Below are 40,804 nucleotides of genomic sequence, written 5' to 3' on the forward strand. Positions count from 1 at the left end.
CTGGGGTTGCTTGTCAAGGCGGGAAAGATGCCTTGACAAGCAACCCCAGACCGCAGGGAGGCTTCGTATCGGGGTGCGGGGGAGGGGCTGGGTGCCTCGCTTGTGGGGTGTGTTGGTTGCGGTGGGGTGGGTGGGGGGTCTCTGCGGATGGGTGAGTTTTTGGGCGGGTGATCTGGATTGTGCGACCTTCGTAGGTGGTGTCTCTGGTCGTCTACTGCTGTGAGGGGGGTGGTGGGAAACGGGCGTTTTTCTGATTTCGGCACATTCCGCTGTGGACAGTGTGGATGAAACGGACTTTGGTCGCACTTGTCCCTTGTGTCGCGATGCGGGGGGCAGATAACGGTTCCGCACGGGAAAGCCGGACGCTTCCCCGGCGGGCGGGGGCAGTCCTAGTCTCGTTCCGGCGGCAGGCGGGGGCGAAGGCCGCGCAACACGAGGGAGTTGCTGTGCGTAGAAGCGTCACCATGTTTCTTTCGCTGGCGGTGGTGGGCGGCTTGGCCGCTTCGCCTGCCGTGGCGTCGGCTCAGGGGCGGGCGGACATTCCGCAATCGCATCCGGCTTGGGCCAATCCGCAGTCCAAGGTGGCCGACACGGCTGCGTCGTCCACAATGGACTTTCGGGTTTACTTGAACATCAAGGACCAGGGCGCGGCCGAGGCCGCCGCGCAGTCGGTGTCCGATCCGAACAGTCGCGGCTACCGGCACTATCTTTCGCCGGACCAGGTGCGGGACCAGTTCGCGGCTTCCGACCAGACGGTGTCTGCGGTAAAGAATTGGCTGTCCGCAAGCGGATTCACCACCGGCGAGGTGCCGTCCAACCGGGCCTACGTCGAGGCGACCGGTACCGCTGACCAGGTGCAGCGCGCGTTCGCCGTGACCCTGGGCAAGTACCAGGTCAAGGGCCAGACGTTGCGGGCGGCGGACAAGGACCTGTCCGTTCCGGCCTCGCTGGCCAAGGACGTGCTCGGCGTCGTCGGCGTCGACCAGGCGACGAACCTGTTCAAACCGGACCACACCGACGGTGCGGACACGCCCGCGACGAAGCAGTCCCGCGTGCAGGGCAGCCCGTCGACCGCGCCGCCCAGCAAGGGATTCCGCAACTCGGGACCGTGCAGCGCCTACTACGGCGAGAAGACCGACACGACTGACCCGGCCTACAACGGCAAGCAGCTCCCGTACGCGCCGTGCGGCTACACGCCCGCGCAGCTGCGTTCGGCGTACGGCTTGGACCAGGTCGCGAAGTTCGGTGCGGACGGTCGCGGCACCACGATCGCCATTGTGGACGCGTTCGCCTCGCCGACGATCTACGCCGACGCGGCGGAGTACGCCAAGCGCAACGACCCGGCGCACCCGCTGACCAAGCAGCAGTTCAAACAGCACATCTTCCCGCCGAACCCGGTGCTCGAGCCGCCGGACCAGTGCGACGCTTCCGGCTGGTACGGCGAGGAAACCCTGGACGTCGAGGCCGCGCACGGGCTCGCGCCGGGCGCGAACATCCTCTACGTCGGCGGGCAGGACTGTGAAGACCTGTCGCTGGACACCGCGCTTAACTACGTCGTCGCGGGGCACAAGGCCGACATCATCTCCAACTCCTACGGCGACACCGGCGAGGACATCCCGGCCGCCGAGGTCAAGGTGTTCAACCAGATCTCGATGCAGGCGGTGCTCGAGGGCATCGGCGTGTACTTCTCCTCCGGCGACAACGGGGACGAGGTCGCGCGGCTGGGCACGCCTTCGCCGGACTTCTCCGCTTCGGCTCCGTGGGTGACCGCGGTCGGCGGCACGTCGCTGGCGGTCGGCCAGGACGGCAAGCGGATCTTCGAAACCGGCTGGGAGACCGGCAAGTCGACGCTGACCGACGGCGCCTACGCCCCGGCGTTCCCGGGCGCGTTCAACGGCGGCGCGGGCGGCGGCACGAGCCGGCTGTTCGGCCAGCCCTTCTACCAGAAGGGAATCGTGCCGGACGCGCTGTCCACGAAGAACCAGACCGGCGGCGCGAAGGGACGCGTGGTCCCGGACATCTCCGCGGTCGCCGACCCGAACACCGGTTTCCTGGTGGGCCAGACGCAGACCTTCCCGGACGGCGTCTACTACGACCAGTACCGGATCGGCGGCACGAGCCTGGCGTCGCCGGTGTTCGCGGGCGTGATGGCGGTGGCCGACAGCCTCGACCACTTCCACCACGGGTTCATCAACCCGGTGCTGTACCAGCTGACGTCGCGCACGTCGGCGATCCACGACGTGCAGCACGTCGACGGCGCGGTGCAGCGCGTGGACTTCGCCAACGGGACCGACGCCGCGGGCGGGCTGAAGACCTCGGCCCGGGTGCTCGACTACCCGAACCTGACGATCCACACGACCAAGGGCTACGACGACGTGACGGGCCTCGGCTCGCCGAACGGAGTGGCGTTCCTGCTGCTGGTGTGACCGAGGGGTGAAGGAAAGTCCGTGAGGGGAACCCTGAGGGAATCTGATTCCCTCAGGGTTCCCCTCACGGCACGTGGACCGGCGGATGTCGCAGTGCGCGGACGGCGGGGGAGCGAAGCGGCGACAGCGCGGCGACGGCGATGAGGATCCCGCCGACGAGGACCACCTGCGGCGCGCCGAACGCGGCGGCGAGCGGTCCGGCCAGCAGTTCGCCGATCGGAATGCCCGCGTAGGAACCGAAATCGTCGAACGCGGCCATCCGCGACAGCAGGTGCCCGGGGATGTTCTCCTGCAACGTCGTGTCCCAGGCGACGCCCATGACGCCCGCGCAGAACCCGGCGACGAACGTCGAGCCCGCCAACAGGACGAACCCCGCGTGCAGGCCGAGCGCGATCAGCGGCAGCACGGTCAGCGCGGCGGCCGCCAGTCCCAGCGGCAGCAGCCGTCGCGGCGCGAGCCGGTACATCACCAGCCCGGACAGCAACGCGCCCGCCGCGCGCACGCTCAGCACCGCGCCCCATCCGGCCGCGCCGATGGTGTCCTGCGCGATGCCCGGCCCGAGCACCAGCCAGCCGCCGGTGAAGACGATGTTGTAGACGGTGAACGCCGTGACCACCCGCCACAGCCACGGGATCCGCCAGAACTGCCGCCAGCCGGCCCGCACGCTGCGCAGCACGCTGGTCTGCTCGGAGTTCTCCACCGCGGGCAGCGTGATCGTCTGGTACAGCAAGGCGGCGAGCACGAACGACACCCCGTCGGCGGCGATCGCCCAGCCGCCGCCGACCGTGCCGACCAGCACCCCGGCGACGGCGGGACCGGCCACCTTGGTGATGTTCCGCCCGGTGGCCAGCAGCGAGTTCGCCTGGCGCAGCGACTCCGGCGGGACGATCTGCGGCACGATCCCGCGCAGCACCGGCGTGGTGAACGCGGTGCAGACCCCGCCGAGGAACTCGGTGACGGCGAGGGCGGGCAGCGAGTAGTTGCCGGTGAGCAGGATGGCCGCGGCGATCAGCTGCGCCGCGCCCGCGCCGAGGTTCGACAGCCGCAGCACGCGGTTGCGCGGGAACTTGTCGCCGACCGCGCCGCCGACGAGCAGGAACCCGAGCAGCGGCACGATCCCGGCGGCGAGCACGATGCCGAGGTCGGTCGGGCTGTGGCTGCTGCCCAGCACCGCGAACGACAGGGCGACCGGGGTCATGGCGCTGCCCAGCAGCGAAACCAGTCGTCCGGTGTAGAAAATGGCGAACGCGCGATGGCGCAGCGGTGTTTCCCCCACCCCGCGATCCTGCCGAGAACGGGTCGGGAACGCCACAGAGTATTGGCGAGGCCGGGCACTGCGGTTCAGACTCACGGGTCAGCCGGGAGAAAGGGTACGAAATGAGCGGGATCGACGCTGAGGTCTTCGGCGGGCGGATGCCGTCCGGAGCAGGGGATTTCGCGATCGAAACGCACGGAATCACCCCGATCCCGCACGCGAACCGGTTCGGCAGGCCGTGGCGGCTCGCGGGCGTGTGGTTCGCGCCGAACCTCACCATGACCGCCGTGTTCACCGGCACCCTCGGCGCGACGCTCGGGCTCGGCTTCACCACCGGGTTCGTCATCGCGCTGATCGGAACCGTGGTCGGTTCGCTGCCGGTCGCGTGGCTGTCCACCTGGGGCCCGCGCACCGGAACCGGTCAGCTGCCGCTCGCGCGGCTCCCGTTCGGCCGCGGCGTCGTGCTGCCCGGCCTGGTGCAATGGCTCGGTTCGATCGCGTGGGACGCGCTGGTCGGGCTGTTCGGCGGCGAGGCGCTGGCCCAGCTCACCGGGCTGCCGTTCTGGGCCGCGGTGCTCGTGGTGCTGGTGCTGCAGTGCACGCTCGGCGTGTTCGGTTACGCGGTGATCCACCGGGTCCAGGCGGTGATGAGCGTGGTGCTGGTTGTCGCATTTGTCGCGCTCGCCGTAAAGGTGGTGCTTGATCACCCGATCACGTTTGCCGATTCCGCGACCGGCGGCGATTTCGCCGGGGCCGTCGTGCTGTTTTCCACCATTACGCTCAGCCTCGCTATTTCGTGGGCGCCCTATGCGTCGGATTTCAGCCGTTACCTGCCTGCTTCGACGCGACCGAGCGGCGTCTTCTGGTTCACGCTGCTCGGCCTGACCGCCTCGTACGCGCTCGGCGAGGGCATCGGCCTCGCGCTCGGTACCGCGCTGGGCGACCAGACCGCGGCTGGGGTGTCGACGCTGCTCGGCGGCGGCGTGCTGGGCGCGGTGGCGTTGCTGGTGATCGCGCTGGCGGCGGTGTCGTCCAACGCGATGAACGACTACAGCGGCTCGCTCGCGCTGCAGACCGTCGGCGTGCGGGTGCGCCGTCCGGTGTCGGCGGTGGTCGTGACGGTGCTGGCGTTCGCGCTGATCCTCTGGATGCACACCGGCGATCTGGCGGCGAAATTCCAGAATGTGCTGCTGGTGGTGAGTTACTGGATCCCGCCGTTCCTCGGGGTCGTCGTGCCGGATTGGCTGCGGCGCACGCGTCGTGGCCGCGAGGTCGATGTGCTCGCTGAGCTGCAGCGTCCGGTCCGCGGCTGGGCCGCGCTGGTCGCGTTCGTGGTGGGCTTCGCGGCGGCGGTGCCGTTCATGAACACGACTGTCTACACCGGACCGGTCGCCGCGGCGCTGCACGGGGCGGACCTGGCTTACTACGCCGGGTTCGTGGTTTCGCTGGTGGCGTACACGCTGCTGCGCGGCCGACGGCCGGTTGACCTCCAGTAAGGTAGAGGTCGCACGCTGGCAGGTGCCTACTTCTGGAGGAACCCATGCCAGTAGCTGTTGTCACCGGAGCTTCCGCCGGGCTGGGCCGGGCGCTCGCCTCGGCTCTCGTCCGTCGCGAATGGACAGTGCTGGGCACCGGACGCGATCCGGGGACGCTGCGCGCCGCCGCGGCGGACCTCGGGTTCACCCCGGTGCCCGGCGACGTCACCGATCCCGCGCACCGCGCCCGGCTCGCCGAAGCCGCCGGACCCCGGCTCGACCTGCTCGTCAACAACGCCAGCACGCTCGGCGCCAGCCCGCTGCCGCCGCTGGCCGAGTACCCGCCGGACGAGCTGGAAACTGTCTTCCGCACCAACGTTTTCGCCCCGCTCGCGCTCGCCCGGCTGCTGTTGCCCGCCCTCGCCGCGGCAACGGGAGTGCTGGTGAACATCAGCTCCGACGCCGCTGTGGAGCCGTACGAGGGCTGGGGCGGTTACGGCTCGGCAAAGGCCGCGCTGGACCACGTGAGCGCGGTGCTGGGCGTGGAAAATCCAGGTATCGCGGTGTATGCGGTCGATCCCGGGGACCTGCGCACGGCCATGCACCAGGCCGCCTTCCCGGGCGAGGACATTTCGGACCGGCCGCTGCCGGAGACCGCGGTACCGGCTTTCCTTCGGCTATTGGAGGAACGTCCGCCGAGCGGCCGGTTTAAAGCAGCGGACCGGCAGGTGCAGTCATGACCGCGCCGCGCACCCGATTCGACCTGGCCGAGGACCGCAGTGCGTCCTCACCGCCCGAAGCGCGCGGCCTCGCTCGCGATGAGGTGCGGCTGCTCGCGGCTGGCCCGGAGAGCGTGCAGCACGCCACTTTCCGTGATCTGGCAGCCTTCCTGAATCCCGGCGATCTGTTGGTAGTCAACACTTCTGGCACGCTGCCCGCCGCCGTCGACGCGGTCCGGGGCGACCGCGTCATCACCGTCCACTTCTCCACCGAACTGGACGACGGCACCTGGGTGGTCGAACTCCGCGCTCCCGGCGGTCCGCTGCTCGACGGCCGTGTGGGAGAGCGCCTCGGCTTGCCCGCTGGGGCGATCGTCACGCTGCAAGAGCCGCACGTCGCCGGCGCGCAACGGTTGTGGCGCGCGAAGATCGAAGTGGAAGGCGAGGTCGCGCGGTATCTCGCGAAGGTCGGTCGGCCGATCCGCTACGGCTATGTCCCGCGCGCGTGGCCGTTGCCGAATTACCAGACCGTGTTCGCGCTCGATCCCGGTTCGGCGGAGATGCCGAGCGCGGCCCGGCCGTTCACCGCGGAGCTGGTGACTCAGCTGGTCTCGCGGGGAGTGCTGTTCGCGCCGATCTTGTTGCACACCGGTGTCTCTTCTCCGGAAGCCGGGGAGCCGCCGTACGGGGAGCGATTTCGCGTTCCGGCGACGACTGCCGCGTTGGTCAATTGGGTGCGTGACCAGGGTGGACGCGTTATCGCAGTAGGGACGACAGCGGTGCGCGCGATCGAATCGGCCGCGAATCCCGGCGGACTCGTCACCGCGGCGGCGGGCTGGACCGAACTCGTGCTCGGTCCGGATCGGCCGGCCCGCGCGGTCGACGGTTTGCTCACTGGACTCCACACGCCCGAGGCGTCTCACCTGCTGCTTCTCGAAGCGGTTGTGGGTCCGGAGCTGGTGCAGCGGGCTTACGACGCGGCGGTGCGACGCGAGTATCTGTGGCACGAGTTCGGCGACGTCTCGCTCCTGACAAGCAGGTGAGGCCCAGGGCTGTCAAGTAATCCCACACAATTTCCCGGGATGCGGATGCATATGCAGTCTCGCGGGTGAACGTGTCATTCTCGCCCCGTTCCGCTGACCGCGAAAGGGCCATTTGTGCGTACATTTCCGCGAACCCGATTGCTCGCTTCCGCACTCGCCGCGCTGACGGTGCTCGGGGCGCTCGCCGGGTGTTCCCGCGCGGACCGCACCGAGGCCGCGACCGACCAGGGCGCCGCCGGGGAGGTGCGCGTCGGCTTCTTCCCGAACGTGACGCACACGCCCGCGCTGATCGGGGTCAAGAAGAACTTCTTCGCGCAGAACCTCGGCGGCACGAAGCTCACGACACAGACGTTCAACGCCGGTCCGTCCGAAGTGAACGCGCTGCTCGGCGGTTCGCTCGACGTAGCGTTCATCGGCTCCGGGCCGGCGATCAACGCCTTCACCAAGTCCAAGGGCGCGATCCAGCTCGTGTCCGGCGCGGTCACCGGCGGCGCGCAGCTGGTGGTGAAACCGGGGATCACGTCGGTCGACCAGCTCAAGGGCAAGACGATCGCGACGCCGCAGCTGGCCAACACCCAGGACGTCGCGCTCAAGAAGTTCCTCGCCGAGAAGAAGCTGACCGGCCAGGTCAACGTGACCAACCTGGACAACCCGAAGACGCTCGACGCGTTCCGCAAGGGCGAGGTCGACGGCGGCTGGCTGCCCGAGCCGTGGTCCTCGCGGCTGGTCACCGACGCGGGCGCGAAGGTGCTGGTCGACGAGAAGTCGTTGTGGCCGGAAGGCCGGTTCCCGACCACCGTCGCGATCGTGCGCGGCGAGTTCCTCAAACAGCACCCGGACACCGTGCGCGCGCTGCTGAAGGGCGAGCTGCAGGCGATCGACTGGGCGAAGAAGAACCCGGCCGAGGCGAAGACCGTGGTCAACGGAGCGCTCAAGGAGCTGTCCGGCAGCTCGCTCAGCCCGGCCGTGCTCGACCGCGCGTTCTCGAACATCGAGCTGACCACCGACCCGGTGCCCGCGCAGTTCCCGCAGCTGGCCAAGGACTCGGTGACCGCGGGCGTGGTCGACAAGGTGGTGGACCTGAAGGGGTTCGCCGATTTCGGCCCGCTCAACGAGGTCCTCAAGGCACAGCAGCTGCCCGCCGTCAACGCGCCCGAACTGGCCAAGTGACGTCCCGACCGGAAGGCGATCCGCGATGACCACCACCCTGGCCCGACCAGTGACCGCCGCCGTGCACCTCGACCGCGTCGGCAAGGTGTTCGGCTCCGCGGGCAACGCGGTGACCGCGCTCGACGGGGTCGACCTGACTGTCGAGCCGGGCGAGTTCGTCTGCCTGCTCGGCGCGTCCGGCTGCGGCAAGAGCACGCTGCTGAACCTCGTCGCCGGTCTCGACCAGCCGTCCGCCGGCGAGATCACTCTCACCACTTCGCGGCCCGCGGTGATGTTCCAGGAGGCCGCGCTGATGCCGTGGCTGACCGCGTCCCGGAACGTGGAACTGCCGCTGCGGCTCGCCGGATTCGGCCGTTCCGAGCGTCGCGGAAAGGCCGCTGAGCTGCTGGATCTGGTGCGGCTGAGCGATGCGGCACGCAAGCGTCCGCACGAGCTGTCCGGCGGGATGCGGCAGCGGGTCGCGCTGGCCCGCGCTTTGGCCGCGACCCACCGCGTCGGCGGTGACGACGGCAACGCGTTGCTGCTCATGGACGAACCGTTCGCGGCGCTCGACGCGATCACCCGCGACGTGCTGCAGGGCGAGCTGCTGCGGGTGTGGCGCAGCACCGGTACTTCGGTGCTGTTCGTGACGCACGACGTGCGCGAGGCTGTCCGGCTTGGACAGCGCGTCGTGCTGCTGTCGTCGCGTCCGGGCCGCGTGGTCCGCGAGTGGCACGACGTCCCGTCCGCGGACGCTGAACTGCTGGCCGAGGAGATCACGGCCGATCTGCGAAAGGTGATCAGCACCCATGCCGCAGCCTGACCAGGCGGCCCCCGACCTCGACGAAGCCGTCGGCGCCGGCCTGGACCGGCTCGACACCCCCACCGGCGCGCGGCCCACGTCGCTGCGCCGTCGCTTTGTGCGCGGATTCCTGCCACCGCTCGGCGCGCTCGTGCTCCTGGTGGTCATCTGGCAGATCCTGTGGGCCGCCGCGTTCTGGCCGGAGACCTCGCTGCCCGCGCCGCTGGACGTCTGGGCCGAGTTCTGGAGCACGGTCACCGACGGTTCGGTGTTCGGCTTCGTCTGGACTTCCGTGCACCGCGCCGCGCTCGGCTTCGCCGCCGGGGTGGTGATCGGGACGCCGCTGGGCATCCTGGTGGCGAAGGTCCGCGTGGTGCGCGCGGCGATCGGTCCGCTGCTGAGCGGGTTGCAGAGCCTGCCGTCGGTGGCCTGGGTGCCCGCCGCGGTGATCTGGTTCGGCATCAACGACGCGGCGATCTACTTCGTCGTGCTGCTCGGCTCGGTCCCGTCGATCGCGAACGGCCTCGTGTCGGGCATCGACCAGATCCCGCCGATCCTGCCGCGCGTCGGCAAGGTGATGGGCGCCGGACGGTTCGCCGCGGCCCGGCACATCCTGCTGCCCGCCGCGCTGCCCGGGTTCCTGGCCGGGCTCAAGCAGGGCTGGGCGTTTTCCTGGCGCTCGCTGATGGCCGCGGAACTGATCGCGCGCTCGCCGAGCCTCGGCGTCGGACTGGGGACGTATTTGAACGACGGGTCCTCGTACAACTCGATGCCCAAGGTGATCGCGGCGATTTTCCTGATTCTGTTCGTCGGGGTGGCGATCGAGCTGATCGTGTTCCGTCCGCTGGAGCGGTCGGTGCTGCGGGCGCGGGGCCTGACGGCGTCACTCTGAGTACCTGCCCGCGCGCGGCCCGGACGCGGCAGACAGAATGCCGACCATGACCTCCGGGCTTTTCGCGATCGCCTCCGTGCTCGTGTTCGTCGTACGGTTCGCGCGCGAGCCGCGGCGGGTCGGCAACGCGGTGTGGTTCCTGGTCGCGCTCGGGTTCACCGGCCTGTGGCTGCTGACGTTTTTCAACCACGTCGAATGGGCGCAGATCGCGATCATCGCGGCGGTGATGATCATCGGCGGGCTCGCCGGGCTGGCGCTGCCGTGGGCCTTGATCGCGAACGGCGTCGTGATGCTGCGGCGCGAAGGACGGCGGCTGGCGAACCTGCTTTCGCTGCTGGCCGGGCTGGGTTTGCTCGCGGTGTATGCCCTCGCGGTGAGTTCGCTCGTCTTCGACGATCAGCCATTGCTGCGGGTGACCGCGATGGCGGTGCTGTTCGTGACGGGATATTTGGCGTTCCTGTTCACGGCTTTGCTGCTGTACTCGATCCTCTACAGCCGGACCACCCGCCGCGCTCGCGCTGGCGCGGTGGTCGTTCTCGGCGCGGGGCTGCAGGGTGACCGGGTGCCGCCGCTGCTGGCCAGCCGGCTCGACCGCGCGGTGCAGGTGCGGGAGCGGTCGCCGGGAGCGTTGCTGGTGGTGTCCGGCGGTCAGGGCGCGGACGAACTGACATCCGAGGCGGACGCGATGGCGCGGTACCTGATCGAGGCTGGGGTTTCTCCGGAGCAGGTGGTGCTGGAGGACCGTGCGACGACTACCAGCGAGAACCTGCGGTTCAGTGTGGCTTTGCTTGCGGAGCGCGGGTTTTCCGGCCCGATCCTCGCCGTGACGAACAACTACCACGTGTTCCGCACGGCGGTCTTGGCACGGCAATTGGGGTTGCGGCTCAACGTGATCGGGGCGAAGACGGCGTCGTATTTCGTGCCTAGCGCGTTCTTGCGCGAGTTTGTGGCGTTGCTGCTGCAGTATCGGAAGACGAACGCGGCTGCGTTGTTGCTTCTGGGAGTGGGGCCGTTTTTGTTGTTCTTGTCCGCGTAGCGACCGTGCAGAGCAGATCGCCGTGCCGCGCCGGGAACTCACGGCACGGCGATCTCGTCGTCAGCGAACCAACGCGCAGGAGTTGCGCTGCGCCTCGACGTCGGAGAACTGCTGCCACCCGCCGTCGCCGATCGCCGTCGGGCCGGGGGCCCAGGTGTCGCTGTGGGGCAGGTAGCGGTACCAGCGCAGTTCGCCCTGGTCAGTCACGGTGTAGAGGACGTCCGCGCCCGCGGAGGTGATGCGGGTGAACGCGTTCCAGCCGCCGTTGCCGACGAGTTTCCTCTCCTGCGCCCACTTGTGCCCGGCCTCGTCCCAGGCGTAGCGGTAGAGGAAGCCGTCGGTGCTGCGGGCGTAGAGCACGCCGTCGCCGCCGCCGGTGATGAGGTTGTAGGAATTCCAGCCGGTGCCGAGGGTTTCGGTCGCCCAGGTCTTGGCCGCGTTGTCGTAGCGGCGGCGGGAAAGCGAGCCGTCCGGGTTGACGACGTAGATGTCGCCGCGGCTGTCGATGGTGACGCGGTTGTGGTTGGCCGGATCGTCGAACCCGGTCCAGCCGGTGGCGACGCCGGTGCGCGAGTCGGCCGTCCAGTCGGTGCCGTTCCACTGGTAGCGGTAGACGTCGCCGTTCGCGCGGATGCCGTAGACCAGGCCGTCGGGTCCGGCGAGGAGGCGGACGTAGCCGTTCCAGCCGCCGGTGCCGATCGTGGACTGCTGGGGAGCCATCGGCCCGCCGTCGGCCGGGTTCGGGTGGGTGTAGAGCTGCAGGTCGCTGGTGACGGCGAAGAGCGGAACCGTTGCCTGGCACTGGATCGCCAGCTCGGGAGCCTGCGCGCGAATCCAGTCGACGAGGTCGTCAGTGCGGGTTTCGACGCTGCCCTGGCGGGTTTCAGTGACGGCGAGACAGCCGTGCTGCCACGATCGCGAGCTGATCCCGGCGAGTTCGGGAGTATTGCCCGCCGTGGTGCGGATCGCCGGGCCGCCCGCGTCGCCGAGGCAGGTGTCGTGCCCGTTGGCGTTGGTGAGGCTAAAAGTGGTGGCGGCGACCGACGCGGTGGTGAAGGGCGAGGTCGTGGCCTTGTCCGGAACCCAAGTGTCCGACGTACGGCCAAATCCGGCGACGGTGAGCGTTTCGCCCGCCGCGGGCGCGGTGCGGCCTAGCGCGATCGGAGTGACGTTGGTGATCGGGGTGGCGAGCTTGACCAGCGCGAGATCCCGGTCCGGCCGGGGAATCAGGGTCGCGGCCTTCGCGGTGGTGCCGCCAGCCGTGATGGTGACTGGGCTGGTCGGCGTCCCGGATCCGGCGGGAACGCAACCGCCGGCGGTGACGATCCACTGCGGTCCGAGGAGGACGCCGCTGCAGCCGTGCCCGTCGGCGGCGACGCGAACGACGAAGTCGAAAACCTTGTCGGGGACGGGGGTTCCACCGCTGATAGCGCTCGCGGAAGGCGCGAGCAGCAGACCTGCCGCGATGGCGGTCGAAGCCGCGACGGCCATCCTGAGGCGTGGGGGAGTAGTCACGGCAACGTTATCGAGCGCGGGGCGGGGGCATTACTGGGAGGCGCCGATGAGCGGGAGTTGCCGTTCGGGGTTCCGCGCCGATCTTCCTCCTTCGAGGAGGACGTTCCGGCGGGGAATGACGTTCTGCAAGGCGTTGGCGATCGCCGCGGTGTGCGTGCGCGAGGGGAAACCGGCGCGAGCCCGGAGAAAGAAGCTGCCGGAGGAGACATCCCGCGGGATTACAGCATGACGGACGAAATCGCGGGCGTGCGACGCCGATCCGGAGAACGTCTTCCTCCGTACAGCAAAGCGGGCCGGGGACTGAACAAGCTCGTCCCCGACCCGCCTAAAGCAAAACTCAGGACTCCGACTGCCGCCGTCCGGCCGAACCGTTGCGGCGGTTCCGCGGCGGCTGGCCCGATCCGCGACGGTCGGCACCGGCAGCGCGGCGGCCGGCACCCTCCGCGCCTCGGCGACCGGCGCCCGTACCGCGGCGCTGGTCCTCCCGGCGAGCCTGACCTGGCTGCCGCTCCGTGGAACGAGCCTCGCTGCCCTGCCGGGGCCCGCCACGCCCGCCACCGGAGCGGCGGGGCTGCGAACCGGTCCGGGCGCCGAGCCCGCCCCGGTTTTCCGAAGGCGCGCCACGACGTCGGCCGGTGCCCGGCGCAGCACCGGCAGCGGTCACCGTCTTCGGACGGTTGTCCACCACCGGACGGCGCGGCGACGCGGTGAACGAGCGGTCGCCCGGAGCCAGTTCGGCCAGCAGCGGGTGCGAAGGCGAGATCCGCGTGGTGGTCGGCGAGATGCCCGCCTTCCGGGTCAGCGCGCGGACGTCCGAGACCTGCTCGTCGGTCATCAGCGTCACCACGGTGCCCGACGCGCCCGCGCGCGCGGTGCGGCCGGAGCGGTGCAGATACGCCTTGTGCTCGACCGGCGGGTCGGCGTGGATCACGAGCGTCACGTCGTCCACGTGGATGCCGCGGGCGGCGATGTCCGTGGCCACCAGGGTCTTCGCGGTGCCCGAGGAGAACGCTTCCAGGTTGCGCGTGCGCGCGTTCTGGCCGAGGTTGCCGTGCAGTTCGACCGCCGGGACGCCGCTCGCGACGAGTTTGCGGGTGAGGGCCTTCGCGCGGTGCTTCGTGCGGGTGAAGACCAGGGTGCGGCCCGGAGCCGCGGTCAGGTCGACCAGCACCGGCAGGCGGTGGGTTTCCTCGAGGTGCAGCACGTGGTGCGTCATCGTCGAGACCGGGGACTGCGCCGAGTCGACGCTGTGCAGCATCGGGTCGTTCATGAAGCGCTTCGCCAGCACGTCGATGCCGTTGTCGAGCGTCGCGGAGAACAGCATGCGCTGGCCGCGCTCGGGGGTCGCCGCCATGATGCGGCGGACCTCGGGCAGGAAGCCCAGGTCGGCCATGTGGTCGGCCTCGTCGAGCACGGTGATCTCGATTTTGTCCAGCTTCGCCTCGCCGGAGCGCATGTGGTCGGCGAGACGGCCCGGGCAGGCGACGACGATGTCGACGCCGTCGCGCAGGCGGGTGATCTGCGGGTTCGCGCTCACGCCGCCGAAGATGGTGGTGGCTTTGAGGCCGAGCGGACGCGCCAGCGGCACGATCGCGGCCTCGATCTGGGTGGCCAGTTCGCGCGTCGGCGCGAGGATCAGCGCCCGCGGCCTGCCGGGGCGCCGCCGCGTCGGGCCCGCGGCGAGGCGGGCCAGCACGGGCAGCACGAAGCCGTAGGTCTTGCCGGAGCCGGTGCGGCCGCGGCCGAGCACGTCCCGGCCCGCGAGCGTGTGCGGGAGCGTGGCGGCCTGGATCGGGAAGGGCTCGGTGACGCCCTGCGCGGCGAGCGCGTCGACAAGGGGCTTGGGCAGGCCGAGTTCAGTGAAAGTCGTCATGGGTTGGTGCGGACGCGAAAGCGTCCCGTATCTCCGTACGTAGCGCGGTTGTCCTGCCCGGCGCGGCCTCGGGTGGCTGCGGCGCGTGGTCGTCGACAACAGTGAGACGCGGCCCGAGGCAGAACTGAGCGGACCGCGTCGTCCACTATACCGGCCCAAGATCCGGCGGGCTACGTGATATCGCCCGCAGGCCGCCACGCGCGAACCGACGAAGCGGGTGCGCGATGTTCGTTCGTTTCCACCATCGCCGCCGCGCCGGCGGGTGCGAGGCTGGCCGCATGAGCGCAGACGAACTCCGGGGACTGCTGGGCGAATGGGCGCGGGAGGCGGGAGTCCCCGGCGTCTCGGCCGGAATTCTCCACGAGGGCAAGGAAACCCTGCTGACCGCCGGAGTGTCCAGTGTGGACACCGGCGCGCCGGTGGACGACGGCACGCTGTTCATGATCGGCTCCACCAGCAAGACGTTCGCCGCCGCCGCGGTGCTCGTGCTGGTCGAGGACGGGCTGCTCGAACTGGACCGGCCGGTGGTCGAGTACCTCCCGGACCTGCGGCTCGCCGATCCGCTCGCGACCAAGACCGTCACGCTGCGCCACCTCCTCACGCACTCCTCCGGTTTCCTCGGCGACATCGAGGTCGACACCGGCTGGGGCGACGACGCGCTCGACCGCGCGGTGCGGCAGTTCGACGAGCTGCCGCAGATATTCCCCGTCGGCGAGGTGGTCTCGTACTGCAACGCCGGATTCCTGCTGGCCGGACGGGTCGCGGAGGCGGTTTCCGGCGGCACCTACGAGGACCTGGTCCGCACCCGGCTGCTGGAGCCGCTCGGCATGACGGACTCGTACTTCCAGCCCTGGGAGGTGCTGACCCGGCGGCACGCGGTCGGGCACGCGCTGCGCGAGGACGGCCCGGCGGTCGCGCACACCGTCGGCATCTCCCGAGCCGAAGCACCGGCTGGCGGCCTCTGGTCGACCGCCCGTGACCAGCTGAAATGGGCCCGGTTCCAGCTGAGCGGCGCGGAGGTGCTGAGCGACGAGACCCGCCGCCTGATGCACGCCGCGCAGCGCGAGGGCGCGCTGCCGTTCGAGGAGATCGGGCTGTCCTGGCTGCGGCTGAGCCACGGCGACACGCAGCTGGTGCGGCATGGCGGCAACATCAGCAACCTGCAGCTGTCGGAGTTCGTCATGGCGCCGAGCGAGGACCTCGCGGTCACCGTGCTCACCAACAGCGCGGGCGGCGGCGCGCTCGGCCCGCGGGTGGTCGACTGGTGCCTGGAGAACGTGGCTGACCTGCCAAAACTGGACGATCGCCCGCCCAGGGCGATCGACCCGGGCGACTGCCCTGGGCGGTACCGGACGGGCTCGCTCCTCTTTGAGATCACCGAACGCGACGGCTCGCTCTGGGCGCAGATGATCCTCGACACCGACGATCCGGACATCCTCTCGGCCCCGCCGTTCGAGGTCGTCTTCGTCGCCGACGACGTGCTCGCCCGCGCCTCGGACACCCGCAGGCCGAGCGCGCGTTTCCGGCGCGACGACCACGGCCGGGTGGACGCGGTGGAGTTCGGCGGCCGCACCGCGCTAAAGTTACCGGGCAGTAATATCGGCTGACCTGGAGATGCGATGAGCGAAACGGCGACAGCGCTGCTGAACCCGCGCGACTACGACGCCCGGAAGTTCGACCCGGAGACCCAGCGGCTGCTGCGGGCGACGATCGACTGGTTCGAAGCGCGCGGCAAGCGCCGTCTCGCGCAGGCGTATCACGACCGCGAGTTCTACTCCGACTTCCTGGAGTTCGCGGGCAAGGAAGGGCTGTTCGCCACCTTCCTCACCCCGGCCGCGGATTCGGACGGCGACTCCGAGAAGCGCTGGGACACCAGCCGGATCGCCGCGCTGGCGGAGATCCTCGGCTTCTATGGCCTCAACTACTGGTACCCGTTCCAGGTCACCGTTCTCGGCCTCGGACCGGTGTGGCAGAGCGGGAACGCGGCCGCCCGCAAGCGTGCCGCGGAAGCGCTGGCCGAGGGCGGGGTAGGCGCGTTCGGACTGTCCGAAAAGGAGCACGGCGCGGACATCTACTCGTCCGACCTCGTGCTCACCCCGGACGGCGAGGGCGGCTACCGCGCCAACGGGTCGAAGTACTACATCGGCAACGGAAACTGCGCGCGCACGGTTTCGGTGTTCGGCCGGATCGAGGGCGTCGAAGGACCCGAGCAGTACGTGTTCTTCTACGCCGATTCCGAGCACCCGAACTACCACGTCGTGAAGAACATCGTGCCGTCGCAGATGTACGTCGCGGAGTTCCGGCTCGAGGACTACCCGGTGCGCGCCGAGGACATCCTCCACACCGGACCGGAAGCCTTCAGCGCCGCGCTGAACACGGTCAACATCGGCAAGTTCAACCTGTGCTTCGGCGGCATCGGGATGGCGACGCATTCGCTGTACGAGGCGATCACGCACGCGCAGAACCGGATCCTGTACGGCAACCCGGTCACGGATTTCCCGCACGTGCGCCGCGAATTCGTCGAGGCCTACGCGCGGCTGACCGGGATGAAACTGTTCTCCGACCGTGCGATCGACTACTTCCGCTCGGCGAACCAGCAGGACCGCCGCTACCTGCTGTACAACCCGATCACCAAGATGAAGGTGACCACCGAGGCGCAGAAGGTGATCGGACTGGTCGCGGATGTCGTGGCGGCCAAGGGTTTCGAGGCCGACACCTACCTCGCGATGGCCAAGAACGACATCGACGGCCTGCCCAAGCTGGAGGGCACGGTCGCGGTGAACCTCGCGCTGATCGCGAAGTTCATGCCCGCGTACCTGTTCGCGCCGCAGGAATACCCGGCGGTGCCGACCCGCGACGACGCCTCCGGCGACGATTTCCTGTTCCGCCAGGGCCCCGCGCGCGGACTGTCGAAGATCCGTTTCCACGACTGGAAACCGGCGTACGAGAACGCGAAGCACCTGCCGAACGTCGCCCGGTTCACCGAACAGGCCGGCGTGCTGGTGCGGTTGCTTTCCGAGGCGACGCCCGACGAGGCGCAGCAGAAGGACCTGGACTTCGGCCTGGCGCTGACCGAACTGTTCACCCTCGTCGTGTACGGGCAGCTGATCCTGGAGCAGGCCGAGCTGACCGGCGTGCCAGACGATGTGCTGGACCAGCTGTTCGCCGTGCTGGTGCAGGACTTCAGCGTCGCCGCGGTCGATCTGCACGGCAAGCCGAGTTCCACCGAGAAGCAGCAGGAGCTGGCACTGGCCGGGCTGCGGAAGCCGGTGGTGGACGCCGAACGGTTCGAGCGGGTGTGGGCGATCGTGCGGGATCTTTCCGGCGCGTACGAGATGAATCCCTGAGTCAGGACAACGGAAAACGGCCTCCCGGACAGTCCGGGAGGCCGTTTTCCGTTTGGGCTACTTGCCGAATCCGGCCCGCCGGAGCGCGTCCGCCATCGAGCCGTTGCCGCCGGAATCGCGACGGTCCCGGCCGCCGCCACCGCGCTGCTGCGGCTGGTTCCGGCGCTGACCGCCGCCGCCCTGACCGCCCTGACCACCTTGGCCACGATCACGGCCGCCGCCACCGCCGCGGTTGTTGCCCGCGCCGGGCTCGTCGTCCAGGCGCAGGGTCAGCGAGATCCGCTTGCGCGGCACGTCGACCTCCAGCACCTTCACCTTGACGATGTCGCCCGGCTTCACGACGTCGCGCGGGTCCTTCACGAAGTTCTTCGACAGCGCCGAAACGTGCGCGAGGCCGTCCTGGTGCACGCCGACGTCGATGAACGCGCCGAACGCCGCCACGTTCGTCACCACGCCCTCCAGCCGCATACCCGGCTTGAGGTCGCCGATCTTCTCGACGCCCTCGGCGAAGGTCGCGGTCTTGAACGCCGGACGCGGGTCGCGGCCCGGCTTCTCCAGCTCGGACAGGATGTCGGTGACCGTCGGGAGACCGAAGGTTTCGTCGACGAACTCGGTGGGCTTGAGCGCCTGCAGGGTCCGCGCGTTGCCGATCAGCTCGCGGATGCCGCTGCCGGTGCGGTCGAGGATCCGCCGCACCACCGGGTACGCCTCCGGGTGCACCGAGGACGCGTCGAGCGGGTCGTCGCCGTCCGGGATGCGGAGGAAGCCCGCGCACTGTTCGAACGCCTTCGGGCCCAGCCGCGCGACGTCCTTGAGGGCGGTCCGCGAGCGGAACGGGCCGTTGGAGTCGCGGTGCGCCACGATGTTCTCCGCGAGCGACGTCGTAATACCCGAAACCCGGGTCAGCAGCGGCGTCGAAGCGGTGTTCACGTCCACGCCGACCGCGTTCACGCAGTCCTCGACCACCGCGTCCAGCGAACGCGAAAGCGACACCTCGGACAGGTCGTGCTGGTACTGGCCGACGCCGATCGACTTCGGGTCGATCTTCACCAGTTCGGCCAGCGGGTCCTGCAGCCGGCGCGCGATCGAGACCGCGCCGCGCAGCGAGACGTCCATGCCGGGCAGTTCCTGCGAAGCGAACGCCGACGCCGAGTACACCGAAGCGCCCGCCTCGGACACGACGGCCTTGGTGAGCTTCAGCTCCGGGTGCTTCTTGATCAGCTCGATGGCCAGCTTGTCGGTCTCGCGCGAGGCGGTGCCGTTGCCGATCGAGATCAGGTCGACGTTGTGCTTCCCGGCCAGCACGGCCAGTTCGGCGATCGACTGGTCCCATTTGTTCGCCGGCTGGTGCGGGTAGATCACGTGGGTGTCGACGACCTTGCCGGTCGCGTCGACCACGGCCACCTTCACGCCGGTGCGGAAGCCCGGGTCGAGGCCCATCGTCGCGCGGGTGCCCGCCGGGGCGGCCAGCAGCAGATCGCGCAGGTTCGCCGCGAACACGCGCACGGCGTCGTCCTCGGCCGACTGGCGCAGCCGCATCCGCAGGTCGATGCCCAGGTGCAGGAGGATCTTCGTGCGCCAGGCCCAGCGCACGGTGTCGCCGAGCCACTTGTCCGCCGGGCGGTCCTGCTGGCTGATCCCGAACCGGGCGGCGATGCGCTGCTCGTACTCGGTCGGGCCGACGCGGACCGGGGCGTCCTCGGCGACCGGTTCGGAAGGCTCCATCGTGAGGTCGAGGATCTCTTCCTTCTCGCCGCGGAGCATCGCGAGGATCCGGTGCGAGGGGAGCTTGGTGTAGGGCTCGGAGAAGTCGAAGTAGTCGGAGAACTTGGCCCCGTCGGTCTCCTTGCCGGCGCGGACCTTCGACGTCAGGTGACCCTCGGTCCACATCTTCTCGCGCAGCTCGCCGATCAGGTCGGCGTCCTCGGCGAAGCGCTCGACCAGGATGGCGCGCGCACCGTCGAGGGCGGCCTGCGCGTCGGCGATGCCCTTGTCGGCGTCGATGAACACCGCGGCGGCCGCCTGCGGGTCGGTCGACGGGTCGCTCAGCAGGCCGTCGGCCAGCGGCTCCAGACCGGCCTCGCGGGCGATCTGCGCCTTGGTCCGCCGCTTCGGCTTGTAGGGCAGGTAGATGTCCTCCAGCCGCGACTTCGTGTCCGCGGCGAGGATCTGCGCCTCGAGCGCCTCGTCCAGCTTGCCCTGGCTCCGGATGGACTCCAGGACCGCGCCGCGGCGCTCGTCGAGCTCGCGCAGGTAGCGCAGCCGCTCCTCGAGCGTGCGCAGCTGCGCGTCGTCCAGCTCTCCGGTGACTTCCTTGCGGTACCGGGCGATGAACGGCACCGTGGACCCCTCGTCGAGGAGGGTCACGGCGGCCTTGACCTGCCCTTCGCGCACCCCCAGCTCTTCGGCGATCCGCTGCTCGACCGACTGCACGCTCAAAACCAGGCTCCTGCTTCGTCTCGGGTTGCTCCGAGCCTGCATTGTGCCGCTGCCCGCCCGGCCCGCTGCGGATGGCCCGCCGAAGCACCTCCGGAAGTTCCTTGACATCCGTATTGGTCTAGTCCATTTTGAGGTGATCTGGCTCACTGCCCATGCGGAGGTCTGCCCGTGTCCCCACACCCGTCCCCCCGGCGGCTGCCTGCCCTGGTGTCCCTGCTGGCCTCGGTCGCGCTCGCGCTCGGCGTCACGCTCGCGCTCGGCACCGGCAGCGCGTCGGCCGCGAACATCCTCGCCAATCCCGGCTTCGAGAGCGGCGCGCTCTCCGGCTGGACCTGCACCGGAACCGCGTCGGTCGTCTCGACCCAGGCGCACGACGGCAGCCACTCGCTGAGTGCGGCGCCGTCGGGCTCCGACACCGCACAGTGCTCCCAGCAGGTCACTGTGCAGCCCAACACCGCGTACAAGCTGTCCGCGTGGGTCCAGGGCAGCTACGTCTATCTCGGCGTCTCCGGCTCCGCGGCGCAGAACACCTGGACGCCCGGCGCGACCGGCTGGCAGCAGCTCAGCCTGAGCTTCACCACCGGCTCGTCCACGAGCCTCACGGTGTACCTGCACGGCTGGTACGGCCAGCCGGCCTACCTCGCCGACGACGTGAACCTCGACGGCCCGGGCACTCCGCCCACGACGTCCACGGCGCCGACTTCGCCGACGTCCACCACGCCGACGACCCCGACGTCGCCGACGACGACCACCACGACCAGCACCCCGCCGCACAACGGCGACCTGCCGAAGCACATCCTCACCGGCTACTGGCAGAACTTCGACAACGGCGCGAAGACGCTGAAGCTGGCTGACGTGCCCACGACGTACAACGTCATCGCGATCGCCTTCGCCGACGCCACCACCACGCCCGGCGCGGTGAGCTTCACGCTCGACCCGGCCCTGTCGTCGAAGCTCGGCGGCTACACCGACGCGCAGTTCCGCGCCGACATCAAGACCGTGCAGGCGCGCGGCCAGAAAGTGATCATCTCGGTCGGCGGCGAGAAGGGCACGATCAGCGTCGGCGACAGCTCCTCGGCGAGCAACTTCGCCAGCTCGGTGAAGCAGCTGATCTCCACGTATGGCTTCGACGGCGTCGACATCGACCTGGAGAACGGCATCAACGCCACCTACATGGGCCAGGCGCTGCGCAGCATCCACGACGGCGGCGGCTCGGTGATCACCATGGCGCCGCAGACGATCGACATGCAGTCCACCCAGGGCGGCTACTTCCAGCTGGCGCTCAACATCAAGGACATCCTCACGGTCGTCAACATGCAGTACTACAACTCGGGCGCGATGAACGGCTGCAACGGGAACGTCTACTCCCAGGGCACGGTCGACTTCCTCACCGCGCTCTCGTGCATCCAGCTGCAGGGCGGCCTGCGAGCCGACCAGGTCGCGTTCGGGCTGCCGTCCTCGGGCTCGGCGGCGGGCGGCGGGTACCAGTCGCCGTCGAACGTCGTGTCGGCGATGAACTGCATGGCCAAGGGCACCGGCTGTGCTTCCTTCAAACCGTCGGCGACCTATCCGGAGTTCCGCGGCGCGATGACCTGGTCCATCAACTGGGACGCGTCCAACGGGTACTCCTTCTCCAACACGGTCAGCGCGGGCTTGAAGAACCTGCCCTGATCGAACGCACCAGGTAGTCGGCCGGGTCGAGTGCCCTGGTCCGGCGGTCGTATTCGGTGACCAGCCCGGGCCAGTTGGTGCTCACCCGGCCGTTTTCCTGCCGGTACCAGCTTGTGCAACCGCTCCAGACGCTGTGCGAGAGCCGTGCTTGCACCTCGCGGTCGTAGCGGTCCTCGACTTCGGCGCGCACCTCCAGCGACGCCACGTCCGGCCGGGCGAGGTGTTCGACGGCCTGGCGGAGGTAGCGGGCCTGCCGCTCGATCATGTAGATGATCGAACCGGCCCCGAGGTTGGTGTTGGGGCCGTAGACGCAGAACAAGTTCGGGAATCCCGGCACCGTCATGCCGAGGTAGGCCCGCGCGCCGCCGCGCCACGCCTCGGACAGCGACCGGCCGTCGCGGCCGAGCACCTTCATCGGGCCGAGGAATTCGGTCGCTTTGAACCCGGTGCCGTAGATCAGCACGTCGACCTCGTGCTCTACACCGTCCGCGGTGCGCACGCCGCGCGGGGTGATTTCCTTGATCGAGGACGTTTCGACGCTCACGTTCGGCTGCGCGAGCGCGGGCAGGTAGTCGTTGGTGAACAAGATCCGCTTGCAGCCCAACGGGTAGTCCGGCTTCACGCTGCGGCGCAGTGCGCGGTCTTTGAGATGACGGCGGCGCAGCTGGGCGGTGCGCAGTTCGAAGATCTTGGTCAGCAACGGATACCGCGTCATGCCGTAGGTCGCGTACTCGGCGAGCAGGAAGATCCGGGCGCGGCCGAACAGCTGAGTCTTCGGCAGCCGGCGGAAAAGCCGCTTCTGCCAGGCTGCGTAGCGGCCGTCGTTCTTGGCCATGATGTAGGGCGGCGTGCGCTGGAAGACCGTGACGTGCGCGGCTTCCTTGCGGATCTCCGGGACGAACTGGATCGCGCTCGCGCCGGTGCCGATCACCGCGATCCGCTTGCCCGCCAACGGGATTTCGTGATTCCACTCAGCCGAGTGGAACGCCGCGCCGGCGAAACCTTCCCGGCCGGGGATCGACGGCCACGCCGGCCGGGAGAGCTGGCCGACGGCGGGCACGAAGACGTCTGCCTCGAACGTCTCGCCTCGCGCGGTCTCGACGCGCCAGCGGCCGTTGTCGTAGGTCGCGGACGTGACCTCGCGCCCGTAGCGGATGTGCGGTTCGATGCCGTACTTCGCGATCACGCGCTTGAGGTAGGCGTGGATGTCCGGCTGCATCGCGTACCGCTTCGGCCAGTCCGGGTTGGGCTCGAAGGAGAACGAGTACAGCGGCGACGGGATGTCGCAGGCCGCGCCGGGGTAGGTGTTCTCGCGCCACACGCCGCCCGGTTCGGTCGCCCGCTCCAGGATCGTGACGTTCGGGAAACCGGCGCGCTTCAGCTCGATCGCGGCGCCGATTCCGCCGAACCCGGTGCCCACTACCAGCACCGACGGGGTGTCGTCCATAGGCCGAAGCTACGCAGGCGGCCGCCGGTGCGGAAGGGCACGAACGGCCACTCGATCGAGAATTCCGGCCAGCGGGTCGCGGTTACTCGCTCCTGAGCTGGACCTCGTGCGTCTTGCCGGGCTCGGCCCACGCGAGCAGCTTCCGCCCGGCGCTCTCCAGCGCGGCCGTGTCGCGTTTCGAGATGCGCTCGAACGGTGTGAGGACCATCGTCGCCGACTCGCGCGTGGTCGTGGTTTCCCAGCTCCCGCGGACGCGGCCGTCGACCAGCAGGGTGCCTTTGACCAGGCCGTTGATAGTGATCACGCGTTTGCGATGCTCGTCGCTGATCATCCGGGTGCGGTCGGCGTAGGACAGCAGAGTCTGGTCGAACGGACCCAGCAGCCGCGGCGGAACGGGCGTGTCCTCGTCGGGCAGCGTGGCGTCCGGCAGGTCGTAGAGCGTGCGGCCTTCGGGATCGAGGTAGGTGCGCAGGTCCATCTCTTCGACCACCTCGCCGAGCTTCGTGACGCCAGCCCAAGCCTGCACGTCGGCCACCGTCGCGGGGCCGAACGCGGCGAGATAGCGGCGAACCAGTTCGGCGGCGGACGGCTCCGGCGCGGCGACGCCGTCGAGCCAGTGGTCCGCGACCTGGTAGGTCGGCTGCCCGGCCTTGCCCCACACGCCGCGCGGCGGGATCTGCACGAGCGGCAGCACGGCGCGGACCAGGAACATCAGCGACGCGGCCGGAGTCTCCGGATAGTGCTCGGCCAGCGCTTTGCCGAGCTGATCGCTCGAATACGGCCGCTCGCGCAGCAGTTCGGCGGTCGTCTTCGCCACCGCGTCGTGATCGAGCTTGGACAGCGGTTCCCGGTGCTGGTTGGCCGCCGTCAGAGCGCGGTCCATGACGATCTGGACCAGCGGACGCCAAGCGAGCGCGTCGGCGGCGGGGACGAGGTGCACCGTGCCGCGCATCAGCACCATCCGCACCACGCTGCGGTCGAGCAGCAGGCTGGCGAGATCGTCCGGCTGGAAGCCCGCCAACCGGCACCACAGCGCGTAGTACGGCGGGAACGGCGCTTGCGCTTGCAGCCCGGCGAGGTGCGTGACGGCGTCGAGAACCGGCATCTTGCCGGGTTTCAGGAGCAGTTGCCGGTCGAGGGTCGCGCGGTTGAGGAGGCGGTGGGAAAGGTGCACGGCGGGAGCTTAACGAGCAACCCGGACAGTTTTGGCCCTCGATCGCACGCGGACGGCCGGTTGATCCATAATTCCGGTCATGGCCGAGCTAGCCGCACCCGCCATCCGCGACTGGGATTACCCGCGCGGCACGGCGAGTGTGCTGCTCATGCACCGCTTCGCCGAGGAACACGGCGTCACGCTGCCCGGCGTGCCAGTCGAGGAATTGCGCGCGCCGGACCGGCAGCTCGACGCTCGGCAGGAACTGGCCGTCGTGCGCGCGCTGCTGGCGACGGTCGGGCCGGACGACGACGTCGCGCTCGGCCTCGGCTGCCGGTACCGGGCGACGACGTTCGGCATCTTCGGCTTCGCCTGCATCAGCAGCCCGACGATGCGCGACGCGATGGTGTTCGCCCTGCGGTACCTGGATTTGTCCTTCACCTTCTGCATTCCGCACGTCGAGCTCGACGCCGCCGGACTTCGCCTGGTGCTGGACGATTCGCGGGTCCCGGAAGACGTCGCGCGGTTCCTCGCGCTGCGCGACCTGTCCGCGATCTGCACCGTCATGCGGGATCTCCTGCCGGAGATCTCCTTGGAACGGCTGGAGTTCCGGTTCCCGTCCTCGTCCTTTGTGGACGCGTATTCGACGGCCTTCGGGATCAACCCGGTTTTCGGGGCGGCCGAACATCAGGTCACCCTTGATCCTGAGCTGCTGAACCTTCCGTTGCCGCAAGCCAACGAACAGACCGTCGCGCTCTGCGCCGCGCAGTGCGACGCGCTCGTGGCCCGCCGCCGCACGCGCTCGGGAGTCCCGCAGCTGGTGCGGGAACGGCTGGTGCGGCTCGGCGGCGCGGACGCCGGGATGGACGAGATCGCCCGCCAGCTCACGCTCAGCACGAGAACCCTGCGCCGGAGGTTGACCGAGGCGGGCACCGGTTACCGCCAGCTCCTGGACGAAGTCCGCCAGACGCTCGCCGAGGAAATGCTCGACACCGGCGTGCTGTCCGTCGATGATGTCGCGCTGCGCCTTGGCTATGCCGAAGCGTCGAGCTTCATCTACGCCTTCAAACGCTGGACCGGGACGACTCCGGCCGCGTACGCGCGCCGCAACCGTTAGTTCTTTTGCGCCAATACCGCCGGATAGGTGACTTCCAGCAGCTGCACCAGCGATTCCACCAGGAACGCGCGCAGTTCGGCCCGCTCCAGCGTGCCGCGGACCAGCCACTCCCGCGACGCGGCGCGCAGCATCCCGCCGTACGCGCGGATCATCGCCCGCAGCTGCGGATGTCCGTTCGCGGGCAGCAGGGCGGCGGCGAGCACGCGGTCGGCGGCGATCTCGTCGGCCTCCCGCATGATCCGCTCGACCTCCGGGTCGTGCGCCGCGTCGATCACCGTGAGCCAGGCGTCGCGGTTGCGTTCCACCACGTCGATCCACCGGTCGATGCCGATCTCCAGGCGCAGCCGGGGCGGGCCGTCCGGCAGCGCGTCGACGACCGGGGCGGGCACGATCGTCATCTGCCGCACCACTTCGAGATACAGCTCGCGTTTGCCGCCGAAATAGTGGTTGATCAGCGGCCGGGCGACCCCCGCGGCCGCCGCGATGTCCGAAGTGGACACCGAGGAGTAGCTGCCCGCGCCGAAGCAGCGCCTGGCCGCGGCGAGGATCTCGGCCCGGCGCTGCGCGGGGTCCAGCCGCCGCCGGGGTCCGCTGCTCACCGGGCCAGCCTCGCCGCCGGGCGAGGTCGTTGTCAACACGGAGCGGGCCGCGTGGCGGCGCTGCCGCCGGATGCCGTTACCCAACCGGAACAACCGGCCGGTAACTCCGGCCGCCCCGGCCGCGACCTTCAGCCGGGGGACGTGGGGCGAGCGGGAGCGGGCGATGAACGGCACGGATCAGCAGCCGCGGCCGTCCGGCCGGTGGGTCGGGGTGCGGTTGCACTACCGGCACGTCCGGATGGACGACCGGCCGTGCGCGACCGGCTGCCCGGAGGACGAGCTGACGGTGTCGTATCCGGGGATACTGATCAGCAGCTACGACGACGGCGAACTGGTGGGGGAGCGGTGGATCCCGCTGGGAGCCGAGCCGAGCGAGGAGGACGACGAGGCGCTGATCGAGCAGCTGCGGACGGCGCTGTGGTGGCAGCTCGGCGAGACCCAGTCGGACAGCTGACCAGCGGTCTGTGAAGGGAACCCTGAGGGAATCAGATTCCCTCAGGGTTCCCCTCACGGACTTCTCAGCCGCCGTTGGTCTGGTGCGTCCAGGCTGTCGACTGCCGGGAGAGTGCCAGTCAGCGGCGGCCAGCACCTGCTCGGAGTCGCTTCCTCGCCAGGAACTGTCCACTATGGATGATCCGCGAACCGGGAACATCCATTCGGCGGGCTTCAGCGCTCGGCGAACGCCATCACGCTGAAGCCCTGCCCCGCCTTACGCTCCTGATCCGGTGACCGCCCGGTCGACCGTCTCCGTCTTCTCGCGCAGATCCACCCCCCGGGTTTCCGGGAGCGTGAACACGACCAGCGCACTGATCACCATCAGCACGATTCCGTAGATGATGAACAGCGACGGATGCCCGTTCCCGGCGAACAGCGTCTGCAAGTACGGTGCCGTGCCGCCGAACGCCGCGACCGCGATCGAGTACGGCACGCCGACGCCGATCGCGCGGATGCGGGTCGGGAAGATCTCCGCGTAGACCGCCGGGCCGATGGAGGAGAACCCGGCCATGAACAGCAACGCGATCGACATCGCCACGAACAGCTGCCACGGCTCGTGCCCGACCATCGCGTTCAGCGGGAAGCTCAGCACGAGCAGGCCCGCGATCGCGATGAACAACACCGGCTTGCGGCCGATGCGGTCGGACAGCATTCCCCACAACGGCAAGGCGATCAGGAAGACGACGTTCGCGAACACGCCCGCCCACAGCGCGCCGGTCGGGGCGACGCCGCGCACGGTGATCGCGTACGACGGCGCGGCGACGGCCCACATGTAATAGATGACCGTCGCGCCGACCGTCAGCCCGACGACCTGCGCGAGCAGCTTCGGGTTCTGCTTGATCGTCTGCCAGATCTGGCCCTTCTCCTTCGACGCGTCCTTCTTCGAAGCCTGGAACACCTCGGTCTCTCGCATGCGAAGCCGCACGTAGAGCGAGTAGATCCCGAAGACGCCGCCGAGGATGAACGGGATGCGCCAGCCGAAGGACAGCATCTGCTCGTGCGTCAAGACACCGGAGAGGACCGCGCCCAGCAGGGTGCCGACGAGGACACCGCAGGTGCCGGAGAAGTAGATCAGGCTCGACCACAACCCGCGCCGGGCCGGCGGGGCGACCTCGGCGATGTAGGTCTGCGCGGACGGCAGCTCGCCGCCGTGCGCGAGGCCCTGTGCCAGCCGCGCGACGACGAGGATCACCGACGCCCACACGCCGATTTGGCCGTACGTGGGGGAAAGGCCGATGACCAGGCTGCCGGCGGCGGCGATCGCGACGGTCAGCGACATCGCCAGCTGACGGCCCTTGCGGTCGGCGATCCAGCCGAACACCCACCCGCCGACCGGTCGCGCGGCGAACCCGACCGCGAACACCGCCAGCGTGCTCAGCAGGGCCGAAACCGCGCTGTGGGCGTTGAAGAACTGCGCGGCGAAGAACGACGCGAAGGTGGCGTAGACGTTCCAGTCGAACCATTCCATCGCGTTGCCGGCACCGAGCCCGAACAGGGTGCGGCGACGGTCTGGGACCACAGAAGTCATCGCAGTGCTCCTTCGGCGAAACGGTCGAGACGGCGGACGGCGAGTTCGGCGTAGACGGTGGCGGCGCGGGACAGCACGGACGGGTCGAAATCGGCGTACGGGCTGTGGTTGTTGGGCGCGGTGTGCGGTTCGAGGCCCGGCATCAGCGCGCCGAGGCCGAGGAACGTGCCCGGCACCGCGGCGAGCACGCGGGAGAAGTCCTCGGAACCGGCGACCGGATTGGGCAATTCGGTGTAGTACTGCTCGCCGATCGTCTCGCGGACGACCTCGGCACCGAACGCCGTCTCGTCGACATCCGTTACGGTCACTGGATATTCGTTCTCGAAGACGACGTCCGCGGTGACGCCGTTCGCCCGCGCGACACCGTCGATCGTCTCGCGGATGGCGGTGTCGAGGAGAGCGGCGGTGTCGTCGGAGAAGCAGCGGACGGTCGCCTCGAACTCAGCGGTCGCGGGAATGACGTTGCGCTTGGTGCCGCCGCGGATGACGCCGACGGTGAGCACTGCTGGGTCGAAGATGTCCAGCCGCCGCGTGATCATCGTCTGCAGCGCGGTGATCATCGCTGCGGTGGCCGAGATCGGGTCCTTGGCGCGGTGCGGCATCGAACCGTGGCCGCCTTCGCCGTGCACGGTCACGAGCAGCTTATGCGAAGCGGACATCAGCGTCCCGGGGCGGCTCGCGAACTGGCCGCTCGGCAGCATCGATGAGAAGACATGCAGCCCGTACGCGGCGTCCACGCGTCGGCCAGCAGCGTCGAGCACGCCTTCCTTCAGCATTACGCCCGCGCCGTCCCAGCCTTCTTCGCCAGGCTGGAACATCAGAACGACATCGCCGTTGAGCCGGTCGCGGTGCGTGTGCAGCAATCGAGCCGCCCCGACCAGCGACGTGGTGTGCAGATCGTGGCCGCACGCGTGCATCGCGCCGTTGGTGGCGGCGAAGTCGAGCCCCGTCGCCTCCTGCACCGGGAGCGCGTCCATGTCCGCGCGCAACAGGACCGTGCGCGGCTGAGCCGAATCCCGGGCCGAGCCTTCGCCTCGAAGCACCGCGGTCACCGACGTCGTGCCGGTTCCGGTGGAGACCTCAAGGCCGAGTCCGTCGAGTTCGCGCAGGACCCGTTCCTGGGTGCGGGGCAGGTCGAGGCCGATCTCGGGCTCGCGGTGCAGGTCGCGGCGCAGCCGGGCCAGGTCGTCCTGCTGGCTGCGAGCGTCTTCGTGGAGGTCCACCGGCTCGGCTCCTCTTCGTCGGGGAACGGCGTCTTGGTGGTCGAGTGTGCGAACTGACGCCCGATATCGGGTTAGAGTTGTCGGAATCGCTCGCGGACTGGCCCTCTGGAGAAGAAACAGTGATCGACTCGCTGGAGGAGGAAGACTTTTCGCTCATCCACGCGCTGCAACTGCGCCCCCGCGCCACCTGGACGCAACTGGCCGCGGCACTCGACTCCTCCCCGGTGACGCTGGCGCGGCGCTGGGAACGGCTGCGCGACGGGGGAGCGGCCTGGGTGACGGCGTATCCGCACGTGCCCGGGCTGTATCAGGTGCAGGCCGCGTACGTGGAAATCCGCTGCGCGAGCGGCCAGGTGCGAGAGCTGATCCGGGAGCTGTCGACGTGGCCTTCGGTGGCCAGCATCGAGGAGGCGTCGCGCGAATACAGCGTGGTGCTGACGGTGTTCGGCCTCGGCCTGCGCGATCTGTCCGCCCTGCTGCTGGACGCGATCCCCAGCCTGCCCGGAGTGCTCAACACGCGCTCGCATCTGGCGTCGCGGCTGCACGTCGAGGGCAGTTCGTGGCGAGTGGGCGCTTTGGATAGGCGACGCGTGCAGGCTCTGTCGCAACTACCGTCCATCGGCGGCGGGCGGCTGGCCAAGCTGCAGCCGTGGGAAGAGCCCTACGCCCCGCTGACCATCGCCCTGGGCGAGGACGGTCGGCGCAGCGCCGCGGACCTTGCCCGGATCACCGGACGTCCTGTGTCGACTGTTCGCCGTCAGCTCGGACACCTGCTGGGCGCCGACGCGCTGACGTTCCGCTGCGAGATCGCACAGGGGCTTACGCCGTCGCCGATCGTGGTCAACTGGTGGTGCCAGGTCCCGGTGGCGCACGTGTCGACGTGCGTGGATCGGTTGCGTGCCAACCCGACTGTGCGGCAGATGGCGAGTTTGCCTGGCCCCGCGAATCTTTTGGTGACTACGTGGATGCGCTCGATCGAGGAGTCGATGCGGATGCAGGAGCACCTGGAGCAGGATCTGGCACCGTTGTCGGTGGTGGATTCGGCGCTGATCCTGCGGACGGTCAAGCGGATGGGGTGGCTGTTGGACGATTTGGGGCGCAGTACGGGGTTTGTGGTGACTATGCCTGCGCCTGCTCGGGAGGAAACGCCCTAGCTCAGGTCAGCCGGAAGGTCGCGCGGTATTCGGACGGCGAGACGCCGAGCGCGTCGCGGAAGTGGCGGCGCAGGGTGGCAGCGCTGCCCATCCCGCAGCTCGCGGCGATCTGGTCGACCGAGGAATCGGTGCGCTCGAGCAGTTCCTGTGCCCGGGCGAGGCGTTGCCGGTGCAGCCAGTTCAGCGGCGCGGAACCGAATTCGGCGCGCATCCGGCGGGCGAGCTGCCGGGAGCTGAGGCCGGCGTGGCGCGCGAGGTCGACGACCGTGAGCGGCTGGTCCAGCCGGGACCGCGCCCACTCCGCGGTGCGCGCCAGGCCGAAACCGTCCGGGGACGGCGGCGGGGACACGAATTGCGCCTGGCCGCCGTGCCGATGCGGCGGGACGACCAGCCGGCGGCCGAGGTCGTTGGCGACCGCCGCGCCCAGGTCCCGGCGCACCAGGTGCAGGCACAGGTCCAGGGCGGCCGTCTTGCCCGCCGAGGTGAGGATGTCGCCCTCGTCGACGTAGAGCACGTCGGCGCGCACCTTCACGCGCGGATAGCGGCGGGCCAGCTCGTCGGCGTGCATCCAGTGGGTGGTCGCGATCCGGTCGTCCAGCAGTCCCGCCGCGGCCAGGACGAACGAGCCGGTGCACAGGGCCGCGATCCGGACCCCGCTCGCGTGTGCCTCCCGAAGAGCGGCGGAGAGCGCCGGATCGATCTCCTCGCCGGGAGAATCCGTGGACGGGACCACGATCAGATCGGGGGCCGCTTCGCCGATCTCCGAGACGCCGATCGCGGGCAGATGCGGAAGCCAGTGTCGCGGCGACCGGTCCGGGCAGGCCACGACGACGTCGTACCAGGCGCCGTCGGGGGAGAGGTCCGAACGGTCGACGCCGAAGACCTCGGCCGCGATCGCGACCTCGTACAGCATCGCGTGCTGATGCAGGACGAGCACCAGCCGGGGCATGTCCGATACTGTACGCGACTCGTCCTTTCAGACACTCACCAGTGGCGCGCGGGAGAGCCCAGAATCAGTGCCATGACAGATTCCCAGCGTGTCCTGGTCTACGGCGCCAGCGGCCACACCGGAAAGTTCGTGGTCGACGAGTTGCTGCGACGCGGTCTTCAGCCGATCGTCGCGGGCCGAAGCCTCTCGCGGCTCGCGCAGTTCGCGGATCTGGACCACCGCGCGGCAAGCGTCGACGACGGCCCCGGTTTGCGGGCGCTCTTGAACGACGTCGCGGTAGTGATCAACTGCGCTGGCCCGTTCCTCGACACCGCACTCCCGCTCGCGACGGCAGCGGTCGAGACCGGCACTCACTACCTGGACGTCACCGCTGAGCAACCGGCCGTGCAGCAGCTCTACCGCGAACTCGACGCGCCCGCGCGCTCTGCTGGGACAGCGGTAGTGCCCGCCATGGCGTTCTACGGCGGGCTGGCCGATCTGCTCCTCACCGCCGTGCTCGGTCCCGAGACGTCCGCCGCCGAGGTCGAAATCGCCATCGGGCTGGACCGGTGGTGGCCCACGGCGGGAACCCGGGTCACCGGCGCCCGCAACACCGCGACCCGGCTGGTGATCCGCGACGGCGTCCTCGCCCCGGTCACCACCCCCGCAGTGACCGGCAAGTGGGACTTCCCGGAGCCGATCGGCGCACAGTCCACTGTGGAGCTGCCCTTCTCCGAGGTCGTGACGATCGACCGGCATCTCAAGGTGGGGACACTGCGCTCCTGGCTGAACACCGCCCCGCTCGACGACCTCCACGACCCGGACACCCCGGCCCCGCAAGCCCACGACGAGCACGGACGCTCGGCTCAGCGCTTCGCCGTCGAAGTCACCGCCGGCTCCGGCACACAGACTCGCCGCGGCACCGCGACCGGGCGCGACATCTACGCCACGACCGCGCCGATGCTGGCCGAAGCCACTGTCCGGCTTCTCGACGGCCGGTACCGCGGCCCGGGCGCACTCGCCCCGGGCGAGGCATTCGCCGCCGCTGACTTTCTGGCCGCGATACCGCAGTCTGACGCCGATTTCGAAGCTGTCTGGCAATAAGCCGCTAGGCACGCAACCCGTCGAACGCCATCTTGCACACCGCGTCCGCCAGTTCCTCCGGAGACGATCCCCGTCGCGGCCGGTACCACTCGATCAGCGAGTTCACCGTGCCGAACAGCAGCCGCGCGGCGATCGCCGGGTCGATATCCGGCCGGACATCTCCTTCAGCCTCGGCCTGTTTCACCAGATCCGTCACCAGATGATCGAACTCGCGCCGCCGTGCCAACGCCGCCCGTTCGGCCTTCGTATTACCCCGTACCCGAAGCAGCAACGTCACGAACGGGAGCCGATCCGCCAGCACCAGCACACTCCCGCGCACCAGATGCTCCAAGCGGTCGATCGCCCGCCCGTCGAGCGCTTCCGTCGACTCCGCGACCTCGAACAGCCCGTCCAGCGCCCGGCCCACCGCCAGCCGGAGCAGTTCCTCTTTGCTCGGCACGTGGTGGTAGATCGCGGATTTCGTGATGCCGAGCTTGCGCGACAGGTCCTCCATGCTGGTCCCGTCGTAACCGCGGTCGTTGAACAGCTTGACCGCGACCTGGAGCAGCGACTCCAGGTCGTAGCCGGGCCGGCCGCGACGGGCGGGGGTCGTCACGAGCGTTCGTCCAGTACGCGGCGCATTTTGCCGAGCGAACGCTCAAGGGTGTCCGGATCCACGACCTCTACCGAAACGCTTACGCCGACGCCGTCCTTCACCCCGGCGGCCACCACGGCAGCGGCGGCATCCCGGGCGTCGGCGGTGGTGTCGGCACGGGCCTCGACGCGCACGGTGAGGTGGTCCAGGCGGCCGCGGGTCGAGCGGACCAGCTGGAAGTGCGGGCTCAACCCCTCGGTGCGCAGGACGATTTCCTCGATCTGCGTGGGGAAGACGTTGACCCCGCGCAAAATGATCAGATCGTCGCTGCGGCCGGTCACCTTCTCCATCCGGCGGAAGACCGGGCGCGCGGTGCCGGGCAGCAGGCGGGTCAGGTCGCGGGTGCGGTAGCGGATGATCGGCAGCGCCTGTTTGGTCAGCGACGTGAACAGCAGTTCGCCGCGTTCGCCCTCGGGCAGCACCTGCTCGGTGAACGGGTCGATCACCTCGGGGAAGAAATGGTCCTCCCAGATGTGCAGGCCGTCCTTGGTTTCCGCGCATTCCTGCGCGACACCCGGGCCCATCACCTCGGAGAGGCCGTAGATGTCGACCGCGTCGAGGGCGAACCGTTCTTCGATCTCGCTGCGCATCTGCTCGGTCCACGGCTCCGCACCGAAAATGCCCACCTTCAGCGAACTGGCCCGCGGATCCACGCCCTGGCGCTCGAATTCGTCGAGCAGCGTCAGCATGTAGGACGGCGTGATCATGATGATCTCCGGCTTGAAGTCGGTGATCAGCTGGACCTGCCGGGCGGTCATCCCGCCGGACGCCGGAATCACTGTGCAGCCGAGCTTTTCCGCGCCGTAGTGCGCGCCGAGCCCGCCGGTGAACAGGCCGTAACCGTAGGCCACGTGCACCTTGTGCCCCGGCCGTCCGCCCGCCGCGTGGATCGAGCGCGCCATCACCGTGGCCCAGGTGTCCAGGTCGTCCTCGGTGTAGCCGACGACGGTCGGCTTCCCGGTGGTGCCGCTGGACGCGTGCAGCCGGCGGATCTGGTCCTGCGGCACGGCGAACATGCCGAACGGGTAGCTCTCGCGCAGGTCGGCCTTGGTGGTGAAGGGGAACTTCGCCAGGTCTCCCAGTTCGCGGCAGTCGTCGGGATGCACGCCGGCCTCGGAGAACTTCTTGCGGTACAGCGGAACGTTCTCGTAGGCGTGCCGCAGGGTCCACTGCAGCCGTTCCAGCTGGAGCGACGCCAGTTCGTCGGCGCTGAGGGTTTCGGCGAGGTCTGCGGTCACTGTGCTTCCCGGGTCTTCTCGATGACGCGGCTGCGGCCGCGGAATTCGGCGACGATCTCGGGCCCGTCGGGGGTTTCCCGGTGCACCGTGACGTCGTAGATGCCGTTGCGGCCGTAGCGGGTGCGCTCGGCGGCCGTCGCGACGAGGTGGTCGCCCAGTTTTCCGGCGGCGACGAACGAGATCTCCGCGCCCGCGGCGACGGTGACCGGCCCGTACGTGTTGCAGGCGAGGGCGAAAGTGGTGTCGGCGAGCAGGAACACGTAACCGCCGTGGGCGATGTCGTGGCCGTTGACCATCGTCTCGGTGACCTTCATCGTGGCCACCGCCCGGCCGTCGGCCGCCTCGACGAGTTCGATGCCGAGCGAGCGGGACGCTTCGTCGGTGTCGAACATGGTGTGCGCGGCGTTGCGGGTCACGAATTCGCCCTCCGGAATGGTGACTTACTGACCGAACGGCCGGTAATCCTGGCTGGAGCCCAGTAAAGGCCGCGACCCGGGCGGTGTCAAGCAACGCGGGGGTTCCGATCAGCCCGGGGAACGGCTATCCTGCGAATTACTGAACGTCCGGTTGGTAATTCGGCGAGAGGGTCGGCATGGTTCTGCTCCGCAGCTACGTCTCCGGGGGATGGCACACGGCGCCGGGCGAGGGCGCCCCGCTGCACGACGCGGCGACCGGGGAGGAAGTGGCCCGGATTTCGTCGGAGGGGATCGACTTCGCCGCCGCGCTCGACTACGGCCGCAGCGTCGGCGGTCCGGCGCTGCGGAAGCTGACGTTCCATCAGCGGGCCGCGCTGCTGAAGGCGCTCGCCTCGCACCTGCGCGAGCACCGCGAAGAGCTGTACGCGCTGTCGGCGCGCACGGGCGCGACGCTCGGCGACTCGAAGTTCGACATCGACGGCGGCATCGGCGTCCTGTTCAGCTACGGCTCGAAGGGCAAGCGCGAGCTGCCGAACGACACCGTGTACGTCGACGGCGCGGTCGAGCCGCTGAGCCGCGGCGGCACGTTCGTCGCGCAGCACATCGCCACGCCGCTGCAGGGCGTCGCGATCCAGATCAACGCCTTCAACTTCCCGGTCTGGGGTCCGCTGGAGAAGTTCGCGCCCGCGTTCCTCGCCGGGGTGCCGAGCCTGATCAAACCGGCCAGCCAGACCGCGTACCTGACCGCGCGGCTCGTGGAGCTGATCATCGAGTCCGGCATCCTGCCCGAGGGCACGGTGCAGTTCGTCGCGGGCAGCGTCGGCGACCTGCTCGACCACGTCACCGCGCAGGACCTGGTGTCGTTCACCGGCTCCGCGTCCACCGCGCAGAAGCTGCGCGCGCACCCGGCGATCGTGCGGAACTCGGTGCGGTTCAACGCCGAGGCCGACTCGCTGAACTGCTCGATCCTCGCCCCGGACGCCCGGCCGTCCACGCCGGAGTTCGACCTCTTCGTCAAGCAGCTGACCACCGAGATGACGGTGAAGGCGGGCCAGAAGTGCACCGCGATCCGCCGCGCGTTCGTGCCGGCCGAGATGCTGGACGACGTCGCCGAGGCGGTCAGTGCCCGGCTCGCGAAAGTAATTGTCGGCAATCCTGTGTTTGATGCCGCCTCCGCGGGAAAAAGTACGTCGGCGGGCGCCGAAGGCGTCCGGATGGGCGCGCTGGCCAGCCTGGAGCAGCGTGAGGAGGTCCGCCGTTCGCTGAAGGCCCTGCTCGACGCGGGCAGCATCGTCTTCGGCGACCCGGAGCACGTCGACGTCGTGGACGGCGACGAGGCGACCGGCGCGTTCATCTCGCCGATCCTGCTCAAGGCCGACCCGGAGCGCGCCGAACCGCACGAGGTCGAGGCGTTCGGCCCGGTGTCCACGCTGATGCCGTACACGTCGGTCAAGCAGGTCATCGAGTTCGCGGCGCGCGGCGGCGGCAGCCTGGCCGGATCGGTCGTGACCGGCGACCCGGTGTTCGCCCGCGAGATCGTGCTGGGCGTCGCGCCGTACCACGGCCGGCTGCTGGTGCTCGACAGCGACGACGCGAAGGAATCCACCGGGCACGGTTCGCCGATGCCGCAGCTGGTCCACGGTGGACCCGGTCGCGCGGGCGGTGGCGAGGAAATGGGCGGTATCCGCGGCGTGCTGCACCACATGCAGCGCACGGCCGTGCAGGGCAGCCCGACGGTGCTCGGCGCCGTCACCGGCCGATGGGTCGAGGGCGGTCCGCGGATCGAGGACGACGTGCACCCGTTCCGGAAGTCGTTGGCCGAGCTGAAGGTCGGCGATTCGGTGGTGGCCGGTCCGCGCACCGTCACCCGCGCCGACATCGACCACTTCGCCGAGTTCACCGGCGACACCTTCTACGCGCACACCGACGAAGCGGCGGCCGCGGCGAACCCGCTGTTCGGCGGCATCGTGGCGCACGGCTACCTGGTCGTCTCGTTCGCCGCGGGCCTGTTCGTGTCGCCCGAGCCGGGGCCGGTGCTGGCCAACTACGGCCTGGAGAACCTGCGGTTCCTCACGCCGGTGAAGGAGGGCGACGCGCTGACGGTCACCCTGACGGCCAAGCAGATCACGCCGCGGATCGACCAAGAGTACGGCGAAGTCCGCTGGGACGCGGACGTCACCAACTCCGACGGCGAGTCGGTCGCGAAGTACGACGTGCTCACCCTCGTCTCGAAGGAGCAGCCGTGACCGCTGTGGCAGAACCCGAACTGGAAGCCCTCTTCGAGCACACCATCGAACGGGACCAGCGCATCGAACCGCGCGACTGGATCCCCGAGGGCTACCGCAAGACGATGATCCGCCAGATCGCGCAGCACGCGCATTCGGAGATCATCGGCATGCAGCCGGAGGGCAATTGGATCACCCGCGCGCCTTCGTTGCGGCGCAAGGCGATCCTGCTCGCGAAGGTGCAGGACGAGGCCGGTCACGGGCTGTACCTGTACTCCGCGGCGGCGACGCTCGGCGCGGACCGCGCGGACCTCACCGACAAGCTCATCGCCGGCAGGCAGAAGTACTCGTCGATCTTCAACTACCCGACGCTGACCTTCGCCGACGTCGGCGTGATCGGCTGGCTGGTGGACGGCGCGGCGATCTGCAACCAGGTGCCGCTGTGCCGGTCGTCGTACGGGCCGTACGCGCGGGCGATGATCCGGATCTGCAAGGAGGAGTCCTTCCACCAGCGGCAGGGCTACGAGCTGCTGATGACCATGATGCGCGGCACCGGGCAGCAGCGGGAAATGGTGCAGGAGGCGGTGAACCGCTGGTGGTGGCCGTCGCTGATGATGTTCGGCCCGCCGGACGCGGATTCGCCGAACACCGCGCAGTCGATGGCGTGGAAGATCAAGCGGCACACCAACGACGAGCTGCGGCAGCGCTTCGTCGACATGTCCGTTCCGCAGGCCGAGGCGCTCGGCGTGACCTTCCCGGACCCGGAACTGCGGTGGAACGCCGAGCGGGAGCACTACGACTTCGGCGCGGTCGACTGGGACGAGTTCAAGAACGTGCTCAAGGGCAACGGCCCGTGCAACGCGGACCGGATCGCGCACCGCCGGCGCGCGCACGACGACGGTGCCTGGGTTCGAGAAGCCGCGGCGGCGCACGCGGCCAAGATGCAGTTGGGGGGTCCAGGGGGGCTTGCCCACCGGCCGGGGTCTGGGGCTCGGCCCCAGAAGGCACAGAAAGAGGTTTCGGCATGAAGCACGACTGGCCGTTGTACGAGGTGTTCGTCCGCGGGAAGCGGGGGCTGAACCACGTGCACGTGGGCTCGCTGCACGCGGCGGACGACGAGATGGCGCTGCACCACGCGCGCGATCTCTACACGCGCCGCAACGAGGGTGTGTCGATCTGGGTCGTTCGCGCCTCGGACATCACCGCGTCTTCGCCGGACGAGAAGGACCCGTTCTTCGCGCCAAGCGGGGACAAGGTGTACCGGCACCCGACGTTCTACGACATTCCCGACAACGTTCCCCATATGTGAGGTCTGGGATGTCTTTCGACAACGTCTACGAAGCCATCACCGAGGACAACGACGCGCGTTGGGCGTTCGGCACCGGGTTCGCCGACCCGCTGTCCGGGGTGGACACTTCGGTGCCGTCCGGAGTGGACGGTGCGCGGCTGGCCGCGTACTGCCTGATGCTGGGCGACGACGCGTTGATCCTCTCGCACCGGCTGCAGGAGTGGGTCAGCAACGCGCCGGAGCTGGAGGACGAGGTCGCGATCGCGAACATCGGCCTCGATCTGCTCGGCCAGGCGCGGTTGCTGCTGGCTCGGTCCGGCAAGGCCGACGGTACTGATCGGTCCGAGGACACGTTCGCGTTCCTGCGCGCGGAGAACGAGTTCCGGAACGTGCGGCTGGCCGAGCTGGGCGGCGGGCACTTCGGGCACCTGATCGCGCAGTTGTTCGTGTTTTCGACCTGGCGGCTCGCGTTGTTCCAGCAGCTGGAGTCCAGTGTGGACCCGGTGCTGGCGGCGATCGCGGCCAAGGGTGTGAAGGAACTGGCCTATCACCGGGATTATGCCGCGCAGTGGCTGGTGCGGTTGGGGGACGGGACGCCGTTGTCGCACGAGCGGATGGCCGAGGGGCTGGCCGCGGTGTGGCCGTATGTCGAGGAGTTGTTCTCGACGCATCCGGCCGAACTGGTGGATGCCGCTTCGTTGCGGCCGGAGTTCGACGCTGTGCTGGAGCAGGCGCTGGCGGCGGCTGCGTTGGAACGGCCGGAGATCGGGGCTGTCGCCGGGGTTTCCGGCCGCACTGGGCGCGACGGGGTGCATACCGAGCAGATGGGGTTCCTGCTGGCCGAGTTGCAGAGTGTGGCTCGGGCGATGCCTGGGGCGTCGTGGTGACCGCCGACGTGCTCTTTCCCGCGGAGGCGGCGTCCAACACCGCGGTCGCGGTGGCTTCCACGGTCACCGATCCGGAGTTGCCGATGCTGACGCTCGCGGATCTGGGTGTGCTGCGCGGAGTGTCCGAAGAGGACGGCCGGGTCACGGTGTCGATCACGCCGACGTATACCGGTTGTCCGGCTATGGACACCATGCGGGACGACCTGGAGCACGCGTTGCGTGGTGCGGGGTATGTCGAGATCGACATTCGCACTGTGCTGGAACCGGCTTGGACGTCGGATTGGATCAGCGAGGACGGACGGCGGAAGCTGGCTGAGGCCGGGATCGCTCCGCCGGGGTCGGCGCCTCGGCGGGCGGCGGGGCCGATTCCGTTGACTCTCGGGCCGCCGGTGCACCGTGTTGCGTGCCCGCACTGCGGCTCGCTCGACACTGAAGAACAGTCCCGGTTCGGTGCTACTGCGTGCAAGGCGTTGCGGCGGTGCCGGTCTTGCTGGGAGCCGTTCGAACACGTCAAGGAGATTTGAGTGACTGCCACCGTTTCCCGCCGTGCCGGGTTCCATCCGTTGCGGGTGGCCGAGGTTGAGCGGCTTTGTGATGACGCCGTGGCCGTTACCTTTGACGTGCCCGAAGAGCTGGCGTCGGTCTATGCCTTTGCGCCTGGGCAGTCGCTGACTTTGCGGCGGATGGTGGACGGGCGGGATGAGCGGCGGTCGTACTCCATTTGTGCCCCGGCGGGGGAGCGGCCTCGGGTCGGGGTGCGGTTGGTGCCGGACGGGGTGTTCTCGTCGTGGCTGGTCAACGAGGTTCGTCCGGGGGACACCGTTGAGGTGTCTGCGCCGACCGGGTCGTTCACGCCTGATCTTGCCGCGGGTGGCCACCACGTGCTGATCGCTGCTGGTTCTGGGATCACGCCGGTGTTGTCTATCGCGGCTTCTTTGCTGGCTACTCCGGATGCTTCGGTGACTGTCCTTTATGGAAACCGTCGCACCGACACGGTGATGTTCGCCGATGATCTGGCGGATTTGAAGGATCGGTATCCGGCTCGGCTGGAACTGGTGCATGTGCTGTCTCGGGAGCCTCGCGAGGCCGAGTTGTTCACTGGGCGGTTGGATGCGGACAAGTTGAGCGCGTTGTTCGGGTCGATTGTGCCGGTCGAGGATGTTGACCATTTCTGGCTGTGCGGGCCGTTCGAGATGGTGACTTCCGCGCAGGATCTTCTTGGGGCGCTGGGGGTTCCGGGGGAGCGGGTTCATCAGGAACTGTTCTATGTGGACGAGGTGCCGCCGGAGCCGGTCAAGCATGTTGATCCTGCTGTCGCCGGTGCTTCGTCTGAGGTGACGCTGGTGCTGGATGGTCGGTCCACGACGATGAATCTGCCCCGGGAATCCTCGGTGCTGGATGGGGCGCAGCGGTTTCGGCCGGATTTGCCGTTCGCTTGCAAGGGCGGGGTTTGCGGGACTTGCCGGGCGAAGGTGACTGAGGGGGCGGTGGATATGCGGCGGAATTTCGCGTTGGAGAAGGCCGAGGTGGAGGCTGGGTTTGTGCTGACTTGTCAGTCGCGTCCGGTTTCTGAGCGGGTTACGGTGGATTTCGATGCTTGAGGGTTGTTTGTCGTAGGTGGTGGGTTGCGTGGGGGGCACCCCGAAGCTGAGTGTGACTACGGCGCGGAGGTGGTTTTTCAGGCGGGAAAAAGGCCCTTACCAACACCCCCTCGCCCTGTTTTTTG

At 69.2% G+C, this 40,804-nt stretch carries 34 protein-coding genes; 21 read left to right on the top strand and 13 right to left on the bottom strand.

All coding sequences use genetic code 11. The features are described from left to right. Nucleotides 1-446: 446 nt before the first annotated feature. Complete coding sequence (locus ACZ7SW_RS12375) at nucleotides 447-2,426, top strand: S53 family peptidase (RefSeq protein WP_470230486.1); 1,980 nt, start codon at nucleotides 447-449, stop codon at nucleotides 2,424-2,426. A gap of 64 nt (nucleotides 2,427-2,490) precedes the next feature. Here the strand turns inward: ACZ7SW_RS12375 and ACZ7SW_RS12380 are convergent, their stop codons facing one another. Next, a complete protein-coding gene (locus ACZ7SW_RS12380) occupies nucleotides 2,491-3,702 on the bottom strand; it encodes an MFS transporter (protein WP_470230487.1) in 1,212 nt (403 codons plus the stop codon). 101 nt (nucleotides 3,703-3,803) lie between these two features. On the opposite strand from ACZ7SW_RS12380, the gene ACZ7SW_RS12385 reads away from it, so the two are divergent. The 7 genes from ACZ7SW_RS12385 (at nucleotide 3,804) to ACZ7SW_RS12415 (ending at nucleotide 10,797) form a co-directional block, all read left to right on the top strand. Further along, complete coding sequence (locus tag ACZ7SW_RS12385; protein ID WP_470230488.1) at nucleotides 3,804-5,177, top strand: purine-cytosine permease family protein; 1,374 nt, start codon at nucleotides 3,804-3,806, stop codon at nucleotides 5,175-5,177. A gap of 44 nt (nucleotides 5,178-5,221) precedes the next feature. Further along, complete coding sequence (locus ACZ7SW_RS12390) at nucleotides 5,222-5,896, top strand: SDR family NAD(P)-dependent oxidoreductase (protein WP_470230489.1); 675 nt, start codon at nucleotides 5,222-5,224, stop codon at nucleotides 5,894-5,896. After that, nucleotides 5,893-6,918 (top strand): S-adenosylmethionine:tRNA ribosyltransferase-isomerase, encoded by a 1,026-nt coding sequence (locus tag ACZ7SW_RS12395; RefSeq protein ID WP_470230490.1) that lies wholly within the window; start codon nucleotides 5,893-5,895, stop codon nucleotides 6,916-6,918. Before ACZ7SW_RS12390 ends, ACZ7SW_RS12395 begins: the two co-directional genes overlap by 4 nt. Before the next feature lie 114 nt (nucleotides 6,919-7,032). After that, nucleotides 7,033-8,088 carry an ABC transporter substrate-binding protein gene (locus ACZ7SW_RS12400; protein WP_470230491.1) on the top strand — a complete coding sequence of 352 codons (1,056 nt, stop codon included), beginning with the start codon at nucleotides 7,033-7,035 and terminating at the stop codon, nucleotides 8,086-8,088. Nucleotides 8,089-8,113: 25 nt separating this feature from the next. After that, a complete protein-coding gene (locus ACZ7SW_RS12405; protein WP_470230492.1) occupies nucleotides 8,114-8,890 on the top strand; it encodes an ABC transporter ATP-binding protein in 777 nt (258 codons plus the stop codon). Beyond that, complete coding sequence (locus ACZ7SW_RS12410) at nucleotides 8,877-9,761, top strand: ABC transporter permease (RefSeq protein WP_470230493.1); 885 nt, start codon at nucleotides 8,877-8,879, stop codon at nucleotides 9,759-9,761. Before ACZ7SW_RS12405 ends, ACZ7SW_RS12410 begins: the two co-directional genes overlap by 14 nt. A 46-nt stretch (nucleotides 9,762-9,807) precedes the next feature. Beyond that, on the top strand, nucleotides 9,808-10,797 hold the full coding sequence (locus tag ACZ7SW_RS12415; RefSeq protein WP_470230494.1) for a YdcF family protein: 990 nt from the start codon (nucleotides 9,808-9,810) through the stop codon (nucleotides 10,795-10,797). A 60-nt stretch (nucleotides 10,798-10,857) separates the two neighbouring features. On the opposite strand, the gene ACZ7SW_RS12420 is transcribed toward ACZ7SW_RS12415, so the two are convergent. Both ACZ7SW_RS12420 and ACZ7SW_RS12425 read right to left on the bottom strand, forming a co-directional pair. After that, the gene (locus ACZ7SW_RS12420; RefSeq protein WP_470230495.1) at nucleotides 10,858-12,312 is read right to left on the bottom strand and encodes a tachylectin-related carbohydrate-binding protein; all 1,455 of its coding nucleotides are present in this window, start codon (nucleotides 12,310-12,312) and stop codon (nucleotides 10,858-10,860) included. 337 nt (nucleotides 12,313-12,649) lie between these two features. Beyond that, nucleotides 12,650-14,185, bottom strand: coding sequence for a DEAD/DEAH box helicase (locus tag ACZ7SW_RS12425; protein ID WP_470230496.1), 1,536 nt, complete (start codon nucleotides 14,183-14,185; stop codon nucleotides 12,650-12,652). A 278-nt stretch (nucleotides 14,186-14,463) separates the two neighbouring features. Here ACZ7SW_RS12425 and ACZ7SW_RS12430 point away from each other — a divergent pair, with 278 nt between their 5' ends. Together ACZ7SW_RS12430 and ACZ7SW_RS12435 are read left to right on the top strand one after the other, a co-directional pair. Beyond that, a complete protein-coding gene (locus tag ACZ7SW_RS12430) occupies nucleotides 14,464-15,792 on the top strand; it encodes a serine hydrolase domain-containing protein (protein WP_470230497.1) in 1,329 nt (442 codons plus the stop codon). A gap of 12 nt (nucleotides 15,793-15,804) precedes the next feature. Further along, entirely contained in the window at nucleotides 15,805-17,532 is a 1,728-nt protein-coding gene (locus ACZ7SW_RS12435) for an acyl-CoA dehydrogenase (RefSeq protein WP_470230498.1), read from the top strand. A 57-nt stretch (nucleotides 17,533-17,589) separates the two neighbouring features. Here the strand turns inward: ACZ7SW_RS12435 and ACZ7SW_RS12440 are convergent, their stop codons facing one another. Next, a complete protein-coding gene (locus ACZ7SW_RS12440) occupies nucleotides 17,590-20,013 on the bottom strand; it encodes a Tex family protein (protein WP_470230499.1) in 2,424 nt (807 codons plus the stop codon). A gap of 126 nt (nucleotides 20,014-20,139) precedes the next feature. Here ACZ7SW_RS12440 and ACZ7SW_RS12445 point away from each other — a divergent pair, with 126 nt between their 5' ends. After that, a complete protein-coding gene (locus ACZ7SW_RS12445) occupies nucleotides 20,140-21,642 on the top strand; it encodes a chitinase (protein ID WP_470230500.1) in 1,503 nt (500 codons plus the stop codon). On the opposite strand, the gene ACZ7SW_RS12450 is transcribed toward ACZ7SW_RS12445, so the two are convergent. After that, on the bottom strand, nucleotides 21,614-23,089 hold the full coding sequence (locus ACZ7SW_RS12450) for a flavin-containing monooxygenase (RefSeq protein WP_470230501.1): 1,476 nt from the start codon (nucleotides 23,087-23,089) through the stop codon (nucleotides 21,614-21,616). The two genes, ACZ7SW_RS12445 and ACZ7SW_RS12450, sit on opposite strands and share 29 nt — an antisense overlap. 82 nt (nucleotides 23,090-23,171) lie before the next feature. Beyond that, nucleotides 23,172-24,263, bottom strand: coding sequence for a winged helix DNA-binding domain-containing protein (locus ACZ7SW_RS12455; RefSeq protein WP_470230502.1), 1,092 nt, complete (start codon nucleotides 24,261-24,263; stop codon nucleotides 23,172-23,174). Between the two features lie 79 nt (nucleotides 24,264-24,342). Between ACZ7SW_RS12455 and ACZ7SW_RS12460 the strand changes: the two genes are divergently transcribed. After that, nucleotides 24,343-25,359 (top strand): AraC family transcriptional regulator, encoded by a 1,017-nt coding sequence (locus ACZ7SW_RS12460; RefSeq protein ID WP_470230503.1) that lies wholly within the window; start codon nucleotides 24,343-24,345, stop codon nucleotides 25,357-25,359. On the opposite strand, the gene ACZ7SW_RS12465 is transcribed toward ACZ7SW_RS12460, so the two are convergent. Beyond that, nucleotides 25,356-25,958 carry a TetR/AcrR family transcriptional regulator gene (locus ACZ7SW_RS12465; protein ID WP_470230504.1) on the bottom strand — a complete coding sequence of 201 codons (603 nt, stop codon included), beginning with the start codon at nucleotides 25,956-25,958 and terminating at the stop codon, nucleotides 25,356-25,358. The two genes, ACZ7SW_RS12460 and ACZ7SW_RS12465, sit on opposite strands and share 4 nt — an antisense overlap. A gap of 163 nt (nucleotides 25,959-26,121) precedes the next feature. Here ACZ7SW_RS12465 and ACZ7SW_RS12470 point away from each other — a divergent pair, with 163 nt between their 5' ends. Continuing rightward, the gene (locus tag ACZ7SW_RS12470; RefSeq protein WP_470230505.1) at nucleotides 26,122-26,412 is read left to right on the top strand and encodes a hypothetical protein; all 291 of its coding nucleotides are present in this window, start codon (nucleotides 26,122-26,124) and stop codon (nucleotides 26,410-26,412) included. A 255-nt stretch (nucleotides 26,413-26,667) separates the two neighbouring features. On the opposite strand, the gene ACZ7SW_RS12475 is transcribed toward ACZ7SW_RS12470, so the two are convergent. Together ACZ7SW_RS12475 and ACZ7SW_RS12480 are read right to left on the bottom strand one after the other, a co-directional pair. Beyond that, nucleotides 26,668-27,981 (bottom strand): MFS transporter, encoded by a 1,314-nt coding sequence (locus tag ACZ7SW_RS12475; RefSeq protein ID WP_470230506.1) that lies wholly within the window; start codon nucleotides 27,979-27,981, stop codon nucleotides 26,668-26,670. After that, nucleotides 27,978-29,204, bottom strand: coding sequence for a M20 metallopeptidase family protein (locus tag ACZ7SW_RS12480; RefSeq protein ID WP_470230507.1), 1,227 nt, complete (start codon nucleotides 29,202-29,204; stop codon nucleotides 27,978-27,980). Before ACZ7SW_RS12480 ends, ACZ7SW_RS12475 begins: the two co-directional genes overlap by 4 nt. Nucleotides 29,205-29,323: 119 nt before the next feature. Between ACZ7SW_RS12480 and ACZ7SW_RS12485 the strand changes: the two genes are divergently transcribed. After that, nucleotides 29,324-30,358 (top strand): Lrp/AsnC ligand binding domain-containing protein, encoded by a 1,035-nt coding sequence (locus tag ACZ7SW_RS12485; RefSeq protein ID WP_470230508.1) that lies wholly within the window; start codon nucleotides 29,324-29,326, stop codon nucleotides 30,356-30,358. 1 nt (nucleotide 30,359) lies between these two features. Here ACZ7SW_RS12485 and ACZ7SW_RS12490 read toward each other — a convergent pair whose 3' ends face one another. Next, a complete protein-coding gene (locus tag ACZ7SW_RS12490; protein ID WP_470230509.1) occupies nucleotides 30,360-31,307 on the bottom strand; it encodes a GlxA family transcriptional regulator in 948 nt (315 codons plus the stop codon). Nucleotides 31,308-31,379: 72 nt separating this feature from the next. Between ACZ7SW_RS12490 and ACZ7SW_RS12495 the strand changes: the two genes are divergently transcribed. Next, nucleotides 31,380-32,390 (top strand): saccharopine dehydrogenase family protein, encoded by a 1,011-nt coding sequence (locus ACZ7SW_RS12495; RefSeq protein WP_470230510.1) that lies wholly within the window; start codon nucleotides 31,380-31,382, stop codon nucleotides 32,388-32,390. A 4-nt stretch (nucleotides 32,391-32,394) separates the two neighbouring features. Here ACZ7SW_RS12495 and ACZ7SW_RS12500 read toward each other — a convergent pair whose 3' ends face one another. From ACZ7SW_RS12500 to paaI, 3 genes are read right to left on the bottom strand one after another with little or no spacing between them, the layout of a single operon-like run. Beyond that, nucleotides 32,395-32,985, bottom strand: a complete 591-nt coding sequence (locus tag ACZ7SW_RS12500; protein ID WP_116206018.1) for a TetR/AcrR family transcriptional regulator — start codon at nucleotides 32,983-32,985, stop codon at nucleotides 32,395-32,397. Next, on the bottom strand, nucleotides 32,982-34,262 hold the full coding sequence (paaK, locus tag ACZ7SW_RS12505) for a phenylacetate--CoA ligase PaaK (protein WP_470230511.1): 1,281 nt from the start codon (nucleotides 34,260-34,262) through the stop codon (nucleotides 32,982-32,984). The genes ACZ7SW_RS12500 and paaK overlap by 4 nt, the downstream gene beginning before the upstream one ends. Further along, nucleotides 34,259-34,654 (bottom strand): hydroxyphenylacetyl-CoA thioesterase PaaI, encoded by a 396-nt coding sequence (gene paaI / locus ACZ7SW_RS12510; protein ID WP_470230945.1) that lies wholly within the window; start codon nucleotides 34,652-34,654, stop codon nucleotides 34,259-34,261. The genes paaK and paaI overlap by 4 nt, the downstream gene beginning before the upstream one ends. Nucleotides 34,655-34,854: 200 nt before the next feature. Between paaI and paaZ the strand changes: the two genes are divergently transcribed. From paaZ to paaE, 6 genes are read left to right on the top strand one after another with little or no spacing between them, the layout of a single operon-like run. Continuing rightward, nucleotides 34,855-36,924 carry a phenylacetic acid degradation bifunctional protein PaaZ gene (paaZ, locus tag ACZ7SW_RS12515; protein ID WP_470230512.1) on the top strand — a complete coding sequence of 690 codons (2,070 nt, stop codon included), beginning with the start codon at nucleotides 34,855-34,857 and terminating at the stop codon, nucleotides 36,922-36,924. Continuing rightward, entirely contained in the window at nucleotides 36,921-37,931 is a 1,011-nt protein-coding gene (gene paaA, locus ACZ7SW_RS12520; RefSeq protein ID WP_470230513.1) for a 1,2-phenylacetyl-CoA epoxidase subunit PaaA, read from the top strand. Before paaZ ends, paaA begins: the two co-directional genes overlap by 4 nt. Beyond that, entirely contained in the window at nucleotides 37,928-38,212 is a 285-nt protein-coding gene (gene paaB, locus ACZ7SW_RS12525; protein WP_009073848.1) for a 1,2-phenylacetyl-CoA epoxidase subunit PaaB, read from the top strand. Before paaA ends, paaB begins: the two co-directional genes overlap by 4 nt. A gap of 8 nt (nucleotides 38,213-38,220) precedes the next feature. Beyond that, nucleotides 38,221-39,078, top strand: a complete 858-nt coding sequence (gene paaC / locus ACZ7SW_RS12530; protein WP_470230514.1) for a 1,2-phenylacetyl-CoA epoxidase subunit PaaC — start codon at nucleotides 38,221-38,223, stop codon at nucleotides 39,076-39,078. Further along, entirely contained in the window at nucleotides 39,075-39,602 is a 528-nt protein-coding gene (gene paaD, locus ACZ7SW_RS12535; protein WP_470230515.1) for a 1,2-phenylacetyl-CoA epoxidase subunit PaaD, read from the top strand. The genes paaC and paaD overlap by 4 nt, the downstream gene beginning before the upstream one ends. Continuing rightward, entirely contained in the window at nucleotides 39,603-40,679 is a 1,077-nt protein-coding gene (gene paaE / locus ACZ7SW_RS12540) for a 1,2-phenylacetyl-CoA epoxidase subunit PaaE (protein ID WP_470230516.1), read from the top strand. The last annotated feature ends 125 nt before the right edge of the window (nucleotides 40,680-40,804 follow it).

Source organism: Amycolatopsis sp. NPDC114484, assembly GCF_055633755.1.

Bases quoted from the DNA above. Each gene is read 5' to 3' on its own strand.
- ACZ7SW_RS12395 (WP_470230490.1), top strand. From the start codon at position 5,893: ATGACCGCGCCGCGCACCCGATTCGACCTGGCCGAGGACCGCAGTGCG.
- ACZ7SW_RS12405 (WP_470230492.1), top strand. From the start codon at position 8,114: ATGACCACCACCCTGGCCCGACCAGTGACCGCCGCCGTGCACCTCGAC.
- ACZ7SW_RS12495 (WP_470230510.1), top strand. From the start codon at position 31,380: ATGACAGATTCCCAGCGTGTCCTGGTCTACGGCGCCAGCGGCCACACC.
- paaI (WP_470230945.1), bottom strand. From the start codon at position 34,654: ATGTTCGACACCGACGAAGCGTCCCGCTCGCTCGGCATCGAACTCGTC.
- paaB (WP_009073848.1), top strand. From the start codon at position 37,928: ATGAAGCACGACTGGCCGTTGTACGAGGTGTTCGTCCGCGGGAAGCGG.
- ACZ7SW_RS12385 (WP_470230488.1), top strand. From the start codon at position 3,804: ATGAGCGGGATCGACGCTGAGGTCTTCGGCGGGCGGATGCCGTCCGGA.
- ACZ7SW_RS12450 (WP_470230501.1), bottom strand. From the start codon at position 23,089: ATGGACGACACCCCGTCGGTGCTGGTAGTGGGCACCGGGTTCGGCGGA.
- ACZ7SW_RS12435 (WP_470230498.1), top strand. From the start codon at position 15,805: ATGAGCGAAACGGCGACAGCGCTGCTGAACCCGCGCGACTACGACGCC.
- ACZ7SW_RS12410 (WP_470230493.1), top strand. From the start codon at position 8,877: ATGCCGCAGCCTGACCAGGCGGCCCCCGACCTCGACGAAGCCGTCGGC.
- ACZ7SW_RS12475 (WP_470230506.1), bottom strand. From the start codon at position 27,981: ATGACTTCTGTGGTCCCAGACCGTCGCCGCACCCTGTTCGGGCTCGGT.
- ACZ7SW_RS12390 (WP_470230489.1), top strand. From the start codon at position 5,222: ATGCCAGTAGCTGTTGTCACCGGAGCTTCCGCCGGGCTGGGCCGGGCG.
- ACZ7SW_RS12415 (WP_470230494.1), top strand. From the start codon at position 9,808: ATGACCTCCGGGCTTTTCGCGATCGCCTCCGTGCTCGTGTTCGTCGTA.
- ACZ7SW_RS12470 (WP_470230505.1), top strand. From the start codon at position 26,122: ATGAACGGCACGGATCAGCAGCCGCGGCCGTCCGGCCGGTGGGTCGGG.
- ACZ7SW_RS12440 (WP_470230499.1), bottom strand. From the start codon at position 20,013: ATGCAGGCTCGGAGCAACCCGAGACGAAGCAGGAGCCTGGTTTTGAGC.
- ACZ7SW_RS12425 (WP_470230496.1), bottom strand. From the start codon at position 14,185: ATGACGACTTTCACTGAACTCGGCCTGCCCAAGCCCCTTGTCGACGCG.
- ACZ7SW_RS12430 (WP_470230497.1), top strand. From the start codon at position 14,464: ATGAGCGCAGACGAACTCCGGGGACTGCTGGGCGAATGGGCGCGGGAG.
- ACZ7SW_RS12460 (WP_470230503.1), top strand. From the start codon at position 24,343: ATGGCCGAGCTAGCCGCACCCGCCATCCGCGACTGGGATTACCCGCGC.
- paaC (WP_470230514.1), top strand. From the start codon at position 38,221: ATGTCTTTCGACAACGTCTACGAAGCCATCACCGAGGACAACGACGCG.
- ACZ7SW_RS12490 (WP_470230509.1), bottom strand. From the start codon at position 31,307: ATGCCCCGGCTGGTGCTCGTCCTGCATCAGCACGCGATGCTGTACGAG.
- paaZ (WP_470230512.1), top strand. From the start codon at position 34,855: ATGGTTCTGCTCCGCAGCTACGTCTCCGGGGGATGGCACACGGCGCCG.